Below are 57,671 nucleotides of genomic sequence, written 5' to 3'. Positions count from 1 at the left end.
GGCCATGAAGAATATACTAGGAATATGGCAGTAGGTGCATCTTTTGCTGAGTTAGCAGTTATTCTTATTGATGCTACTAAAGGTGTTCTGATTCAGACAAGACGACATGCTAGAATATGTTCACTCATGGGAATTAAGCATTTTGTTTTTGCAGTCAATAAAATGGACCTTATTGACTATGACAGCAGTAGGTTTGAAAAAATTAAAAGAGAAATAAAAATGCTTTTAGCAGAATTTGATTATGAATCAGTGAAAATAATTCCTGTTTCAGCAACTGAAGGAGATAATATAACTAAGCCTTCAATGCATATGGGCTGGTATAAAGAAGAAACATTACTATCATATTTAGAGAATGTTGACATAGACTCTGTAGATGGTGAAAAAGGTTTTACAATGCCTGTTCAGAGGGTCTGCCGTCCTAATCATACATTTAGAGGTTTTCAGGGCCAAATTGAATCTGGGAAGATTAAAATTGGAGATGAAGTTATTGCACTTCCATCAAATGAAAGAGCAAATGTACAAGAAATTATCAACTGTGGTGCTAATGTCCAAGCTGCTGACAAGGGAAGAGCAGTTACTATTCAATTAGACAGAGAAGTAGACGTTTCTAGAGGCTGTGTGCTTGCAAGCGGTTGTAAGCCACTAGTTGGAAATCTATTTACTGTGAAACTGCTATGGATGGATGATACAAACCTTGCTACAGGAAAAAATTATTTATTAAAGATAGGCACAAAAAAAGTTCCGGCAGTAGTAATGAATATCAAATATAAGATTGATGTTAATACAGGAAATGAAGTTTCGGTTGATTCAATCTATAAGAATGAAATAGCTGTTTGTGATATCTCTGTTTCAGAAAAAATTGTATTTGATGAGTTTAGTAATAATCTTGCATTAGGTTCATTTATTTTAGTTGACCGTTTATCTCACATGACCTCTGCCTGTGGGGTGGTATTGCATAGATTAAGCAGATCAGATAATCTTACATGGTATACGATGGATGTTACTAGGAAGCAGAGATCGAACCAAAAGGGGCAGAAGGCAAAAACGATTTGGCTTACAGGACTTTCAGGTGCAGGTAAATCTACAATAGCAAATGAAATTGAAAAACGACTTTTTGCTGTTGGTAAGCATACTATGACACTTGACGGTGATAATGTTCGGTTGGGACTTAATAAAAATCTTGGCTTTAAAGAAGCCGATAGAATTGAAAATATTCGCAGAATTGCAGAAGTTGCAAAGCTTATGAATGATGCGGGCTTGATTGTTATAGCATCGTTTGTTTCACCATATGAGAGAGACAGGGTAAATGCAAAGGAAATAATCGGTAGTGATGACTTTATTGAAGTATATGTTAGTACTTCTGTTGAAGAATGTGAAAGAAGAGATGTGAAGGGATTATATAAAAAGGCAAGAAATGGTGAAATACCTAATTTTACTGGTATTTCAAGTGCTTATGAAGTTCCGGTAAATCCCAATATTACAATAGATACAAGTGAATTATCAATTGAAGAAGCTAGTGATTTTGTAATGAATGAACTAAGGAGATATTTATAATTTAAGGAGAAACATTTTATGTCTACAGTATATTTACATATAGGTACCCCTAAAACAGGTACTAGTGCAATACAATATTTCATGGCTGGAAATAGAAAATTGCTTGAGAGTAAAGGATATTGTTACCCTGATTTAGGAATGAGCTTTCCTGGAATTGGATACAATAGAAACGCACATTTTCTTGTTCAGAAAATTTATGATGAGAAAAAGAATAGACTTGTTGGCAAAGAAGAAGAATTAGTGGCTAAGGGCTTGGATAAAATATCTGAAATTGCAAAACGGTTTTCCAATATTATTATTTCGGATGAGGGGATTTGGAATGGTGGAGGAGCAAAGGAAGAGTTTTGGAAAAATCTAGAAAGACAGCTGGAAGATAGAAAGATAGATTTAAAAATCATTGTTTATCTTAGAAGACAGGACTTGTTTATTCAGTCCTACTGGGCTCAATTGGTGAAGGAAACTTGGACACTTTCGTTTGATGAATATATTTCAAATGGAAGATATAAGAATTGTGCATTGGATTACTCCGCATATCTTAATAGAATTGCTAATGTGATAGGAAAAGATAATATTATTGTCAGAGTATATGAGAAGCAGCAGTATAGGGGGACAAATAACTCAATTATTTCAGATTTCTTGGAAGCCATTAACCTGCAGCTTACAGATGAATATCAAAATATGGATAAGGTATATAATGTAAGTCTTTCAGGGAGTCCTTTGGAAGTAAAGCGCATACTTAATCATATGCCGGAGTATAAGAATAAGTTCAATTTTATAGTTCCATTGTTAGCGGAAGTTCAGACGGAAATGCTTCAGAACGTAGGTTTTAAAGAATGTAAATATTTTAGTTATGATGAACAGCTAAAATTCTTAGAGCAATATGCTGAGGGAAATAGTTCAGTTGCTCGTGATTATCTTAAAAGAGAAAATGGAATTCTGTTTATGAATACTATAGAAGCAAATGATAGTAAAAAAATTAGTCTATACAGTACTGAGGAATTGGTATTTGTTTGTGGTAAGATAATAGCTTTGCAGCAGCATAAACTTGATGAAATGATTGAAAAATCGAAAAAAAACCAAGGTTATCTAATAGAAGCAGAAAAAAAACTAAGAGAAACACAGAAAAAATTAAAAAATGCAGAAGAAAGAATCCTTTTGAAAATCGGAAAAAATATAAAAAGATATTTGATGAGGAAGCATTAATAAAAAGTTCCCTAAACCTTGTGTTTGAGGGACTTTTTTTCTTTAGTTATGATAGAAGTAATAAGTTGATAAATATCATAAATATATTGTATAATGGGATGTAATATAGTGGAAGAAAAACGAGATGATTAAAAACTTAAAAACATTATTTCTTTCAGTATTTGAGTAATGGTATTATCTAGTCAGGTAAGCAAGGTGAGACAAATATATGATTAAGAACATATTACTTCTTGAAGATGAACAAAGTGTAAATCGAGGTATTACATTTACATTGAATAAAGAAGGCTATCAGGTTTTTTCGTGTTTTAATATACGGCAGGCAGAAGAAGTATTTCGAGATAATTATATTCAGCTTATGATATGTGACATTACATTGCAGGATGGAAACAGTCTAGATTGGATAAGATGTATAAGGAAGAAGAGTAAAACAGTTCACGTTATTTGTCTTACCGCATTAGACCAGGAAATGGATCAGGTAATGGGGTATGAAGCAGGTGCAGACGATTATATCACAAAACCATTTAGCTTAGCAGTCTTATCTTTGAAGGTACAAGCTTATTTTAAAAAGTTGAATAAAGAGAATGTTAATTTTATAAAATCAGAAAGCATAAAGTTTTCATTAATGGATATGAAAGTATATATTGAGGATAAAGTAGTCTCGTTGACAAAAAATGAATGGAGAATGTTGCAGATATTTATGGAACATCCAAAACAAATATTATCAAAGAAACAGTTATTAGAAAAGCTATTTGATATAGATGGAAATTTTGTGGATGAAAATACAGTAGCCGTAAATGTAAGACGATTACGTGAAAAAATTGAAAAAAACCCCGCAACTCCAGAAATAATTAAAAATATTAGGGGAATCGGGTATGTATGGGATAAGGAATGTATGAAGGAATGAGTAGGTATGACAGCAAGAAATCAAGCAGAATAATACTTATAGGGTGTTTCGTTTTGTTAATTGGGATTTTAGATACAGTCTTGGTGAAAATACAATATGATAACTATCGAGAAAAAATTTCAATCATTTGTATGATGTTAAATGAAGAAAATACCATTGATAAAGCATCTAAGATTTTAAAAACAGGACAGATCAAGGACATTAGCAAAGGAAAAGAAATACTGTACCGATACGGTTATAAACTGCATAGTAAAAATGCTTTGTTCCATAAATTTGAATTGCAAAGTATGATGATTATATGTATTTCATTTATAATTCTCATAGCTTTATTCTTAGCTATTCTTATAATAAATTTGATAAATAAAAAGAGGATGCGTAAAGAAATTGAAATTATTGAAAAATTGATTTCGGACTATAAGCAGGGAATTGTAGATACACATAATGAAATCGTGACTCAATTTGATGATGAAAGTTTAAAAAAGCTATATTATGAAATTTCTTCTTTTGGTGATGCTTTAAGGCTTCTAAATGAACGTGAGATGATGGAGAAGGAATCTACCAAGTCATTAGTGTCAGATATTTCTCATCAGCTAAAAACCCCTGTAGCTGCCTTAAAGACAAGCTTTGAAATATTACAGCAGGATTTATCCGCAGAAGAAAAAACTGAATTTACAGAAAGGTGTAAAATTCAGATACTTGGGATTGAAAATTTATTAGGTGCACTTATTAACATTTCCAGAATGGAAGCGGGCATGATAGATATCATGCTCGATAATCAGTGTGTTTTTGATACGATTTTAGCTTCTATTAATAGAGTGTACGAAAAAGCAGAAGGGAAAAATATTGAGATAGAATTTGAAGCAGAGGAAGAATTGAAAGATCTGTACATTCCGCATGATAAGAAATGGTTATGTGAAGCGTTTATTAACATTTTCGAGAATGCGATTAAATATAGTTCTGAAAATAAGAACATTATCATTCGTATGCTCAAATTGGTTACGTTTCTGCGCATTGAAATCTGTGATGAAGGAATTGGAATTGCAAAAGAAGAATATAATCAGATTTTCAAACGGTTTTATCGAGGTAATTCACCTGCCGTAAAAAAGCAGCCAGGTTCAGGTATCGGACTATATTTGACTAGAGAAATTATCAGCAGACATCATGGTACGATTAGGGTGGAATCCGGAGAGAATAAAAAGGGATCTAAATTTATAATTCAACTGCCATGTCAGTAAAAAAATATGAGAAGTCTTACAGTTTTGTAAGGCTTTTTTGATATATTGAAAGCAAAATGAAAGAGACCTATTATATGTTATTATTATATTAATACGAGGAGTGAATGACATGGAGAATATAATAAGGACAGAAAATTTGTGTAAAACATATGGAAAAGGTGATAATCTTGTTAAGGCTATAAGCAATGTAAATCTGTCTATAAAGCATGGAGAATTTGTTACCATTATTGGAAAGTCCGGTTCTGGTAAAAGCACTCTTTTGCATATGCTTGGAGGTTTGGATACACCAACAGGGGGAAAGGTATATTTAAAAAATCAGGATTTATTTCAGTTGAAAGAGGATAAACTGGCTGTATTTAGAAGAAGAAAAATTGGATTTATTTTTCAATCTTATAATCTGGTATCATCTATAAATATATGGGAAAATATTGTTTTACCTATTGGATTAGATGGGAAACAGATTGATGAAGCTTTTATAAGGGACATTATTACAACATTAGGAATTGATAAAAAGCTGCATAATCTTCCGAATACCCTATCAGGCGGGCAGCAGCAGAGGGTGGCTATTGCAAGAGCATTAGCTACAAAACCAGATATCATTTTTGCAGATGAACCAACAGGAAATTTAGATTCTAAAACAAGTGATGAAGTGATAGCCTTACTTAAGATGTCTACACAGAAATATGGACAGACTTTAGTAATGATTACACACGATCCAGATATTGCTCAGATTGCAGATCGGACCATTACCATCGAGGATGGAAAGGTGGTAGGATAATTATGAAGTGTATTACAAATCTTGCGATTAGCAATGATAAGAAAAATAAGACACGAAGCATTTTAATTATTATTGCTATCATGTTATCTACAATGCTATTGACAGTAATTGGGGCGTTTTGCTATGGCTCGATAAAGTATAATCATGAAAATGCAGGACAACAATATGGAAGTTCTTATGGAGCCTTTGAAAATGTGACTGAAACGCAAATTCATGAAATGCAATTACGAAGTGAATTTACGGATATTGGATTAAGGTCATATGCGGGTAAAGTGAAAAGCAATAAAGATATTAAGCTTTATTGGGTAGATGATACAGCGAGAAGGCTTTCAAATTTAAGTCATTATCTTAGCCAGGGTACTTTCCCAAAGCAGGAAAATGAAATTACAGCACAAAAGGCTTTTTTTAAAGCAATGGGCTGTGAAAATCCACAACTAGGAGATGAAATAACGATTCAATGCCGTAACGATAACAGCAGTAAATATGTTAATCGTACTTTTGTCATTAGTGGAATATTAAAGGATACGACGAGCAGTATAGAACAAAAGGGTTATAACGTCTATGTTTCAAAAAGCTATTATAATAGCCGTATTTCAAAGAAATACAGATACTATTCTGCATATTTTAGATTAGATAAATCTGTTTCAATTACCAGTGATAATGCGGAAGAGGTATTAAAAAAACTTGCAGGCAAATGCGGAATTGCAGAAAAACAGGTAATTGCTAATACCTATTATCTGATTTGGGCATTAGATCCTGGCACAGATACGATAGCTGGAGGAATTTTGATAGCAGCTTGTATTGTAGTATTTTCTGTAATTGTTATTTACAATATATTTCAGATTGGAATAACACAAAAAATTCAGGAATATGGGAAAATTAAGGCAATTGGAGCAACAAAAAAGCAGCTGCGAGGAATAGTTATGCGTGAAGGTATGATAATGGCGATAGTTGGAATACCTCTAGGATTGCTATTGGGCTGTATCGTTGGAGTGTTCAGCTTTGACTGGATGATGCGTCAGACACAGAAAATTCAGCAGGGAGTGGAGACAATAAGTATATCAATTGTATCGATTCCTTTACTGCTTAGTGTTGCTGCGGTTTCGTTAATTACAACCTGGCTTGCATTACGCAAACCTATGAAAATTGTTTCAAAGATTTCGCCGGTAGAGGCGATACGCTATCAGGAGAAGAATTCAAAAATAAGTTATGTTAGAAAAGGCTATCATTCCATGGGTGCAAAAGAGATGACATTTGCAGCATTTTCAGTTAATAAAAAGAGAACGGTTATGACGGTTTGTACTATGGGCCTTTCCTGCGTGCTGTTTGTGATTATAGCAAATTTTGTGGGAAACATTGATAATGAGTATGATGCAAGGCGAAATGTAGAATATGGACAGATTAAGCTTAGTCTGGACTATTCACTCAATGATAAAGCTTACCCCCAAAACAATTTGGATGCTATTCTTCAAAAAAATCCATTGGGAAAAGATAATATTGAGCAGATTAAACAAATAAGTGGAGTTACGGATGTAAAAACAAGAAATATTCTAGCTATGAAGGTGGGAAAACGACTAAATTCAGTTATGGTACTGGATAAAGAAGGTTTTGAGAAATTGGCAGAAGAGGCAGCAGGAAGAGGAAATCTAGATTATGATACTGCGGTAAAGAATGATGCAATAATCTTCGGATGGTCCCGTTTTATAGAGGATGAGGGTTATTCTCTTAATAAAAATATCAAGGCTGTTTTGCATGGAGAGAAAAAAGCTGCAGAATATCAAGGAGCATTACAAGGCGCTTTTGGAAGTTGCGATGCAGATTGGGCAATTACAGATAAGACTTCCCAAAAACTCGGATTAGGCGATAGTAATATTGGTATTGTATGGGTGAATTGTGACAAAGACCAGGTTGCTGCAGTGAAAGAGAAATTAAAAAAATTGTTTGCAGATAATGAGCATATTGATATTGAGACCTATCAAGATGCATTAAGTGTTTCTAAGACTTCTACGAGATTCTTGCAGCTGGCTTGTTATACGATACTTGCAATTATGGGGATAATTGGTTTTATGAATATGGCCAATACAATGATTATAAGTATTATTACAAGAAAGCGGGAATTTGGAGTGTTACAGGCCATTGGAATGACAAATAAGCAATTAAATTATATGCTTCAAATGGAAGGAATCATTTTTACAGTTGGTACTGTACTGGTAGCAGTTATAGTAGGAATTCCTATTGGATATAGAGTCTTCAGATATGGCAGAAGTCATGGATGGATAGGACTTTATATATATCATTTACCTTGGGTAGAAATTTTGGTTATGGTACTGGTTTTGTCAGTAATGCAAATTATCCTATCTTCAATATTAAGCACAAATGTACGTAAAGAATCATTAGTAGAGAGAATTAGGTATCAGGAGTAAATAAAAACAGCTACTTTGAATGATGAACGTACGCAACTGATAATAGGTATGATATGTATATAAAAAGAATATAGTATCATGTTAATAAAATAAATTGGGGGCTGAGTTCTATGTGGTATTACGAAAGTGTATTTTATCAGATATATCCATTGGGGTTTTGCGGTGCGCCTTTTGAAAATGACGGAATTAAGATGTCTAGAATTCTGAAGGTAAAAGATTGGATACCTCACATTAATAGGTTAGGTGCGAATGCTGTTTATTTTTCACCAGTGTTTGAAGCTGATACGCATGGATATAACACAAGAGATTTTAATAAAATTGACTGCAGGTTAGGCAGTAATGCTGATTTTTCTGATGTATGTCAAGCCTTGCATGTTTCTGGTATAAAAGTGGTTATAGATGGTGTATTTAATCATGTAGGAAGAGGTTTTTGGGCTTTTCAGGATGTTTTAAAAAATCGTGAGAAATCTCAATATAAAGATTGGTTTCAGCGAATTGATTTTAATGGAAATTCTAATTACAATGATGGTCTGTGGTATGAAGGCTGGGAAGGAAACTATGATTTAGTAAAACTTAATCTTCGCAATGAAGCTGTAATTCAGCATATTCTTGAAGCTATAAAAAACTGGGTGAAGGAATTTGATATAGATGGTCTACGTCTTGATGTATGCTATAGTTTAGATCGTGAATTTTTAAAGCAGCTGCGTAGTTTTTGTAATAGCATAAAGCCAGATTTTCTTTTACTTGGGGAATTGATGTTTGGTGACTATAATCAATTTGTTAATGATGAAATGTGTCACAGCGCTACAAACTATGAGTGCTATAAAGGCTTGTTTTCAAGTTTTAACAGCATGAATATGTTTGAGATTATACACTCGCTGCTTCGGCAGTTTGGACCGGAACATTGGACTTTATATAAGGGAAAGCATCTGCTTAGTTTTGTGGATAATCACGATGTTACAAGGATTGCAAGCAATCTTACAAATAAGGCGCATTTGCCGCTAATATATGCACTTGCCTTTGGAATGCCGGGTGTTCCCTGCGTTTATTATGGCAGTGAATGGGGAGCAACGGGTTCGAAAATCAAAGGTGATGCTGCACTTAGAGCCTGTTTCGATGTTCCGATAGAAAATGAATTGACAGAATGGATAAGCAAACTCAGTCAGGCTAAGAAAAACAGCGATGCTTTATGTTATGGCGAGTTTCGGTCTATAGTTCTTACAAATAAACAATGCATATTTGAACGAAAAACGGGCAAAGAACGGGTGTTAGTGGCTATTAATGCTGATAATAATCCTTATATTGCCAATTTTAATGCAGCCTGTGGAAAAGCAGTTGATTTAATTACTGGTGCAGACCATTATTTTGGCGGCGGAAGTGAATTGCTGCCTTACAGTGCATATTTTTGGAAATGTGAATAAAAAAATCGAGAAATCGAAGAATAGATATATGTCTACTTATTTATAAGTTAAAATTTGCAGAACAAAGGAGGATTGAATGAAAAATAATTATATGTATAAATTTATAAATATATTAATTTGCACGTGTTTATTAGTAGCAGGTATTACTTATGATGTCAGTGCGAAGCCTAAACATAGGAAAGCATATAACAAGAGAATAATTCTTATTGATGCAGGACATGGAGGTATAGATGGAGGAGCTTCTGGAGAGGATGGAATCCTGGAAAAGGATATCAACCTTGTAATTGCTAAAGAGCTGAAAGATATTCTGAAAAAGGATGGATTCTATATTATAATGACAAGGGAAGACGATAGGGGTATATATACTCAGGATGGCAGAATAAGAAAAAAGAAAATAGAAGATTTAGTTAATAGACACAGCCTTATAGAAAACTCTGAATGTAATATGTTTATAAGTATTCATCTTAATAGTTTTCCACAAAAACAATATCATGGCGCACAAGTATGGTATGCTGCTAATGACAAAAGCAGATCTTTTGGAGAGATGGTACAGAAACAATTGAGAGATGATATTGATAAAGAAAACAAGAGAGAGGCTAAAAATGCAAAGGAAAGCTATCTGATATTAAAGAATCCTCAGGATATACCAGAGGTTATCATAGAAGCTGGATTTATGTCAAATTACGAAGAATGCAAAAAATTAGAAAATAGCGAGTATCAAAAGCAAATTGCAAAAAGTATAAGTGAGGCTGTCATAAAATATTTTAGTACTAGTGGAGCATAATTCAATCATTATCGCATATTATGATTTATATGTTAAAGAAACGATATATTACCCGGGTAATATATCGTTTCTTATCATATAGTACAATATATCAGATATTTTATGATATAATTGTATAAATATATAATGAACTAGATTAATTAAAAATGAGGAATTATAGTTCATATTTTTGTTTGTTTTCCCAATTTATAAAAGGAGGGTGTTTACATTTTGAAAGAGATAAATGTAAATGAAATTATTGAAAAAATAAAGAACTTATGCATAGACTCTAACTACTACATATCATCAGATATAAAAGAGGCACTGGATAGAAATCTGTCACTTGAAAAGAATGATTTAGCAAAGAACGTCTTAGCAAAGATTGTGGAAAACTCTCAAGTGGCTAGTAATGAAAGGATACCTATGTGTCAGGATACAGGTATGGCTTGCATATTTGTTGAAATCGGCCAGGAGGTTCATATAGTTGGAGGATCGCTGGAAGAGGCTATAAATGAGGGCGTTAGAAGAGGGTACCAAGAAGGATATCTTAGAAAATCTGTTGTGGCTGATCCTTTAGACAGGGTAAATACTAAGGATAATACTCCTGCAGTAATTAACTATGAGATTGTTCCTGGAGATAGCTTAAAAATAACAGTAGCTCCTAAAGGTTTCGGCTCTGAAAATATGAGCCAGATTAAAATGCTCAAACCATCTGAGGGCATAGATGGAGTTAAGAATTTCATATTAAATGTTGTTAAGGAGGCCGGTGCAAATCCATGTCCTCCAATCGTAGTAGGTGTAGGTATTGGAGGAACCTTTGACAGAGCTGCACTGTTAGCTAAAAAAGCGCTTATTAGGCCTATAAATATTAGAAATAATAATGAGTATTACAGTAAGCTGGAAGATGAGATGCTGTTGAAGATCAATGAACTGGATATTGGACCACAAGGATTTGGCGGAAATACTACTGCTCTAGCAGTTAATATTGAAACATATCCCACTCACATAGCGGGTTTACCTGTAGCGGTAAACATAAATTGCCATGCTACAAGGCATAAGAGCATAACACTATAATAAAGGAGTAATGTACAATGGAAATTAATATAAACACTCCCTTGAGTGAGGATGTAATAGAAAGTTTAAAAGTTGGTGATAGCGTTTTGATAACTGGCACTATATATTCTGCTAGAGATGCTGCACATAAAAGATTGGTAGAGCTTATTAAAAATGGTAAAGAGCTGCCTTTAGAAGTGAAGGGCTCTGTAATCTATTATATGGGTCCATCCCCGGCTAAACCAGGACAGGTAATTGGATCAGCAGGGCCTACTACCAGTGGAAGAATGGATGCATATGCTCCATATCTTATGGATTTAGGTTTAAAAGGCATGATTGGCAAAGGGTTTAGAAATGAGGGTGTTATTAATTCTATGAAGAAAAATAAGGCGGTGTATTTTGCAGCTATAGGCGGAGCTGGAGCTCTCATTGCTAAATCAATTAAAAGCGCCGAGGTAATAGCTTATGAAGATTTAGGCGCAGAAGCAATTATGAAATTATACGTGGAAAAGTTTCCAGCTATAGTTGCCATAGATTGCAGAGGTAAGTCGATTTATAAGCGTTCATAATGTTTTTTTGTATAATTAGGATAAAAATATATAAAATAGGTGGAAAATAGGTAAAAAACTGTTATAATATTATTATAAATTATATTTGATATTTTATTAAACAGGTAGGTAACCTTTATGATAACTTATTTTCAAGAAAGAAACATCATGATTGAAGAGCTGGTTGACATAAGTGATTATTCTAAAGGCAAGAATTGCTCAGTTATTATAAGTCTAAGTGTATATTATCCTACTGCTGATAGAGATAATCTCTTAACTAAAAAGTACGTTAATGAAATGACTAAGATACTACAAAATGTACTCGATGATAAATTGCTGTGGCAGGTCTTCAAGGATTCTAATCATGGTCCGATGATTTTTATGGGACTCGATGATGATGCTATATCTCTAAAGAAGCTAATGGCATATTTTGAAGACAATCATGTTTTGGGAAAGTGGATGGTTATTGAAGTATTTGATAACATAAACCACATTATAATTACTAGGATGATGGCTGGCATATCTGAAAGAAAGTGTGTAATCTGCGGGGACAGTTTAAAAAAGTGCTCGCAAGGGGAGAAGCATTCTGTTTTCGATATAATAAGAGAAATAAATAGATCGTATGTTGAATATAAAGAAGGAATAGAATTATTTTAAGAGTATTTGTTTAAGATTGATAAACAAATACTCTTTTTAATGTGACTATTCATAAGTTATGTACGTATATATGATATATTAATTCTGGAAATCCTGTTTTATACAAAGGGGTTGATTTTGTGGATGAAGATTTAAAACTTATAAAGCAGGTTCTAAATGGAAATATAGATAGTTTTAATATTATAGTGAATAAATATGAAATGATAATTCTAAGATATATTTATAATATTTTAAACAGTAAAGAGGCAGCTGAAGATATAACTCAAGAGGTTTTGATAACTATTTATAACAAATTATATCTATATAACTCAAATTATAAGTTTATAAATTGGATACTTCAGATAGCCAAAAATAAATCCATAGACTATATAAGAAAGTATAAACGGGTTTATGAAGCTAATATAGACGATATTAAGGAAACCTGCAGTAAAGAAATGTCTCCTGAAGAGAGTGCGGAATATGATGATACTAAAAGAACTATAAAAAAATTTATAAATACTCTAAACCCAGTGGATAAGCAAATAATAGTTTTAAGATATACACAGCAGCTAACCTTTGAAGATATAGCTGAGATTCTGAATATAAGTACATCATCAGCTAAGAGACGTTATTATAGGGTAAGAGATAAATATAAAGAGTATTCCAGTGTTGCGGAAGAGGGGTGTAAGATATGAAATGTAAAATATTTAGAGATAAGTTACAAGAATATATAGATAGAAGCTTATCCTCAGATATGAATAAAGCTATGAACAATCATCTTATGGAATGTGCTGATTGTAAAAAGCTCTATGATGAAGAACTCGAAATAGAAAAACTTTTCAAATCCGCATTGGAAACAGATAATATTAATTTCAATAGTTCAAGACAGCAGGTTATAAAAAGTATAGACAAGAATTTATATGGAAAGAGTGTTATAAAGAAATTAAAGTTTACTGTAATTAGAAATAGAGCTCAAGTTATTGCAGCTGGCTTGATTTTAGCAGTGGCCGCTACTGGGACCTATGCAGTGTTTAACATTAAAAGCAGCAATAGGTATGCTACCAACAGCAAGTCAGAATATAAGGTCTCTAATAAAGGATCTAAGTTACAATCTCGTTATAAGACTATGCAGAAGGAGACTATAACCACTACAGATACAAAACAAAAGAATACTTATACTAAAGTATCATTAGATAATTCCATATATGATGATCAATCTCAGTATGCAAAATTGAATTTAACTGACAATGCTTATGTGGCTATGTTTAGGAAAGGAACTGTAAAGAAGGATACATCTGACGGTACTCGGTGGGAAAAATCGCCTAATGGTGTCTTACAGTTTTCACTGCGTGGAAAAGGGGAAAATGGTCATGAGGAAGGCGAAGGGTATCTATTATTCAAAAACAGGGAAAATAAAATGTGGAAGATATATATAGCTGACAATAAAAAACAGTACAGCCCTTTGTCTGTTGAGTGGTTTGATAATAGTAATGTATTAGCTACCGTTGGACTTGGATATGGAACTGTTGTTGTTGGAGGAGACCTATATATGATAAATGTGAATGATGGTAAGGCAGTAAATGTCTATAATTTATATACATCTACTAATGGTAAGAAGCAGATAGCTCGAATAAGTAAAGAGGATAATACCCTGAAGCTGAAGCTAAGAGAATATACAGATGATGCTTTAGATAATCATAAAGAAGAATCTATAAAATTATATTTTAATGAATCTGGGGCGGACACTACAATCAAAGCAAAACCGCAAGATGCTTGGCAGAAGTCGTTAGATAAATTAGCGGAGTATGTAGATGATGATAATTTTAATAATATTTCTGAACTTTTCGATACTGGGGCTGATGAAAGCGGAAAACAAAAAATTTTAAATGATATGAGTAAAGCAAAAAAAGTTACTATTAATAAATATATAGATGTAACGCCTTCGGTTAATTTGGAAAATTTAAAAGACACCTATCCTTATATAAGACAATATATAGTAGATATGACTGCAGATATGGAAAGTGACGGTGAAATAATAAAGAATGGCAGAAATTATCTATGTGTTACATTAGTTTCTAAGGATTCTTCAAGCATACCATTAATATATAATATCGGAGGGTTGTCTCACAATTAATGAATAGTTAAATTTCATTTATGGATATCTTATTAATTAAGTAAAGAAATAAAGAGGTTGTTCGCCTCTTTATTTTTTATTTATAACAAGTTATTATAAAATTATCAGAATAGACGAATGTAGATATATAAAAGCACTAATAATATACGAAGGATTTTAGGTGAATAGATGGATAGAAGTCGTAAATTATATAAAAAAGCAGTAGATAAATACAGCTCAGGGTATATAGATGATGCACTGGACTTATGTGAAAAAAGTATTTCCTTTAATTTAAAAAATGCAGCAGCAATAAATCTAAAGGGCCTTCTTTACTATTTTATGGGTGATGAAAAATCAGCGAGAAGCCTGTGGAAAATGAACAAGGATTATAACAAAGATGAAACAGCAAGAGTGTATCTAAATAATCTTGAAATAGATGCCAAAAACCTCGAAAAATACATAAATGCAACTAAGCTATTAAAAGAACTAAAAGTTTCTCAAGCGTTAGAAAACTTATTGGAATGTGGGAAAAGTGATTTTAACTGTATAAATGTGTATAATTCCATAGCCTCTTGTTATATATATCAAGGTAAATATGAACTTGCTGCGGAATATATAGACAAAGTAAGGAAGATAGATAAAAATAATCAATATGCTAAAAACAATATAAAAGCATTAAAAGGATACAGTAAAACATCAGAGTTTTCTGTAAAGCTCAGAATTGCTGCAGGTGTTATTGTTATAGTAGTTTTGATAGCAGGAGGATTGCTTACAGTAAGAATGCTGCACTTAGGCAGAAATGTGAATCCTGAAAGTTCATTTTCAGGTTCCGCGGTGACAAAGGATACCAGTGTAAAAAAGATAAATAAGAGGGATGACATAAAAACTAATAAAAAGAAGCAAAATAGACATGAAGCTGTCAAGAAAATAGAGAAAAGTAAAAAGGAAGAAGATACACAAGAAAAGTTTCCTACAGATAAGTTAAAACAATATATCAAACATAAGGATAGCAGTAAGATTTATGAAATAATTGGAAAATTTAAATTTAATAGTCTCAGTGACAATGATAAGGTCATTTATAACAGAGCTATAAATTATATGAAAAGAAATGGAGTAGTGGATTTTTACAGCAAGGGTGCAGACTTTCATAAAGATAAGAAATATCATAAGGCTATTGCTGCTTACGAAGTTTCTAAAATATATGGACGTTCACATTATTTGTATCCAAGTATTTTATTTATGCTTGGTGATTGCTACGAGAATACAGACGATTTTACAAGTGCAATAAAGTGTTTTAAAGAGTATTTGTCTGGAAAGCACGAAGGTGGATATGAGGCTCAGGTATTATATAAATTGTCGGTTATATATAGGGATATTGACCTAAAGCAGTCAAAAATGTATGCGGCTAAATTAAGACAAACATATAGTGATTCAATCTATAATAACTCTGTTATAGATAAGATACTTAATAAATAACAAATACATCTGGATATGGAAGTGAATATTTATGATAGTTATTAAGAATGGCGAAGTGTATTCACCGGAGCGTATCGGTAAAAAGAATATCGTGTTAGAAGGCACAAGGATAGAAGGTATATATGATGAAATCAATGTTCCTAACGATTTTATTAATATAGATATGATTGATGCTGAAGATAAATTGATTTTGCCGGGATTTATAGACAGCCATGTTCACATAACTGGAGGTGGAGGAGAAGATGGTTTTAGCAGCAGGACTCCGGAAATACAGTTGTCTACAATAATTAAAGCAGGTATCACTACAATAGTCGGCTGTTTAGGAGCGGATTCAGTATGTAGAAATATGACAGACTTATTAGCTAAAGCATATGCTTTGGAGGAAGAGGGAGTAACCACATATATATATACAGGTTCCTATGAAGTACCAGTTAAGTCACTTACCGACTCATTAGATAAGGATATCATTTTAATTGAAAAGATTATTGGTGCTGGGGAGATTGCTGTAGCAGACAATAGATCGTCACAACCTACTTATGATGAGTTTGTTAGAACTGTGGCCAAATCAAGAGTTGCTGGACTTATTAGCGGAAAGGCAGGCGTAGTGAATGTACATGTAGGGAACAGTAAGGAGGGAATAGAGTATATATTTAATATGATAAGGAATACTGATATTCCAATAACCCAGATTATCCCTACACATATGAATAGATCGAAACGTTTGTTGATGTCTGGTGTAGAACTTGGTAAACTTGATGGAATAATAGATCTTACTACGAGCTGCGATAAAGATTGCATGGCAGATGATGAATTGACAGCAAGTGAGGCACTTAAAATGCTATTAGATAATGATGTAAATATAGAAAACATACAATTTACCTCTGATGCTCAAGGAAGCCTTCCAGCCTTTGATGAGAAGGGGAGGCTTATTAAAACGAGTATTGGAAGTGTAGAATCGCTCTACGATGAAGTCAGAAATGCAATATCAAATCAAGGTATAAAATTAGAAGAAGCAATAAAGGTTATTACAAGCAATGTAGCAGAACATTTGAAGTTTAAGAAAAAAGGAAGATTAGCAAAAGATTATGATGCTGATTTAGTAATTATAGATAAGAACAGTATGGAAATTACAGATGTAATAGCTAAAGGTAAGGTAGCTATGAGAAATGGAAAAGTACTAATGAAGGGTACCTATGAAAATAAATAATTATTATTGACATTAGTATTGGATAAAGAATATAATCTTAATATACCCTTATGGGGTATAAAATGAGTAGGAGGAATTAAGATGAAAGAATTATTAGAGAATGATTTTACTGAAGAGATTGAAAATTATGATGGGGTAGCACTAGTAGATTTTTGGGCTCCTTGGTGCGGACCGTGTAAAATGATAGGACCTATTGTAGAACAACTTAGTGAGGAATTAGGGGATAAAATTAAGTTCAGTAAGCTAAATGTAGACGATAATGAAGCTATAGCAAGAAAATATAAAGTTATGAGCATCCCAACTATTATGGTATTTAAGGGCGGAGAAGTTGCTGATACTCTTGTTGGGTTTAGACCAAAGCAGGAACTTGAAACAATTCTGAAGAAATATGTATAGGAATACCCTGTATTATTAACTAGGGGGTATATTTTTGGAAGATAGATTTGATATAGCAATAATAGGAAGCGGACCAGCAGGGTTATCAGCTGCTATAAATGCTAAGATAAGAAACAAAAAAATAATAGTCTTTGGAAGTAGAGATCTGAGTAATAAATTATTAAAGGCTCCCAAAATAAATAACTATTTAGGATTCTATGATATATCAGGAGTAGAGCTTAAAGAGAAGTTCAAACAACATATAGACCACTTAGGAATAGAAATTACTTATGAACGCATTAACAACGTATATGCTATGGGAGATTATTTTGCTCTTATGGTAAATGATAAGATGTATGAAGCTACTGCTTTAGTGTTGGCAACTGGTATGGAATCATCAAAACTCCTAAAAGGAGAAGAAGAGTTCCTAGGTAAGGGAGTCGGGTACTGTGCTACCTGTGATGCTCCACTGTATAAAGGCAAGGTTGTTACAATAATAGGGTATAACAGAGAAGCTGAAGAAGAAGCTAATTATGTTAACGAACTTGCAGGCAAACTTTATTATATTCCAATGTATAGAAAAGATATGAAACTTGACCAGAATATCGAAATTGTAAATGACATACCTGTAGAAGTAGTGGGCGAAGATCATGTACAAAGTTTGAAGACGAAGAAGGGTGAATTAACTACTGATGCGATATTTGTTCTTAAAGACAGCATTTCACCAGCGCAGCTGGTACCAGGGCTTGCTATAGAAAATGAGCATATTAAAGTTGATAGAAATATGTCTACTAATTTAAAAGGATGCTTTGCAGCAGGAGATTGTGTTGGCAGGCCATATCAGTATATTAAAGCGGCTGGTGAAGGACTTATAGCAGGACAAAGTGCAGTTGCTTATGTTGATTCTCAAAAAAATAAATGATAGCTGAGAAGCCTCAGCTATCATTTATTTTTTTACTACGAAAAACACATGGTTACCTATGGATTTCATGTCTGCTTTTTTTACTTTAAGCATCCACTTTGAAGTGGCTATTTTTGGATTGTAATAGAAGACTGCATTTTTAGTTGGATCTTTGCCCTCCAATGCTGAATATACAGCTAAATAACATTCTTTAGTAGGGTGTACTTTTATTCTGCCGTTAACTACACAGGAAAAAGCTCCTTTTTGTTTAATAACACCTTCAACAGTTTTGGGAAAGTGTGGGTCCAACAGTCTATTTATTATTACAGATGCTACAGCCACTTTACCAGCATAGGGCTCAGAACGACTTTCTGCATAAACTATTTGAGCCATAAGCTTTATGTCATATACTGTTATTTTTATTGGCTGATTCTTATTGTTAAATACTTCAACTACAGATTTCTTTTCTTTATATAGTGTCTCAGCTTTTGACGAAAATTCAATAGCATATACAATAGTCTCACCTAAAAAACATACGAAGGTGAAACATAAAACAAGAGTAAATAAAAATTTCTTCATTAAAATCCTCCTTTGCCTGCGAAGTTAGCTGACGGGTTAGGAAAAGGTGTAACCTGCACTACTTATAGTAATGCTTCACCCCATTTTTGGATCCTCCGCATTTTAAAGCTATGGGAACCAAAGTTTTTGGTTCCCTATATCGAGCAATTAAAATTTAGGCTAGCGAAAACACAATAATGATAAAATATGGTTAATCATATACAGCAGTTAGTTTTACCGAAAAATGCTTTATTATACATGGCAAAAAAAATTTTTATTTTTTAGGAAAGTATAGATTTTTGCATATAGAGAAGTAAAATTAGAAATTGTGAATGAGAAAAGAGTAGAGAGAAGAGAGTAAAGAGAAAAGTGAAGGTGGGAATTAAATAAAAAAAACGGTACAGTGTGTTTACGAAGAAGTTAAAAAGAGACAGTAATATATTTTGAAGTTAGTGAATTAAGATAAAAAGGGAATAGAATTAATAAAATAAAAGTATTATGTAAAAATTAAGAGCTAGGGCATAGGAAATGTTTACAGTCGGGGTTATCTAAGCACGCTCATTATCATTCGCAGATAGCCCGTTAAAGGCCATTTAGGCCTTTAACCAACGGACATATAGAGTGAATTTAGCAATTGTCAGCAAATTTTATGCAAATTTTCGTTAAGATTTGGGCAGTGTTTGAGGAGTAGCCGAGTTAAGAGCTATATTAAGGTCTTAAGAAGATATTCTACGCATTTGAAAAAGATGTAATTAAAGTATACGAAGTAATGTGAAGGTGGTTTTGGATAAAATATCGCTTTTTTAGTTGTTAAGAAAAAAATTGAAAGAATTAATATAGAAAATAATATTTTATAAATACATAGAGTCAGCTGAAGGGGTGAGTGACCGTAGAAGGCATTTTTCAGCCGACGGAGGTCACTCACCCCTTATTTTATTTTATTGTGAATAAGAATTCTTTAAGTTGGTATACTCTTTAATAAAATTACTATATTTTTCATCTATATCCATGTAATTATTTTTTGATGTAAAGTATATATCAGAAATTTGTTTTTTACTTAGCTTTTTATTATTGTTTTCAGTTCTGCTTTTTTCATCCTTCACTGCAAATATAAAATTGTCTATGTAATTATCATAGCTATCGAATATGTCAACTAAAGATTTTTGAACTTTTGCACAATTGTCTGGAACAGATATATTCAGAAACTGTTTTTCTAATTCGTCGCATTGTTCTTTATAATCACTTGCAGTTTTAATTAAACCATTAAAATTGCTGCTACTCCTCGCATCAGCGAGTTGGATGGAAAAGTTGGTTTTGTACTTAATAAATTTTGATATTATTTTATCTGTACTTGCTGTAAAGTCGGATACCTTAGATGAGATTATGTCAGAATCATTTTTTATTTTAACAAGCTGATTAGCATAATATTCAAAGGCTTTTAGAAAATCTGATGAGTCCTCTAAAAGAGAAATACTTGTGCCACCAAGGTTATATTGAGAATATCTATTTTCTGTAGTGTCTTCTGCTTTAGTGAAAGATTTCACAGCTTTGCTTATATCGGCGCTGTTAGGATTCTCTAGTATAGCTATAATCTGTCTATACATCAATATATTACTATCAATGCCTTCTGAAAATAATTTGTGTGTAACTTTAAATTCATCCGTAGAAGAAATTTTATCAAATTTATCCCTAGTGTTTTCCAAAGAAGAAATGATTTTAGGTAACTCCTTTTTTGCAAGCTTAGTTTTTATAGAATTACCATCTGTTAGATTGCTTGTCCGTTTATTTTCACTGTTTATAGAAGATAATATGTCTTTCATATCATTTTCATAAGAATTTTGTACAGTGTCTATAAATAAATAATATGTAGAGAAAAATATTAATATAGAAAGTGCAGTGATAGAAAAAATTACGAGTATGGATTTTAGGAACCCATTCATTTTTTTCTTTTCTTTACTTTCTTTAGCAGATTTATTTTTACCAGTTGCTCTCACAGCTGTTCACCATCCTTTAATAGTAGATATGTATGGTACAAATATATTCTATCATATATTCTAAAAGAACTCACATTATTAAATGCAATAATATTTTAGCTACAAATTAATTGAGAAAAAGCTACATTGATTATACATTATAGCTCGAGAATAGTGTATAATTAAAATGAGAATAATAATTTGAGGTGACATAAATTGGAATTGTTTAACATGATTTTATATACCGTTAAAGGAATGGATATATGGTCCGTTCTGGATATACTGGTCATTTCATATATATTTTATAAGGCATATACAATTGTAAAGGAAACAAGAGCTGAGCAGTTGATTAAAGGTATATTACTTATAGTGATGCTTATTCCTATAAGTGGTTTATTACATCTTACTATGCTTAATATGCTTTTAAATAAAACGATAACTATAGGAGTATTATCTATTGTTATAATATTTCAGCCTGAAATAAGAAGAGTTCTTGAACATATAGGCAGAACTGCTTTTACTGAGAAACATGTGCTTTTAGAAGATGATGAGATTATGGACAAGGTAATAACAGAAATAGTTACAGCTGTTGATAATCTTGCAAAGACTAAAACAGGTGCTTTAATTGTTATAGAGCAAAAAACCGGATTAAATGAGGTTGTAACCTCAGGAACTCAGATAGATTCTATAGTATCTTCAGCTCTTTTGGAGAATATTTTTGTTGTAAACACACCGCTGCACGATGGAGCTACGATTATAAGAAATGACAGAATTCTAGCATCTGGATGTGTGCTTCCGCTTACAGCAAATAATGATATAAATAAAAAATTAGGAACGAGACATAGGGCTGGAATAGGTATCACAGAGATATCAGATGCACTTGTAATAATAGTTTCTGAGGAGACAGGAGTAATATCATTGTCTGTAAATGGAAAACTTACAAGAAATTATGATAAAGATAGACTTAAGGATATACTTATTAGAATAATGAAAAGAAGGCAGAATATCAAAGAAACAACCATTGGAGGGAAGGTGAAAAATTGGCTAGATTGGATAATAAAAAGGAAAGAAGATTCCTTGTAAAAATAGTATGTTTTATTGCTTCCTTTATATTATGGCTGTATGTAGCTAATACTGAAAATCCAGAGGTGCCTAAGAACATATCTGTCCCAGTTGAAATAGAAAACATAAATTCTTTATCCAATGTTAAATTGGTGCTGTTGCAAAAGAATAGGTATTATACTACTATCAAGGTAAAGGGACCAGTACTTGAAGTAAACAAATTAAGGGCTTCTGACTTTAAGCTAAAGGCAGACTTATCCCTTTATGCTCTAAAAAAGGGAGCAAATTACATTCCGGTCGAGGTGGTGGATCAACCTGACAATGTTGTAATAACTGAGCCAAGAAGCGTAACTGTACAGGTAAATGTAGATGAGCTGGTTGAAAAGAGTGTTCCAATCAAAGTTAGTATTCCTGTTAAAGAAAAGTATGGATTTAAGACATCTGATCCCGTACCAAAGCAAACTACAGCATATGTGAGCGGACCATCACAATATGTAAAAAATGTTGACCATGTTGCAGCAAAGATGAAAACGCAGACTGCTGTAGGTAAGGATTTGGAAATGAATGTACCATTAAAGGCTTATGATGCAGCAGATAGGGTTGTAGATGGAGTTGAAATAAATCCTAAGAATGTAGATGTGGTAATACCTATAAAAAAGGTTAAAACTGTACCTATAAATATTAAAACAAAGGGAAATATAAGTAGTAGTATGGAACTTAAATCTATTATTAGTCAGCCTGATAAAATAGCTATATATGGAAGTGGACGTGACATAGATAATATAACAAGTATAGATACTGAGTATATAGACTTAAGCAGCATAAACGGAAGCAAGAGTTTATATGCAAAACTTAAGTTGCCTGATAATGTTAGTACAGTATCTGGTCAGAGTACTGTTAAACTTATATTAAGTGTTAATAGCAAACGTCAAAAAAATGTGACTTCCAATATACTGTTTCAGAATCTTGGCAAAGGTCTTCAGTATAAAGCTAATTTGACCAGTATTTCTCTGGTGCTTATCGGACCGGCTAATCTAGTAGACAATATATCAAAAAGTAGTATAAAGTGTACTGTAGATCTAAAGAACCTGAAGGAGGGGACTTATACAATACCTGTGAATGTTGTAGTTCCTAACCATATAGAAATGTCTTCGTACACACCAAAAAAAATTAAAGTTACTATAACTAAGGTAATAGCTACAGATACGGCTAAGAATAGTGAGGACAAACCGGTCGTAGATAATGATGAAAAACAGTAATATTTGGAGGAATAATGAGTATTAGAATTAACAATATAAAACTTAATTTAGATGAGGATATTGACGAGATAAAACATAAGGCAGCTAAAAAGTTAAGACTCAGTATTAAAGATATTGGGAATGTTAAAATTTTAAAGGAATCATTGGATGCAAGAAGAAAAGATAATATCTACTTTAATTATGCAGTAGAAGTAGAATGTAATGATAGTGAAAAGATAGTATCTAAATTAAAGGATAAAGATATAATGAGCTTTGAAGGCACTTTTAAGGAGAATGTACAGCCTGGTAAAGTTAAACTTAATCACAGGCCTATCATAATAGGTATGGGCCCTGCAGGTATGTTTGCAGGGCTTGTTTTGGCTGAATATGGATATAAGCCTATTATTTTTGAGAGAGGTGGGCAAGTAGAAGAAAGAACAAAAAGTATAGAACATTTTTGGAGCAGCGGTGAATTGGATGTAAACTCGAATGTTCAGTTTGGAGAGGGTGGAGCTGGAACTTTCTCTGATGGAAAGCTAACCACACGAATAAAAGATCCGAGATGTGATTATGTTCTGGAGGAATTTGTTAAGGCAGGAGCCCCTGAAGAGATAATATACAGTGGAAAACCACATATTGGAACAGATATTTTAAAAATTGTGGTTAAAAACATTCGTGAAGAGATTAAAAGGTTAGGAGGAGAAGTACATTTTAACAGCAGACTGGAGGACATTGTTATAAAGGATGGACAAATAAAAGCCGCCATAGTAAATGGAAATGAGATATGCAGTGAGAATATAATATTAGCAATAGGACATAGCTCCAGAGATACATATGAAATGCTTAATAAAAATGGTATATTTATGACTCCTAAAGCTTTTGCAATAGGAGTACGTGTGGAGCATCCGCAGCAATTTATTGATAAGGCTCAGTATGGTAAGTACGCAGGGCATAAAAGGCTTAAGGCTGCAGATTATAGACTGGCATATACTGATGATAAAATTAATAGGGCAGTTTATAGTTTTTGCATGTGTCCTGGTGGAGAGGTTGTAGCTGCAGCATCTGAAAATGAGAGACTCGTGACCAATGGAATGAGTCTTTATAAAAGAGACAAAGAAAACGCTAATTCTGCATTAGTTGTATCTGTTAAACCTGAAGATTTTGAGGGAAAATCCCCACTTAAAGGCATGACTTTTCAAAGATATTATGAAAATTTAGCCTATAAAGCAGGCGGAGGACGTTACTTAGCTCCGATACAACTTATTGGAGATTTTTTGGAAGATAGAAAAAGCCAAAAATTAGGTTCTGTAGAACCGAGCTATAAGCCTGGCTGGACATTTTCTTTGTTAAATAATTGTTTACCAGGCTATGTTATTGATATGCTAAAAATTGGTATTCAGCAATTTGATAAGAGAATTAAGGGCTTTGCTATGAATGATGCAGTGCTTACAGGAATAGAAACTCGTACATCTGCGCCAGTGAGAATAGAAAGAAATGAACAGCTTCAAAGTATATCAGCAAAGGGCTTGTATCCAGCTGGTGAAGGTGCTGGATACGCTGGGGGGATAATTTCAGCTGCTGTAGATGGAATCAAAGTTGCAGAGAATATAATAACCCGGTATAGTAATGAATTCTGATAATTCCGACAAATCGATATAATATGAATTTATTTGTTAAAATATAATCAAAGACTGCAGTGAAATGAATAATACAATCTTTATATAGTTTTTTTGGAGGGAATACGATGGTTAAAAATTTTGATGACTTATTAACAAAGTTAAAGAGCAAGAGAACAAGAAAAGTAGCTGTTGCTGTAGCACAGGATGAACCTGTACTAGAAGCAATCAAGGAAGCAAAGGCAAGAGGAATTGTAGATGCAGTACTTGTAGGTAATGAAGAATTAATAAAACAAGTAGCAGAAAAGATAGGTATGGATCTATCACAATTTGAAATAGTAAATGAACCTAACGATGTAAAGGCAGCACTTAAAGCTGTAGAACTTACTTCAACTGGTGTGACTGATATGGTTATGAAAGGTTTAGTTGATACAGCTAACTTTTTAAGATCAGTACTTAACAAAGAGGTTGGACTTAGAACAGGTAAGCTTATGTCACATGTGGCAGTATTTGAGCTTCCTGAATTTGATAGACTTATATTTTTAACAGATGCAGCATTCAATATGTATCCAGACTTAAAGGCAAAGAAAGATATGATAAACAATTCAGTTAAAGTTGCTAATGCTGTTGGTGTAGAGATGCCAAAGGTTGCTCCAATCTGTGCGGTTGAGGTTGTTAATCCAGATATGCCAGCTACTGTAGATGCTGCAATACTTTCTAAAATGTGTGACAGAGGACAGATAAAGGGATGTATAGTTGACGGACCGTTAGCATTAGATAATGCTATATCTGAAGAAGCAGCAAAGCATAAAAAGATAACTGGACCTGTGGCAGGTAAAGCTGATATATTATTGCTTCCAAACATAGAAGCTGCTAATGCAATGTATAAGACACTTACATTTACCGCTAGCTGCAAAAACGGCGGCATATTGGTAGGAACTACTGCTCCAGTAATATTAACTTCAAGAGCAGACAGCTTTGAAACAAAAGTATATTCAATAGCTTTGGCAGCACTTGTAGCTAAGGATAGATAAGATATACTTAATAGATAGTCTTAATGAGCTTAAATTAAAATCCTAAATATATAGATATGGGAGGAATAAACATGCCATATAAAATATTAGTAATCAATCCGGGATCTACATCAACTAAAATAGGGGTTTTCGAAGATGATAAAGCTCTTATGGTTGAAACCCTTAGACATGAGACAGAGGAAATTGAGAAATATGCTACTATCGCTGATCAATTTTCTTTTAGAAAAGAAGTAATACTTAAAGTCGTTAAGGAAAAAGGTTTTGACATAAAGACATTTAATGCTGTAGTTGGAAGAGGCGGTATGCTTAAACCAATCCCTGGCGGTACTTATGAAGTTAATGAAAAGATGCTTGAAGATTTGAAAGTTGGTGTTCAAGGACAACATGCTGCAAACCTTGGTGGAATCATAGCTAATGAAATAGGAAAAGAAAATAACATACCTGCCTTCATAGTGGATCCTACAGTTGTGGATGAACTTGATGAAGTAGCTAAGATATCAGGAATGCCTGATATAACCAGAAGAAGCATATTCCATGCATTAAATCAAAAGGCTGTTGCAAGAAGATATGCAAAGGAACAGGGAAAAGCTTATGAAGATGTCAATGTTATTGTAGCTCATATGGGCGGCGGAATAACTGTTGGAGCTCATAAAAAAGGAAAAGTTGTTGATGTAAATAATGGTTTGGATGGTGAAGGCCCTTTCTCACCAGAGAGAACTGGAGGACTTCCAGTAGGTGATCTAGTAAAGATGTGCTACAGCGGTGAGTTTACATATGAAGAAGTTAAGAAGAAGATAAATGGTAAGGGTGGAGTTGTTGGCTACCTTGGCAGTAACAATATAATTGACCTTAGAAAGAATGCAGCTGCAGGAGATAAAAAATCACAGCTTATCCTTAATGCTATGATATATCAAGTAGCAAAAGAGATAGGAAAATGTGCTGCTGTTCTTTATGGAAAAGTTGACGCTATAATTCTTACTGGTGGTATTGCTTACGGAGAAAATATAGTAGCTGGTATTGAAGAAATGGTTAAATTTATTGCACCAGTAGTAGTATATCCTGGCGAAGATGAACTTCTTGCATTAGCAGAAGGAGCAGTAAGAGTGTTAAGCGGACAGGAAAAGGCTAAGATTTACGCTTAATAGAACAAGAGTGTTTATATAAGATATAAAGCAAAGAGCCAACTCTGTGATGAGGTTGGTTCTTTGCTTTTATAAAAAAAGAGAAAAGTGAAAAGTGAAGGAAGCAATTCTGCTGTGCAGAATTGCTGAGAATATAAATCTGAGAGAAGAATGTAATTAAAATATACGAAGTAATATTAAGGTAACTTTGAAGAAAATACTATTTAACAAATAAACAAGAAGAATAATTTGGAAGAAGCAATATAGAAAATAATACTTTGCAAATGCATAGGGTCGGAAGTGGTTGGAGGAGGCATTTTCCAGCCGACGGAAATCACTTCCTTCCCTTTTTTAGTCTCTAGGAATTTATGTATTTTGCGAATTGTGGATAACTTTTAATTAATATCAAGATACACCACTAAATAGGAGAAAAGGTGGTTGCTAAATGGAAAAACGGTACAGCGTGTTTACGAAGAAGTTAAAAAGAGACAGTAATATATTTTGAAGTTAGTGAATTAAGATAGAAAGGTAATAGAATTAATAAAATTAAAGTATTTTGTAAATATTAAGAGTTAGGGCATTAAAAATGGTTACATCCGACGGAGGCATTTGGAGTGAGTTTAGCAATTATCCGTGTCTTTTAGGCAAATTTCCGTTAAGATGGCGAATTGTTTGAGGTGTAGCCGAGTTATGAGCCATTAGGAAATTTGACTAAAAGATGCGGTAAAATTGCTTAACGAGCGGAACTAGCCGACATAGGGTGCAACCATTTTTTATATGTGTCCTTTAACTCCCATGATAATACATGGCTTTTTATCTGGGTCCATCCACTTCAGAATTTTGAGGATATCTTCTTCTGAAACTGAGACGCAGCCTGCTGTGCCTGTGCTATTTTTACGTGCTATATGAAAGAATATGGCACTTCCCTTTCCTAATACTTTATCTGTGTTGTAGTTGAAGTCTATTACTGCTGCGTATTTATATAGTTCTTCCACCCACAGTTTTTCATATCCGCCTAAATCCTTTTCTGGATTCGAACCTTCATAATGTTTCCATACGTTATAATTGTCTAGTGTACTTCCAGCAGCCCAGTAATCATTTTCTCTTGCTACTCTATAGGGTATTTTTAAGCCTGGATTATCAACTAAACCAAAAGCAAATAAAAAATGATATTTGCCGGTAGGAGTACTCATATCCCCTTCATGCCTGTCATCTTTAAAACCTGCCTTACCTATTATAGCTTTGCAATCGGTAAATAAGGACCAAGTAGCAGCTGATTTTTCATAAGCATATAGATGTGCATTTATTGTTCCATATTCGTCTGCAAGGACAACAATTGCCTGAGAAGAATTGTCAGGATTTGTTTTTATAGTGTCTAAAATATTTTTCAAAATATCGCCCCTTTTTAATCAACCTAGTCTATAGTATATAAACATCGTATCAATTATGTTTTCGCAAAGCAACCTATAGTTAATTCGATAATTAAAAATTTTGAAATTAATAATTTATTTAATATTTAACGAAGTTATGTACCTTTCTCTCTTTACAGTGTAACAATGTTATGTTACACTATCAGTAAAGGAGGGTAAATATGGATGAAGAATTGATTTCAAAAAAAGAACTTTTGAGAGTTATGGGGATCTCTTATGGTCAGTTATATAGGTGGAAGAGAAAGAACATTATTCCGGAGGAATGGTTTATAAAAAAATCTTCATTTACGGGACAGGAGACCTTCTTCCCTAAAAAATTAATAATCGAGAGAATAGCGAAAATTATGGATATGAAGGACGATTTATCACTAGATGATTTAGCTGAGAAATTTTCGTCAAATCCAACATCAGTGCAGCTTACGAGAGAAGAAATTTTAAGCAATAAACTTATCAACGAGGAAATATTAAGCATATATGAGGATACGGCGGGAGCAGTGCAAAACTATAATTTTGAAAACTTGCTTTTTATGCTGGTGATGGAAGAAGCATTGGTGTCTGGGAATGTAAGCTTAGATGAAACGGCTGGAATACTTAAAAATCTAAAAGATAATTACAGCAAATTTACAGGTAAAAATGCAGAATTGATTTTTATTAGAAAGCTCGGTGTAGGAATAAGCATTTTATTGCAATTAGACGGAGAGATATATCTAGAAGATAAGGCAAAACTTGTTTTAAATCTTAATATATCTAAAATAGTTGAGCAGCTCAAACTTAAATTGATTGAACTTGATAAATAAAAAGAATAATTTATAAAATTAAGTTTATAATTAATAAAATTAATTAATATGCAAAATAAATCAATTTATTTAAAAAATATTTTAATATTTTATTGACAACATTAATGGAAGCAATTACAATTAATAATGTAATGATTTGCTTACATTATAAATATATGAAAATAAATTAAGTATTATTTGAAAGTGAGGATAAAGTAGAATGAGTGAATATTTGGGAGATCTTAAAATTTCAGGATCAGGAAGTTCTAATGGCGGTGAGTATAACAATGTTTCGGTAAGCGGTTCTGGAAAAATAAATGGAGATATAAAATGTAATGAAGTACATGTAAGTGGTTCTACAACTATAAATGGTAATGTAAAATCAAGCGATGTACATGCAAGCGGCTCGTTAAAGATAAATGGAAATATAGAAACAGAAAGATTTAAATCAAGCGGTTCAAGTCATGTAGATGGAAACATAAATGCTGATGAAATAAAAGTAAGTGGAACTGCAAAATTTGAAGGACATTTGGAAGCTAAGCTATTGAAAGCTTCTGGAAGCGTTTCAGTTGAGAATAATATACATGCAGAAGAAGTAAACGTGTCTGGAGGCTTGAAGGTTCAAGGGGATTGCGAAACTGATACTTTTAGATCATCAGGCAGCTTTAAAATAGATGGACTTCTCAACGGAGATTTAATTCAGGTAGCTGTAGGGGGAAGGTGCAGAGCAAGAGAAATAGGTGGAGAAACGATAGAGATAAAAGATAATTTTAGTGACAACTCTATTTTTTCAAAGATAATAAAAGCTTTTGATTTTTCAATAAAGCTTGTAGAAGCTGATACCATAGAAGGAGATAATATATATCTTGAATATACCAAAGCTAAAGTAGTGAGAGGAAAAAACATTGTTATAGGTAAAGGCTGTCAGATTGATTCAGTTGAATATATAGAAGAGCTTAAAGCTTTAGAAGGCAGTGAAATAAGCAGGCAGAAACAGGTATAGCTTTAAAGGAAGTGAATTATATGAAAAATGAAAATAAGGAAAAACTTTGGTCACGAAGTTTTTTCATACTATGGCAAGGACAGCTTGTCTCAACTATAGGGGATGCAGTTTATAGTATAGCATTAGGATTTTGGGTGCTTGCTGTCACAGGTTCTACTGCTTTAATGGGAACTCTTATGGCTGCTTCGACTCTGCCAGGTATATTAGTTTCACCCTTTGCAGGGGTATTGATTGATAAATGTAATAAAAAACGTTTGTTTATTTTTTTAGACATGATAAGAGGAATTTGCATAGTGCTGCTTGCAGTAGCTGCAAATAAAGGATTTATTGCTATATGGATGGTGTTTGCTGCAGGAATTTTGCTCAGTGTATGTGGTGCTATTTTTGCACCAGGGATTCAAGCTGCAGTACCAGAATTGGTTCCGAAATCAAAAGTATCAAATGCAACTTCTGTGTTTTCAGTAGTAAGTGCCGGTTCAAATATGATTGGAAATGTGGCTGGAGGCTTTCTGTATCAGGCATTAGGTGCTCCAATGTTATTTCTGTTTGATGGCTTATCTTTTATATTTTCAGGTGCAACTATGCCTTTTGTAAAAATTCCGAAGAATACCCGAAAGGAAAAAATACATTTTGTTGAAGATATGGCGGAAGGTTTTAGATTTATGTGGCATCAGATAGGTCTTAGAATGATTCTTATCATTGCAGCATTAAGCAATTTTTTCTGTTTTATTGGAATTGTTTTGATAATGCCGCTTTGTCAAACTACGTCTTACCTTGGGGCAGGAAGATACGGCATTATCATGGCGTGCTATATGGCAGGCTCCATGGCAGGCTTCATGTTCTTATCTATCTTTTCACCTAAACCTAAGAATAAATTCAAGATATTCATTGTAACAAATATAATTTCTAACATTAGCATGATTTCCTCAATAAACCAGCCATTTTTCGTTATTATGAACATATTATTAGTATTAGCTGGATTTACAAATTCAATTTTCAATGTGATTTTGATTTCCACTGTACAGGCATCAACTCCTCAGCAGGTAAGAGGAAAAGTAATGTCTTTCTTGAATATGACTACTCAGGGTTTTACTCCTTTTGCTATGGCACTTGGAGGCGTATTAGGAGGTATATTCCCAATAAAAACAGTCATCTCAGCAGCTTTCATAATAGTATTTCTTGTCACGATGCCATCCTACTTTATTAAATCTTTTAAGTCCTATATTACTGCTGAATATCAGGGAGTAAGTAGCACAGATGCAGAGCAAAACCAAGAAACTGAAGAGAAAGAAACTCTGGCAGAACAGGGCATATAGAGGTATTTAAATTGAATATGAAGATCTTATAGTATAAAAAACTTTGGCGTAGGAGAATTTGTATGGAAAATAGTGTAGAGGTAAAAGATTTAAAAAAATACTTTATATCTAAGAAGAGAAAGCTTCTTAGAGTGATTGAAAAGAAAGAATTTAGGGCAGTAGACGGCGTAAGTTTTAACATTAGAAAAGGTGAAATATTTGGACTTTTAGGTCCTAATGGTGCAGGTAAAACTACAACTATAAAAATGATAACAGGGCTGCTAAGGCCTACCAGCGGCTCAGTTTTAGTAAATGGCATAGATGTAGATAAGAATCCAATGAAAGCATTAGGAAATATAGGTACAGTATTAGCAGGGGACAGAAGTATATACTGGAAACTTACTGGAAGAGAGAACCTTGAGTATTTTGCAGCACTTTATGGCTGTGACAGAAAAGAAGCTAAAAAACGTGCAGAGAAGATTCTTACTAGACTTGGAATAATAGAAAAAGCTGATGAGCTGGTAGAGAAATATTCAACTGGTATGAAGCAAAAGGTTGCGCTTGGAAAGGCACTTATTCCGGAAGCACCTGTAGTGCTTTTGGATGAACCTACTCTCGGACTTGATCCGCAGTCAGCCCTTAACCTAAGAGAAATAATACTTGATATAAAAAAGGAAGGAAGATCAATACTGCTTACGACACATTACATGGAAGAAGCGGATTTCTTATGTGACAGGATAGCTATAGTAGATGGCGGCAAGATAGTAGCAATGGATACTCCTGAGAATTTGAAAGACAGTATTATTGATGTAGAGAATGAGAATCCAACGCTGGAAGATGTATTTCTTAAGCTTACCGGTAAAAAACTTAGGGAAGAAGTGAGCTAGATGAATAGATTGAGAACTATAGCAGCAGTTACTAGAAAAGATTTGACTCAGTTTACCAGATATCCAAGTATTTTTTTACAGCTGCTTATATGGCCGCTTATTTTTCCATTGGTTTATATCCTCAGTGCTTATGCTCTGGCAGGTAAAAACAATGTAAGTATGGGAGCGTATAAGAGTATAACTGGAACCAATAATTATATGGGTTTTATCGTTATAGGAACTATGATATATATGTGGGTAAATGTAACTATGTGGTCTTTTGGAACCTACCTTAGAGAGGAGCAGACAAGAGGAACTCTGGAATCTAACTGGCTGTGCCCAATAAAGAGATTCGACATGCTTATAGGTGGTGCTGTAATTGGCATTATACAGGGCTTTGCAATGGCTGTAGTGTCTATGGTTGAGTATAGATTTGTATATAATATACATTTTACAGGAAATGTACTAATATGGCTGCTAACCTTTATTATTGTGGTTCCAGGAGTATATGGAATAGGCAGTATATTTGCGAGCTTAGTGCTATGGGTAAAAGAGACAAACTCCATGGTACAGCTTGTAAGGGGTATGGTTATGATATTCTGTGGCGTTAGCTTTCCGATATCAGTTATGCCAAGCTGGATGCAGGAGATATCTAAAGTATTTCCGTTTACTTACGGAATTTTAGCAGGAAGGACACTTATGATAAATGGCGGCAGCCTTATACAGGCCCTTCCTGATATAGCTATGTGTCTTGGCGAGGGTATTATCTATCTTATCATAGGAAGATTATGCTTTGCTGCAGTAGAGAGAAAAGTAAAACTTATGGGATCACTTGAAAGGTTCTAAGGGAGGAATAGTTATGTATTTTAGAAGAAACTTAATTGCAGCTAAGGCAAGATTTTTAGTAAGTATGAAGCTTTATTTCAGGTATCCATTAAAAATGCTTCAGGTTATTGTTGACCCACTCATATGGCTTACACCTTTTTATTTTATGAGCAAGACTTTCGCATCCGGAAGTTCACTTCAAGGTTTTCAGCAGTATTCCGGCAGTTCGGATTATATGGGATTTCTTATTATAGGTTATATGATTACGGGTTATGTAAATACTGCCTTCTGGAGCATGGGCTTCTCACTTAAGGAGGAAATGTGGCAGGGGGTACTTGAATCAAATTGGAGTGCTCCTGTAAATAGAATAAATCTTCTCATAAGCAAGAGCTTGTTCAGTTTTATTGCATGTACGGTTGAGAATATAATTACGGGTATAGTCTGCTATTTCGCTTTTGGATTCACGATAAATGGCCGCATTCTAACCTTTTTAGCGTATCTTTTGCCAGGAGTAGTAGGGATGCTTGGACTTGGTATTATGATTTGTGCCTTAGTACTTCTTGCAAAGGAAGCAAATGCTGTAATAGATATATCCAGTTCACTTATAAGCGGTTTGTCTGGAGGCTTTTTCCCAATCAAGGCTATGCCAAGATTATTTCTAATGCTTGCGCTAGCACTGCCAGTGACTTATCTAAATGATGCTTCCAGAGCAATACTTATTGGACAGACATCAATATTGTCGCTAACGTTAGAATTTATAATAATCCTTGCATCGATGTTTGGGTTTATGGTAGCGGGAAGTTTTGTGTTCAACTTGGTTGAGAGAAGATCAAGAGCCATGGGAAATTTATCAGGGCACTAAAGAGCAATTAGGAGTTAAAAATGTATAATGAGGAATGAAGGAAAGAATTCAGCGGTGCTGAATTCTTTTTTTTTAGCAGCAAAACATGAACCAGCATATAATAAAGTGAAGTATATTCCAATGGTCATAGCTTGTTTTTTTATGGTATAATACAGAGTGTTTGAATATAGTTAGAGGATTTTTATTTATAATAGTTAGCAAAGTGAGGAAAAAGCATGGAGAGAATGTTTGGAACTGATGGAGTAAGAGGTATAGCAAATACTGAGCTTACTGCAGATATTGCTTTTAAGCTTGGAAAGGCAGGAGCTTATGTGCTTACTGAAGGAGCGCATAAACCTAAGATACTTGTAGGTATGGACACCAGAATATCTGGTGATATGTTGGAGGCAGCATTAGTTGCAGGTATACTTTCTGTTGGAGCTGAAGCTGTAAGAGTAGGAGTTATACCTACGCCTGCTATTGCGTATTTAACAAGAGAATACCAGGCAGACGCAGGAGTTATGATATCCGCTTCTCATAATCCAGTAGAGTATAACGGTATAAAGTTTTTTAATAATAAAGGATATAAACTCTCAGATGAACTTGAAGACAAGATACAGATGGTTATAGAGAATGATTTTAAGGAAGTGCCAAAGCCTACAGGTGCTCAGCTTGGCAGAAAGGTAACAAAGAAGGATGCTCTAAAGGATTATATTGAGTTTTCAAAGCAGACTGTAGATGTAGATTTAAAAGGATTAAAAATTGCATTGGATTGTGCAAACGGTGCAAACTACATTTCTGGGGTTAAGGCATTTAATGATTTAGGTGCAGAGGTACATGCAATTAATAATGTACCTAATGGTATAAACATAAATGATCACTGCGGATCAACTCATCCAGAAGCATTGATGGAATATGTGCTTGAAAATAAATATGATGTAGGCTTTGCATTCGATGGGGATGCAGACAGGTGCCTTTGCGTAGACAACAAAGGAAAGCTTGTTAATGGTGATTTCATGATGGCCATTGTTGCCAAATATCTAAAAGAGCAGAATAAACTCAAGGATAATGTGCTTGTAGTGACTGTTATGAGTAACCTTGGACTTGATATAGCTTTAAAAAAAGAGGGAATAAAGACAGTTAAGACAAAGGTTGGAGACCGATATGTACTTGAAGAAATGGTGAAGAATGGCTATGATATCGGAGGTGAACAGTCCGGGCATATAATAATGCTTGATCATAATACTACTGGGGATGGACTTGTAACAGCTCTTCAGATAGCTACTATCATAAAGAAAAGCGGCAAAACTCTTGAAGAACTGGCAGCTATGATGACTGAGCTCCCACAGGTACTTGCCAATGCTAAAGTATGCAATAGCAAGAAGTACATCTATGAGAAAGATACGGAAATAGCAGGAAGAATAAAAGAGATAGAAGAAAAACTTGATGGCTGTGGAAGAGTTCTTATAAGACCATCTGGTACTGAACCTCTTGTTAGGGTTATGCTAGAAGGAGAGAACCAGAAGGAAATCGATGAAATGGCACATGGACTGGCAAAACTTATAGAACAGAAAGCTCAATAAAAAGGTTGCAGTATTGAAGACTGATCCTTTTATTAAGCAATTTTAGCAGATATTTTTTGTATATAAGTCGCGAAAGTTCTAATACATTCTGACTTCTAAAAGATCCTAGGGTTGAACCGATTCAGCAGTGATATTTTAGAAGCCATAATGTAAGAACTTTATTGCAACTTATATAGAATGAAGAGAGGTCAATAGCAATTGTTAAAAATTTGTGTATTGACCTTTTTGAGTTTAAAAAATATAATTAAAATGATCGTGTTAACTTAATTTATAGTAACACTTAAGATTTATAGTACATATAATGGTTAATAGGATTAGGCCATCTTCAAAAGGATACCTTTTTAAAATCTTAATTATGTTAGGGGGACAGAGGACAAGTTAATATTTATAGCGCCAGAACTTAGGGCCTACTTAAGTTGACGAGGATGGGGAGTATCGAAAATTCGGCGGATGCCCCACGGTACACACTACCGTTAAAGTTTAGTAAAACTCAGGAAGTGATTTCTGCAACAACACTAAACAGGTGTATTCCTTTCTTGCCTGATATGGCTTTCAGGGATTTAACTTAAAAGGGTAGAATGAGACTATTTTTGAAAACTCAGAAAATAGTCACGGTGGCTTATTGTCAAAAATAAGTCAATGGAAGGAAGTATAAATATGTGTGGAGTAGTAGGTTATATAGGTAAAAAGCAGGCTCAGTCTTTTTTGATTGAGGGATTATCAAAATTGGAATATAGAGGTTACGATTCAGCAGGTATAGCAGCTATAGATAATGGAACGTTAAGTATAGTAAAGTGTAAGGGCAGACTTGCAGGTCTTGCAGATAAGGTTAAAGAGAATCCAGTTAAGGGCACCATTGGAATAGGACATACCAGATGGGCAACTCATGGAGAACCTTCTGATCTTAATGCTCATCCTCATACAAATTGCAAAAATACCATAAGTGTAGTTCACAACGGAATAATAGAGAACTATCTTAGCATAAAAGAGTGGTTATCTTCGAAAGGTTACACTTTTAAGACTGAAACGGATACAGAAGTAATACCTAATTTAATTGATTATTACTATGAAGGCAGCCTTCTAGATGCAGTTATAAAAGCTGCGGCAAAGATGGAAGGAAGTTACGCTATAGGTGTTATTTCAACAGAAGAGCCAGACAAGCTTATTGCAGTAAGAAAGGATAGCCCACTTATTGTTGGACTTGCAGATGGAGAGTATTATGTAGCTTCCGATATTCCTGCAGTGCTTAACAAGACTAGGGATGTATATCTATTAGACAATAAAGAGTTTGTTGAATTAACACTTGATGGAGTTAAACTTTTTTCAGAGTACGGAGAAGAAATTAAAAAAGATGTATACCATGTAACCTGGAATGCTGATGCAGCTGAAAAAGATGGATATGAGCATTTCATGCTTAAGGAAATTCACGAACAGCCGAAAGCTATCAAAAACACAATGACTTCAAGAGTTATGCCAGAAGGCGAAATAAAACTTGATGATATAAGACTTACTAAAGAGGAAATAGAGAATATCAGTAAGATATATATAGTTGCCTGCGGAACAGCTTACCATGCAGGTTTAGTTGGAAGATATGCAATAGAGAAGCTTGCTAAGATTCCTGTAGAGGTAGATGTAGCATCAGAATTTAGATACAGAGATCCTCTTATAGATGATAAGACACTTACAATCATAATCAGCCAATCTGGAGAAACTGCAGATTCTTTAGCAGCATTGAGACTAGCTAAAGACAGCAACTCGAGAGTTATAGCTGTGACAAATGTTGTAGGAAGCTCTATCGCAAGAGAAGCTGATGACGTGCTTTACACTTGGGCAGGACCTGAAATAGCGGTTGCTTCGACAAAAGCATATACAACCCAGCTTATAGATATGTATATCATAGCTCTTTATCTTGCACAACGAAAGGAAACAATATCAAAACTAGAGCTTGAGCAGATAAAGAAGGAGATGCTTGCACTTCCTGAAAAGGTTGAGGAGATCATAAAAGTTAAGGAAGATATTCAGAAGTTTGCAGCTAATAACTATATGCACAAGGATATATTCTTTATCGGAAGAGGCCTTGACTACAACGTTTCTATGGAAGGTTCATTAAAACTTAAAGAGATTTCCTATATTCATTCCGAGGCTTATGCAGCAGGAGAGCTTAAACATGGACCGATAGCTCTTATCGAAAAAGGAACAGTAGTAGTTGCTATGGCAACACAGGAATATCTTTATGATAAGATGCTTAGCAATATAAAAGAAATCACAACAAGAGGAGCAAAAGTACTAGGTTTTGCTTTTGAAGGACACACAGAAATAGCGAAATCCGTGGATATAGTTAAGTATATTCCAAAGACACTAGAGATGTTTGCACCAGTGCTTTCAATAATACCGCTTCAGCTGCTTGCATATTACATGGCAACGCTAAAAGGCTGTGACGTTGATAAGCCTAGAAACCTCGCAAAAAGTGTAACTGTTGAGTAAGAGGGTAAGATATTCGTAAAAAAATAGAAATAGATTTCAATGGACGGGAGTCACCTATAAGGTGGTTCTCGTCTATTATTATGTGTCTTTTTAGACAGAACTATTCAAGCAAATTATGTTTCCTGTCAATTATGGAATGTTTTTCATGAATGCATTCATGAAAATCCTGTGATATAATTAGATACATATAATAGAAAAATTAGACAAAATATGATAATATGTTATTTGTATTTATAGAAGGTGAAAAAATTATGAGTAGTAAAATAGAAGGAATTAAAAAAGCAGAAATAAGTATGCGTTTTTCAGAATTTGAAATGCCGCCTATGCAGGACGTATTATTGGTTGGCAAGAGAGCACCAATAGGTCCAGAGGCTGCAAGAAGGATGGTAGATGTACTTTCACCAGAACAATACGAAATAGTTAAAATTGAACATGAATATATTGAAGCTATTGTTGTAAGAAAGTCTCTATTGAATATGCTATCAAAAGATAAACTTATTCCAATAATTATGGAAGAAGGAGGATGCATTGCTAACGAATCGATGATAATAAAGGCACAGGTAAATATTATTCTTAATGTTAGCAAATCAATTGATTTATGATGACAAAGGCTTTTGATATAATAGAAAAAAATTTAATGAAAGTTAATGTATTGGATGGAACAAGAAAAATTCAAGATGTTTTTCATGAAGAAGGTATTGAATGTTTTACTGTTTATGAGGAAGATAGGTTGACTGGAGTAATTACAAAAAATGAATTGATAGGAGCACATCCAAATAGAATAGTTGCTGACATTATGTCTAATAAATATATATGTGCTGACCATGACATACCTGTGTGGAAAATAGAGGAAATATTTAATTTAAATGAAGACGTTGATGTTATATTGATAGAAAAAGAACATGAAGTTGTAGGATATATCACAAGGACAATTTTGAATATAGAATTAGGTAAACATATCGACCTGCTTACAGGTTTATATAAGAGTGATTATATGTTCTATAACACCTATAATTTTATAAAACATCGCAAACATGCAACAATAATTTTTATAGATTTAAATAATTTTGGTTATATAAATAAAAAATATGGACATATTGCTGGAGATACAATACTAAAAAGTGTGGCAGATATATTAAAAAATAATCTCAAGCAAAATTCTTATTTGTGCAGATATGCTGGAGATGAATTTGCTATAGTAGCTTCTTATTGCATAGAAGATAGCAAAATACTTGCTGAAAACATAATAAAAGCTATAAAGTCATATCCGTTTTTAAATGACATACCAGTTTCAGTATCAATAGGAATTACAGGATGTAAGATACAAAATAATAAACTTAGAAGTATATCAACACTTATAAATAAATTAGTAAATGTTGCGAGTTTAGCGTCTACAAGGGCAAAAAAAGATATTAGTAATTTAGTTATTGTTGAAGATGTCGAAATAGATGAAATTGCATAAATTGATTTTTCCAGTACTTTTGCTCCAAGTAATTCAGTGGAAGGATATGAAGAAAGTGAATCCGAACATATGAGAATCATCAAGAAAGGTGGTTCTCTTTTTTTAAAAGGTATTTGTCAAAAGTGGCATTCATTAACTCTTCTGTAACCTTTATTTGAATATATTAACTGATGTATAATAAATAAGAAGCTATTTAGGATGTTTCTATTGAGTATCTGATATCAGCGCTGAACTTTAAAAAGTATTGATAACAGGCATTTTTACTTAATTTGCAATAGCAGCTTTGGACATGTATTCTTTCGTAAGTGTTTTGGGAATGGAGTGAAGGAATTGGCAAACATATTGATAGTTGAAGATGATAAGAGCATAAATGAATTAATAAAAAGAAATTTGAAATTAATAGGACATACATGTACGTGCGTTTTTGATGGGGGAGCAGCTCTGGAGGCTATGAAGAATAGCAGTTTTGATCTTATAATTTTAGATGTTATGCTTCCAGTATGTTCAGGCTTTGAAGTCATAAAACATAAGAAAGAGGAACCAGTGATTTTTCTAACTGCAAAGGATTCTTTAGAGGATAAATTACAAGGCTTAACTTCTGGAGCCGAAGATTATATAGTAAAGCCTTTCGAGATTCTAGAGTTATTGGCTAGGGTTAATATCATACTGAGAAGAAATGAAAAAAATGATGAATTTAAGTTGGGTGCTGTCAGGGTTGACTTCAAGTGCAGGAAAGTATTTTGTGATGATAAGGAAATAGAAATGACACCTCAGGAATATGCTCTGCTGGAGGTACTGATAACGAACAGGAATATAGCGATGTCCAGGGAAAAATTATTAGAAACGGCCTGGGGCTTTGATTATGAAGGTGATACGAGAACAGTAGATGTTCATATTCAAAAGCTGAGGAAAAAACTCAAGCTGGAAAATGAGATAAAGACTGTATATAAGTTGGGATACCGTTTGGAGGGATAAATAAGAATGAAATTTTGGGTTAAAACCTATTTCTGTGTTTTGATGTTATTTTTGCTTGTATTTAATGCAAGCATTTGTTTTATTATGAGTACTACCTACAGATATATGATTGATGATGAAAAAAGTAAAGCAAGGAACGAATACTATTATATCAGCAAGGATATGAAATATAGTATAGATACGCTTAAAAATAACAACAACCTTTCAGATGCAGCATTAAAAAATCTTATTGAATACTATTCTAATAATAATATCTCCTTCCTATTGAGTAAAAGTAATGGTAAAGTTCTTTCTAATTTGAAGTATAAAATGAACAAGAAGTATGAAGAAATGCTGAAGATAAAAAGCGGACAGGCTGTTGCGTTGGTTGAGAAGAAGGGGACAAGGTACATATTGATATCTAGTGCATTGGGTAAGTATCATTTAATTTATTGCAATAGGTTAGATAGAATAACTGACCTATGGGATAGGCTGAGAAGCATGTTTATCTATTTTAGTCTTGTGGTTTCATTTATGCTGGCCATATTCCTTGCAATAATGTTAAATAGCAGATCAAAGCCCTTAAAAGAGCTGATTGTTTCTGTAAATGGTGTAAAGAATGGTAATTATGATAACCGGGTAAAAATCTTAGGAAAAGATGAGTTTGCTATACTTGGAGAAAATTTTAATGAGATGGCTGAGAAAATTGATTATACTTTAAAAAAACTAAATAGTGATATGCAGATGAAACAAAAATTTATTGATAATTTGTCTCATGAATTGAGGACACCATTGACTTCTATATATGGATATGCAGATTATATTCAAAAGGCAGCAATATCTGAGGAAGATAAATATGAAGCAACAGAGTTCATAATGAAAGAAAGCAAAAGACTTGAGTATATGGCAAACCGTCTCCTTGATATGACAATAAGAAGTCAAAATAGTATTGTTAAGGGAAAAATAGATGTTGAGGAGCTATTTAGCAGAGTTGTAAAGGTTACAGCATTCAAGGCAAAGAAAAAATCTTTAAAGATAACCTCTAAAAACAACTTGAAGTACATATTTGGAGAGATGGAACTAATTGAAAGTGTAATTATTAACCTGGTGGATAATGCCATAAAAGCTTCTGAGCCTGGTAAAGCTATAGAAATAGCGGGCATAAGCTCTGAGAAAGAATCAATAATCCAGATTACCGATAATGGTAAGGGTATAGCAGAGGAGCATATTGATCATATTTTAGAGCCTTTTTACAGAGCAGATAAATCAAGATCGAGAGCAGAAGGCGGAACTGGTTTAGGACTTGCTTTATGCAAGCAGATCATGGATATGCATAAAGGTAAAATTGAAATAAGTTCAGAGGTAAATAAAGGTACAAAAATATCATTGATTTTTACAACTTCATAATAACTTTCATATAAGTCTATAATATATTGGCTTTAAAATAAAATTGCTAAGGAGGGTTAGATGTTGAATAAATTCAACATAAAAAGTTATATAGTATTGATATCTGTTACAACACTATTGATTTTATTTAGTACATTCTTGCTAAAGGAAAGCGTCACCTTATTTAGCGGGATTGGAACCGGTAAAATAGAAAAGGTAGCAGCATCAAAAAAAGAGGCTTTGAAACCTGTCACCGAGAAAAAGAAAAAAAGTAATAACAAGACTAAAGTAAGAAAAAGAACAACCTCAAAAAGGACAAGGCTTAAACCTTCAAAGCAGGTAACGAAAAAAACCCATAATAATAATGTAAAAAGCAGTGACAGAAAAGACAATAATAAAGAAGGTGCATCAGAAAATACAAATACACAGGATGAACTTTATAATACTGTAAAGGATAAGATCAATATTCAAAAAGAGGAAGCTAAGAACATATTTGCTGCAAATATTTTAAAACTGTTTGGAAGCTCTGTAAATATAGCTGATAATGAAATGACTTTTACCAAGACAGAGGCTCTAGAAGAAACAGTATATGAATGGTCTTTATCTATAACGGATAGTGTGAACAAAGAATTTTATTCGTGCGAATTAAATGCTATGACAGGCGAATGCACTAAGCTATCTAAAATTAATTACAAGGGTTTTGACAAACCAGAGGATGCAGTATATACAACTGGTGATATCATACCTTTAAATGATGAGGATACTCAAAAGTATATAAGCAAAGCAGAGGAACTTATAAATAATAATGGCATTTTAAATTCAAGTGAAAATAAAATTCAAAAGGCAAGTGTAAAACAAAGGCAATATATGGGCCTTAGGCCTATGGTTGACATTGACGTAACCATGGAGAATGGAGGAGAAGCTGAGATAGCTTTTTACACTGATACGGAACAGTTGATGTCAATAAATATTAATAAATAAATAAATCTAAATTTTAAGCAAGAGTGTGAAAGAATAATTATTAGGTATAAAAACGAATTTATAAATGGTTTAAATTTTATCTTTATAGGAGTATTTAAAATAGGGGGTATATGGAGCTATGAATTTACTGACAGTTATTATCCCATGTTACAACGAGGAAAAGGTTTTACCGCTTTTTTATGCAAGAATAACTGAAGTGGCAGAGAAAATGAAGGAACTGGCAGATTTTGAGTTTATATTTGTGGATGATGGTTCTACGGATAATACATTATTCTATTTAAAGGAAATTGAAAAACATGATGACAGAGTAAATAATGTTCAACTTTCAAGAAACTTTGGTAAAGAAGCTGCTATTTATGCGGGCCTTCAGCATTCTAGAGGTAATTATGTAGCTTTAATTGATGCAGATCTTCAGAATCCTCCTGAAATGATATTAGATATGTATAAAGGTATAACAGAGGAAGGTTATGACTGTGTAGCCACAAGGAGAATCACCAGAGATGGTGAGCCGCCTATACGTTCTTTTTTTGCTAGAAAGTTTTATAGGATCTTTAACAAGATTTCTACTGCGGACGTAGTAGATGGGGCTTTTGACTATAGACTTATGACCAGACAGATGGTGGATATAGTACTTGAAATGAAGGAAAATAATCGATTTACTAAAGGCATTTTCGGATGGATAGGTTTTAAAACCAAGTGGCTGGAATTTGAAAATGTTAAGAGAGCTGCTGGAGAAAGCAAGTGGTCTTTTTGGGCACTATTTAAGTATGCGGTAGAAGGAATTGTTGATTTTTCTATCACCCCTTTATTTCTATCAATGATTTTAGGGGTTATTTTTTTGTCAATTTCCATAATTGCTTTAATCGTTCAGCTTATCCATTATGTTTGTACAGGTTCTATTGCTTCAAATATGGCATTAATTTTAAGCACAATATGTTTAATAGGTGGTTTGCAGTTCTTCTGTATAGGAATATTAGGAGAATACACTGGCAGAACCTATATTGAAAGTAAACGCAGGCCTATCTATATAGAAAAGAAGGATGGCCGCAATTATGAAAAGTAAATCTAATCTAATGAAGAGTACGGAAAAGAAGTTATATTTACTGTATTTACTAGCCTTTACAGGTTTGTTTGTCTTTACAGCGCTTATAGTTTTCCTTCCGTTTTTTCTTGAGAAAAAAAGTTTTATTTGGATCTCTGATGGCTCTGATCAGCACTATACTTCTTTGCTCTATTATTCCTCTTATATGAGGGGGATTTTAAAAAATCTCTTTTATAATGGGAAATTGGTTTTTCCATTATGGGATTTTAAAATAGGTCAAGGTTCGGACATTATTACGACTCTCAGCTACTATTGCATCGGAGATCCTCTTACATTTTTTGCAGTTTTCTTTCCAAAGTCACGCATCGAAATGTTCTATAATTTTCTAGTTGTTTTTAGAATTTACTTGTGTGGAATGTCTTTTTCAGCCTATTGTTTTTACTTAAAAAAAGAAAAACTTCCAACTTTGCTAGGAGCTTTTACATATATGTTCAGCGGATATACCTTGGTAGCAATAAAGCATCCTTTTTTTGTTAATCCTATGATATATTTTCCGCTGCTGCTTATAGGAATTGAAATAATACTAAGGAGAGGAAAACCTTATTTTTTTACTTTTATGGTTTTTATATCTGCCATAAGCAATTTCTATTTTCTTTTTATTCTTACTATTTTATCAGTATTATACGCTGTTCTAAGCTTTTTTCTTATAAATGATTTGGAGAAGAATGCGAAGACTCTTTTGAAAATACTATTTAAAGGATGTTTGAGCTATTTGCTTGGAATAGCCATGGCAGCTGTATTTCTCCTGCCGATAATTGAGGCAATGACTAAAACCTATAGATATGCTGACAGCGGAAATAAGTTGTTCTTGTTATATGATTGGAAGTACTATATAAAATTGCTGTTAAACTTCACAGGAAAAGCTTATGGAAAAGCATGGTCCTACTTAGGCTTTGCAGCTACAGCTATAGTTGCTGTTCCTACTCTTTTTATGATAAAGGATAAGAAGTTTAAACCGGTTAAGTTAGCATTTATTGCTGCTATATTTTTTCTTGTAATTCCAGCTGCAGGATATGTCTTTAATGGTTTTGCCTATGTGACTAACAGATGGGTCTTTGCTCTCTCTTTCATAGTGGCGTTAATTTTTACTAATGTGTACCCATACATGGATAGGCCCATAGATAAAAGAATACTGATAGGTGCTTTTCTATGGCTGGATATAGCTTTTGCAATTGATGTACTGCGTATGCTTAAAGGCAATTATGTAGACATTCTATATATTTTTCCGCTGCTGTTAACTCTGCAGACGTATTTTACTGTAAGTTATCTCAGAGATAAATTAAAGGCAGCCTCAATAAAATATATATTTTTTGCGCTTACGATATTCTGTATATGTGCAAATGGGTTCCTGCTGTACGATAAACATTCATGGAATCTAATAAGGCAGTATGTAAACAGGGGGGCGTATCTTAATAAGGTTATGGACTCTCCGCTCAAGTATATAAGCAAAATTGAAGACTCTGACTTTTATAGAACGGATACTTACAGCCTTTCCTATAACAAGAGAGATCAGAAGAGAGAAATGAGCAGCAATGAAGCAATGCTTTTGGATTACAGAGGGTTATCGACCTATTTCAGTCTTGTAAATCCTAACTATTCAAAGTTTTTAAACCAGCTTAATGTTATAGGGGCTACCACAACTTATAGAGTTTTTGACCTAGACAATAGAACTGCCCTTAATGAGCTTGCAGCGGTGAAATATTCTATGCAGTACAGAAATAGCTACTATCCTCAGCCTTATGGGTATGAAAAAATAAAGACAGTTTATGACTATAACAGACCTGTTGATTTATATGAAAACAAATATGCTCTGCCTTTGGGGTATACCTACGACAGCTATGTTAATATAAAGAGCTTTGAGAAGCTTGATACCTTAGACAAGCAACAGCTTATGCTGGAAAACGCAGTACTTGAGGATAATGCTTCTATGGATAAGGTTAAGGAAGGAAGTTATTCCTCTGAAAAAATTGATATTCCAATACAAAAAGTTTATCATAGCAAAATAAAACCTACGTATAAGAATTTTCATAATAAAAAAGTATATTCTTTGAAAACTGTCCCTGACAGCGAGGTGTATGTTGTAGTAAAAAATGTTAAACTGAAGGATAAGAAAAGATTTAACATCATAGCAGAAACTGATACTGTTAGAAAGTTTGCAAAGATTTTTGATAAAGCAGACATGTACTATTTTGGAAGAGATGATGCGGTTTTTAATTTAGGGTACACTAAAGACAGTTTATCCAAGCTAATGGTCTATACAGATAAAAAAGGAAAGTTTACTTATGAAAAGATATCGGTGTTCTGCCTTCCAATGAAAAACTACTCGGATAAGATTGGAAAGCTTAAGGAAAATGTTCTGACAGATGTTAAAATGACTACTAATGAAGTGACTGGTTCTATCAACTCTACGAAAGCTAAGCTGCTTTGCTTGTCAATCCCTTATAGTGAAGGGTGGAAAGCTGCAGTTGACGGCAAGGAGGTACCTATATATAAGGCTAATCTGATGTACATGGCAATATCTGTAGATAAGGGTAAGCATGTTGTAGAATTGAGATATTCCACTCCTGGGCTTGTTGAGGGAGCAAAGATATCAGCAGTTTCATTAATAGTTTTTCTGTTCTTAAGTATATTCAGATTTAAAATAAATTTTGGAGATAGGGAGATATAAACTATGGTAAAACCAATAGTACAGCAGCTTATAAAGTATCAAGAGCTTATATTATATGTTTTTTTCGGTGCAGCTACCACCGCAGTAAACTTTGCCGCCTATGGAATATTGGAAAGGTTGTTTAACTGCAATTACCTGTTCAGTAATACGACAGCCTGGATATTATCTGTAGTTTTTGCCTATATAACTAATAGAAAATATGTGTTTTTAAGCGGTGAAAAAACCTTTAAGGGAGTAATAAGAGAGTTTCTTTCTTTTGTATCCTGCAGATTCCTTTCGGGAGGTTTTGATATGGGTGCAATGGTTATTTTTATATCCATAGTAGGATTAAATGATTATACAGCTAAAATAATAACAAATGTAGGAATAGTAATTATAAATTATGTCTTCAGTAAATTGGTGATTTTTAGAAAGAAGGTCAGACCACTGTAAGAAAATAAGAAGATGAGAGGTAAGATATTGGCACTAATATCATAATTAACTGCCTTTTTATCAAATAATAGTCATATATTACAAATACAATTATATAGTAAATGTCTTGCTGTTCAAATATATGGTATATTATACATTAATATGGTAAGCATGGAGGCAGAATAACATGGAAAGAAGTGTTCAAGTAGGGCCAAGAGCACCTAAGGATCCGACAAAACAGAGAAAAGGCTTTTATATAATGATAGATTCTATTATCGAGGCAACTGAAAGGCAAGAGGGTAAACCTGCTCAGGAAATCTACCTTGATGATGGGAGACTTGCTAATAAGGCTAAGATAGTTGGAGGTATTGAAGACGAAGATATACTAAAGCTTCTTGAAAACTCTAATGGATTGCATAAGCTTGTACATAGCATAGGAATAAGTGTAATGACAATTGGAGAAGCGGGAAATATTGATTTTGTGCTTCAGAATTATGGAAAGATTGATAAGTATGGCTCAGGAACGGTGATAAGAGAACATTGTAATACAGACGGTTCTGAACTTATTTTAACATTAGAGGACTATGAGTGGTCGAAAGATGATGAGGTACTGGGAAAGTTTGATTTTGAGTTTGAAAAGCCTGGGGAATTAGCTAAAGTAACGGTAAAACTATATCTTCATGATGGATTTGAGATTCCAGAAATGACGATTGATCCACCTGTTGAATTTCAATCGCCTGAATACAATGCCATGCTTGTAAAATCTATGCTTAACCTTGGCAATAACAACAGGTTTAAGGCTGCTGCAGAAAAGGCAAGAAGAGGCGAGAATGTGACAATAGCTTATATTGGCGGCTCAATCACTCAAGGTGCAGGTGCTAAACCTATAAATACAGAATGTTATGCCTATAAATCCTACAAGAAATTCAAAGAGCTGTTTGGCAAAGGCAGTGGAGATAATATTCATTTTGTAAAAGCTGGAGTTGGCGGAACAGCATCGCAGCTTGGAATGATAAGGTATGATAGAGATATCCTTAGAGATGGAAAAGTAAAGCCGGACATAATAATTATAGAATTTGCAGTAAATGATGCCGGAGATGATAAAAAAGGTGGTTGTTTTGAGAGCCTTGTGCTTAAGAGTCTGATGGAAGAAAACAAACCTGCAGTAATTTTGTTATTCAGCGTATTTGCAAATGACTGGAATCTTCAGGATAGACTTGAGCCGATTGGAAGATATTACAATCTTCCCATGGTAAGCTTGTCTGATGCTATTGTAAAGCAATTCTATCTTGACAGAGAAACTGGAGGAGTTATAACTAAGAGGCAGTTTTTCTATGATATATATCACCCGACTAATGAAGGACACAGGATAATGTCAGATTGCCTTGGATATCTGTTCGAGCAGATGGACAAGAAAGAAACGGATGAGGCAGACGTTTTGATAAATAAAAAACCTGTTATAGGAAATGCTTTTGCAGGTGTAAAGCTTCTTGATAAAAAAGATAATACAAATAAGGCTGCTATATTAGAAGGAGGCTTTACTAGTACAGATAATGAGCTTCAAATGGTTGAGCTTGATGCTAATCCGTTTGGTTCACCTCAATTTCCGTACAATTGGATGCGAACCCCTGAAAGTGGAGAAGACAGTTTTAGGATGACTATATGGAGCAGAAGTCTGCTCATTATTTTCAAGGATTCTGGAAGAGCGGATTTTGGAAAAGCAGAGGTGTATGTAGATGGTAAGTTTGTGCTTACAGCTGATCCGCATATAAATGGCTGGACCCACTGTAATCCTGTGTTTCTGTATGATGAGGAAAGCCCTAGCGAACATCAGATTGAAGTCAAAATGGCTGGGGACAGTTTGGGCAAGTATTTCACTATACTTGGTTTTGGCTACACAATTTAGATATTAGATGGTTTAAGTTCCAATATTCTTAATCATATACAGTTATTAAAAAATCAATACGTGTGGATTTAATTCTCATAATTATGATTGTGTGATAAAATGGACATTGCGAAGAGACTAAGATTCCATAGGCTTTTCGCAATGTTTCATTATAAAATGAACAATGCATCGGTGAGATTATATATTAAGGGGATGTTTTGATGTTAAAGGTTTTATTAGTAGATGATGAACCTTCAGTAATACAACTTCTAGAGAACGTAATAGATTGGAAAACTCTGGGCTTTACAATATGCGGTACAGCATCAAATGGTGAAGATGCGCTGGAAATTCTAAAGCAAAGCAATCCTCATTTAGCTATTATAGATATACGTATGCCTGGAATGAATGGATTGCAGCTTTTGAAGGCAGCTTCAGAAATATTGTACTTGAGAACTAAATTTGTTATATTAAGTGCCTATAATGATTTTCAATATGCTAAAACTGCTATGAGATATGGTGCTGTTGATTATATACTGAAACCTATAGATGACGACGAGGTAGTGCCTGTTTTAGAAAGGGTAAAAAAACAAATCGATATAGAACTTTCTGCAAGGGAAGCAGAAGTTAACAAGCTAAAATTTGCTGCTAACAACTATATTAACAGGCTTATAAAAGATGAAGCAAGTGAAGGACTTAATAAAAGATGCAAACGTATTCTTAGAGTTAGAGATAATGACGTTTTAAAATGTGCCTTAATAGAAATTGATGAGTTTGCAAAATGGATGAATGAATTAGATGATAATGAAATCAGAAAGAAAAGACTTTCCGTAAGAAAGACAATAGAGTATGTAACGGGGAATGTACATATTTATAATATATTTGATGATGAAATAAATAGATTTGGAATAATTCTCAATCAAGAGATGCTTGAAAGAGAAGAAGAATATCTTGAAAACATAAAAAATGAGATTTTGAATAATTGCAATTGCTCTGTTTCGGTTTCGCTTAGCGAAGCTGATAAAGGCATAGATAACATAGAAAAGCTATATAAAGAAGCACTTATTGCACTTCAATACGGGCTTTTTCAGACGGATAGGAATGTGTTATACTACAAAAATTTTAAAAATACCTCACTAGATTATAATTTTTATAATTCAAATCCCGAGGATTTATTGAAAGATATAAAGAGTAATAATAAATTTGGAATTATGGAAAAGATAAACAATGTATTTGAAGAATTTTGTAAAAGAAAGTGTGCGCCGGAAGTAATTGAAAGCTATATAAAGAATATAGAGTTTGAGATGGTAAAATATATATTGGAGCATGAAGGCAGTGTAAATGAATTTATAGGTGATATGGAAAGCATTGGAACAAGTGTAGGAAAAACTTGTGTAACATCTCTTAGAGATGACTTCTGCAGGGTAGCATTAAACACTGCTGACTATTATAAGAGCATAAGCAGCAGAAGCTCAAAGGATATAGTTATAGAAATTAAGGACTTTATTCATCAGAATTACCATAAGGATTTAAAACTACAGCAGGTAGCTAAAACTTATTTTGTAAATTCAGTATATCTTGGGCAGATTTTTACAAAAACAATTGGCATGCATTTTAATGAATATCTTCATAGTGTACGCATAAATGAAGCTAAGAAGCTTTTAAGAAGAACTGATATGAAAATTTGTGCCATTGCAGCGATGGTGGGCTATAATGATTCAGAGTATTTTGTAAGTAAGTTTAAAGCAATTACCCATAGATTACCATCTGACTATAGAAAAAGCAGTATGATAAAAACCAATTAGAGACGTTTTTGAAAGGATGATTACTTTGCTTGTTAAGAGAAGTTTGTTTAGCTTTATAAATGATATTCCGCTAAACTTTAAGTTCTTGATGATATATGTTTTATGTGTACTTGTTCCAATGTTGACAATCAACATAGTTTTTGTAAACAAAATTTCACAGGATATGAAGAGCAGGGAAAAGGAAAATCTCAACATATCTATTAACAGAGCTCAAACTGACATAACTTCAATAATGGAAGGATGTGTTGATATAACTCATTCTGTATCCTCTGACAAATATCTTTATGAGAAGATGGAAAAAAGCTATAGGAATGATAGTCAGTATTACGAAGTGTACAATGATTTACTGCGTGAGAGAATAAACAGGTACCTGCCTATTTATAATAATGTAAGTTTTATAACTCTTTATACTACAAATAATACAATAGATAACGGTGGGAACTATTCTATTATTAATAAGCATATTAAAAAGTCTCCCTGGTATAAATATATTTCTAAATCAAACAACGCAGTCATGCTTTATTCCTACATGGGAAAAGCCTATGATGGAAGCAAAAACCGTACACAGTATTTAAGCATTATGCGGCACTTAAATGAATTTGCTTCAAGCGGTGATAAATACGAGCAGATACTTAAGATAGACATAGATATGCGCAAAATGTATGACATATTTGACAGGGAAAGAGATTATTTGAATTTGATGCTAGTTGATCCTAAAGGAAATATTATTTGTTCTACAGATCATCAGTATGAAAAATATTTATCGAAAGGCTATATTAATTTTTCTAAAGTCTATCATAATTTTAAAGATAAAATAGATTTTAATCGCAGCCTTGGAAGAGCTGAGTACCTAGATGGCTGGAGAATAATCGGTATAGCAAATCACGGTAAAATTCTGCATGAATCTGAGCAATCCAATAGCTTTAATTTTATTATAATATTTGGAGTTACGTTTATATCTTCAGTGCTGATATACATTATCGTAATGTCTTATAATTATAGACTTAAGAAGCTGCTTAAGCATATGAAGGGAGTTGAAAATCAGAAATTTGAATTAATTCAGATGCCTGAGGGAAAAGATGAAATAGGCAATCTTATTTTAAGATTCAATATGATGACTTCAAGGATAAATACCTTGATAAATGATGTTTATAAACTTCAACTTAAGAAGAAGAATCTTGAAATTCAGAGGGTTCAGGCTGAACTTAGATTTCTTCAGAGTCAGATAGATCCGCATTTCCTTTTCAATACACTAAACGCAGTAATGGCTGTTTGTGTTAGAAATAATTATACAGATCTTACGGAAGTTATAAAATACCTTTCAAAAATCTTTAGAAGGCTTGTAAGCTGGAAAGATGATCTTGTAACAGTTCGGGAGGAAATTTCCTTTACTGAAATGTATCTTAAAATAGAAAAGTTTCGTTTCCTAGAAAAGTTCAATTATGAGATTGAAGTGGATGAAGATATTCTTGATTTTAGAATACCCAAAATGAGTATACAAACAATTGTTGAAAACGCATGTAAGCATGGAATTCAAAATAGTACAGATATAGGCATTGTTAAAATAAGGGTAACTCAAAAATGTGATTTCTTATTTGTTGATGTTGAAGATAATGGGTCAGGAATTGAGGAGGAAAAACTTAAGGAGATATTGGAATCCTTATTGGAAGAGGAAGAACTTTATGAAAGTATAGGCATAAGAAATGTTTATAAACGTCTTCATTTGTACTATGGAGGCAAGGTTGAATTTGATATAAAAAGCGATACTGATAAGGGAACGATTGTACATTTCGGAATTGATATGAAGGTTTTAAATGAAGATAAATCAGTTAAGCAGGAGTCTGTGTATAAGCAGCTTTAATGTATAACAGTGCTTTGATTGAAGAGGGGGAGATTTAAGTGTATAAAGTAGTGCTAGCTGATGACGAGCCGATGGCTTTAGAAGTGCTGAAATACATTGTGGATTGGGAAGGAATGGGCTTTCATATCTGTGAGAGTTGTAGTAATGGTAAAGAAGCAATAGAAGCAATTGACAGACATAATCCTGAAGTTGTAATAACAGATATAAGAATGCCTGTCGTAGATGGTTTGGATTTAATTAAATATGAAAGAGAAAATGGCAGAGATGATATTAATTTTGTACTTGTAAGCGGTTATGGAGAGTTTGAGTACGCTCGAAAAGCTATGCAGTATGATGTGAGGTATTATCTTCAGAAACCTATTTTACAGGAAGACATAGACGAAGTGATTATTGAGATTAAAAGACAGCTTGATAAGCAGGCTGTTAATAAATTGACTATGGAAGATGATAAAAAAGCAGCTATTAATGGGATTCTTGAAGAACTTATTCTTGGTAGTGACGAGAAGAAGGCTTTTGAGTGTCTTAAACGTATGCAAGGGGAAATGGAAAGAATAAACTGGAATTGTATTTTAGTAGATTTTGAAGGCAATAAATTTGAGCTAGGCGATGAATGTAAGGCTATCAGACGCAAGGCCAAGAAAGCTGCTGAGGGCTTTCCTAATTTATTTATACTCGAGCAAAGTGTAAATAGGCTTATTATTTTGCAAGGAGTAAGCAGTGATGAAGCAATTAGAAGCAGAATGTTTACAATTTCTAAAAGCATATATGAAAGGCTCACTACGTTAGCTTCATGTAATTTCGTAATTGCAATTGGAGAAGAAGTAAAAGGGATAAGCCAAGTAAAACATTGTTATTATACAGCATGCAGGGCTCTTAGAGAAAGGTTTTATACTGGTTTTAAAAGCATTATCCGTTATGAAGAAATAAAAGATAAACCTTTTAATTTTGAATTTAATGAGATATTTATGTCAAACAAGGTTTTTGAGGCAGTTGAGGAAGCAAATGTTGAAAAGCTCAAAAGCATAATAGATAATACTTTCAATTACTTTAAAAAATATAAAATTGCCCCTGATATAGTTGTAATGTTTGTTTCTAATATAATATTTAAGGCGAAAAATCTTATAAGTGATAGCGAATCTAAGATAATTGATGACAGTAAGGCTATTCGTGGACTTAAGGAAAGCAAAAGTACTATTAGCGAGCTAAATAACTTTTTTGAAACATTTTGTATTGGCTGCTGTGAACACTTTAATGCAATACGTAATAAGAAAGCTAAGGGCAACTTAGACAAAATAGAGTCTTTTATCAGGGCGAATTATAAGAGAAATATTACAATACGTGAATTAGCAGAAAATGTGTATATGCACCCGGCTTATCTTGGACAGCTTTTTACCCAGAGATTTGGAATGGGATTTAATGAATATATACATCTGCTGCGCATAGAAGAAGCTAAAAAGCTTTTAAACGAAACACAACTTAAAAGCTGTGAAGTAGCTGAAAAGCTTGGCTACAGCAACTATAATAGCTTTCTTCAGCAGTTTCAGAAATATACGGGAATGAAGCCAAAAGAATTCAGAGATGATATTCAGTGACACCTATGACATTTTTGGTAATATGACTAAATAAATTAGAAAAAATTATAAAACTTAAAAATGGGGGGGGTACACCTTTAATTTGTTAAATTGTTATGTATTCGTTTACCTTTTATAATGTACTTGTACAGGACATATTGTTCTGCAATATACAAAAATTAAGGGGGACGAAAGTCTATGAAAAGATCAGGTAAAGCAATGGCTACTTGTCTGGCTGCGATGGTTGCAATAACAGCAGTGACAATGAGCGGATGTAAAAAAAGTGATAATAGTGCTAAAAGCGCAAATAGTACTACAGTAGATGCAAAGCATCCGATAACTATTTCAATGTTTATCGCTGATTCTACAACTATTCAGCCTACAAAGAACAATAAGATTCTCAAACTGCTTAAGGAAAAGCTAGGCATTAACTTAAAGTATGAAATCTTAGCAGGTGATCGTGATCAAAAGATAGGTGTTATGGTTGCTGGTGGTGATTTGCCAGATCTAGTAAGTTATGATATTAAATTTCAGAATGCAAATGCTATTATACCACTTGAAAGTAAGATTCAGAAATATGCTCCAGCTATCTATAAACATTTTGTAGATGGTGATGCTTGGAACAAGATGAAGGATTCAAATGATGGACATATTTACTGTATGCCAAACTATGGTGTTACAAGTGGAAAGGCTACAGGTTCCTACTACAGTGGTCCTGCCTTCTGGATTCAGAAAAGAATACTTGCAGATGCAGGATATCCAAAGGTAACAACAGTTGATCAGTATTTTGATTTAATTCAGAATTATCTTAAAAAGCATCCAACAACTAATGGAGAAAAATCAATAGGATTTGAAACTTTAGCTACAAAGGATCAATCCTTCGTATTGTTAAATGCACCTGAACATTTATCTGGACATCCAAATGATGGTGGTGTTGTTGTAGATAATGGGGTTGCATCTCTTTTCGCAGATAAGGATATATCAAAAACTTACTTTAAGAAGTTGAACGATATGTACAACCTTGGCATAGTTGATAGAGAAGCTATTACTCAGACTAAGGATCAGTACCTTCAAAAGATAGCAAGCGGACGTGTACTTGGAATGTTTGATCAGCACTGGGATTTTGGAAGCGGAGAATCTACACTAACAAAAGAGAAAAAAGATGAATTAACTTATGCTCCACTTGCATTAACTTATGATGGAGTTACACCTCATTATAAAGACCGTGCAGTTCCAAACCTAGGAAATGGTTTTTCAATTACAAAGGATTGTAAAGATCCAGAGCGAGTACTTAAAGCTTTAAATACGCTTATGAGTGAAAAATGGCAGAAGATACTTAACTGGGGTATAGAGGGAGAAGATTATTCTATAGATAAAGCATCTGGACAACCAGTTTGGACAGATCAGCAGAAGACTAACCAAAGTGATAATGCATGGAAAGCAGCAAACAGAGCAGACGTTCTATATGCTACTTTGCCTAAGATAGAGGGAACTTACAGCGATGGAAATGCTACAGCCTTAGGTGATAACCCAATACAGTACAAGAAAGGTATGTCTGCTTATGACAGAAACTTTTATGATAAATATAAGGTAAACAGTCCATATGAAATGATGGGCAATGCACCTAAGAATGAGATATATTATCCAGCATGGAACATAAATATTCCAACCAATTCAGATGCCTATGCAGCAAGCGTTGCAATAACTAATACACAGGTTAAATGGCTTCCAAGAATTATTGCTTCAAAATCAGGTGATTTTGATAATCAATGGAAGAATTACGTAAAAGAAATAAACAGTGATAATCCTAAAGCTTATCTTGATGCTATTAATAAAGGTATAAAGTACAGAATTAAAAATTGGACTATAAAAAAATAGTTTAGGTAGTAGAAAGTCAAGGATAATGGATTTACATCTTATTCTAGATGATTTCCATTATCCTTCAAAATAGATGGATTATTTGTGTATTAATTTAGGAGGAGAGTATATGGCAGAGATGCAGCAAAATATTAAACACACAGAAAAACCAGTAAAAGTAAAAGAAGGGAATAAGATAACCTGGAAGCTCATTAAGAGCCAGAAAGAGCTTATTTTCATGTCTGTTCCTTTCCTGGCATATATATTTTTATTCGCTTATGCACCTATCTGGGGATGGATTATGGCCTTTCAGAACTATGTACCTGGAGTAAGTTTTTTTCATCAGCAGTGGGTTGGACTTAAACAGTTTAAAATTCTTTTCACAGGTCAAGAATTTCTTCGTGTACTGAGAAATACATTAGCAATGGCCTCTATACAGCTAGTATTAGGGTTTGTTTCAGCTATAATTTTAGCATTATTACTTAATGAAATAAAAAATATATTTATAAAACGTTCCGTGCAGACTATATCTTATCTGCCACACTTTTTATCTATGATTATTGCTACAGGAATAGTTGCAAATGTTCTTTCAGCGGATACTTCAATTGGAATTATTAACAATGTGCTTATAAAACTTCATATTATAAGCCAGCCTATCTTATTCCTAGGGATACCAAAGTTATTCTGGGGTATTGTAGGTGCAACTAGTGTCTGGAAAGAGGTTGGCTGGAATACAATAATATACCTTTCTGCTATAGCATCAATAGATCCAGCATTGTATGAAGCTGCTTCAATCGATGGAGCGGGCCGTTTTCAGAAGATGCTGCATATAACGCTTCCAGGAATAAAAGCCACTTTTATGGTACTATTCATTATGTCAATAGGAAATATTTTAAGTTCTGGTTTTGAAATACAGTACTTTTTAGGAAACGGCTTAGTATCTGATTATTCTACAAATCTTGATATATATGTTTTGCAGCATGGTCTTCAGCAGGCGAACTATTCCCTTGCAACTGCAGCAGGTATATTCAAAACTGGCGTAAGTATTATATTGCTTCTTGTTGCAAATTTCATTGCCGGTAAACTCGGTGAAGAGCAGTTGATGTGATAGTGTAAAGTTTGCTATGAAAAAAATTTAGAGAAAAAAAGTAGGATTGAAAAGAGAAAAAGAAGAAAAAAAGCAAGGAAAAATAGGTAGGTGAAGGAAGCCGCCACCCTTGACAGCATGACAAATTAATGCAGTGAGGAAAGTATTAACGGCGAAGGAACTCAAAAACAGAGAGATATAACCGTCAATATCACAGCATTGTAGCATTAATTTATCAATACCATCAAGGGCAAGTCCAAAGGATGGCTAAGTATTTAATTACGGCTCAGGAAGCTAAAAACAGAGAGCTTAAGAGCATTGTTGTTCCTGTAAATCAAGAATAACAAGC

48 protein-coding genes and 1 riboswitch (1 of these 49 running past the window's edge) are annotated in these 57,671 nt (G+C 33.6%); of the genes, 45 read left to right on the top strand and 3 right to left on the bottom strand.

Features of this window, described 5'->3' with window-relative positions:
- The 17 genes from cysC to CLORY_RS11420 all read left to right on the top strand — a co-directional run.
- Positions 1-1,554, top strand: the 3' portion of a protein-coding gene (gene cysC / locus CLORY_RS11500) for an adenylyl-sulfate kinase (protein ID WP_079424481.1). It extends 273 nt beyond the left edge of the window; only the last 1,554 of its 1,827 coding nucleotides appear in the window; the start codon falls outside the window, past its left edge; its stop codon occupies positions 1,552-1,554.
- Positions 1,555-1,572: 18 nt separating this feature from the next.
- The gene (locus tag CLORY_RS11495) at positions 1,573-2,757 is read left to right on the top strand and encodes a hypothetical protein (protein ID WP_079424479.1); all 1,185 of its coding nucleotides are present in this window, start codon (positions 1,573-1,575) and stop codon (positions 2,755-2,757) included.
- 211 nt (positions 2,758-2,968) lie between these two features.
- Positions 2,969-3,661 (top strand): response regulator transcription factor, encoded by a 693-nt coding sequence (locus tag CLORY_RS11490; protein ID WP_139376023.1) that lies wholly within the window; start codon positions 2,969-2,971, stop codon positions 3,659-3,661.
- The gene (locus CLORY_RS11485; RefSeq protein WP_079424475.1) at positions 3,646-4,896 is read left to right on the top strand and encodes a sensor histidine kinase; all 1,251 of its coding nucleotides are present in this window, start codon (positions 3,646-3,648) and stop codon (positions 4,894-4,896) included. The genes CLORY_RS11490 and CLORY_RS11485 overlap by 16 nt, the downstream gene beginning before the upstream one ends.
- Positions 4,897-5,005: 109 nt before the next feature.
- Positions 5,006-5,674: an ABC transporter ATP-binding protein gene (locus CLORY_RS11480; protein WP_079424473.1), complete on the top strand. Its 669-nt coding sequence runs from the start codon at positions 5,006-5,008 to the stop codon at positions 5,672-5,674.
- Positions 5,675-5,676: 2 nt separating this feature from the next.
- Complete coding sequence (locus CLORY_RS11475) at positions 5,677-8,097, top strand: ABC transporter permease (protein WP_079424471.1); 2,421 nt, start codon at positions 5,677-5,679, stop codon at positions 8,095-8,097.
- 110 nt (positions 8,098-8,207) lie between these two features.
- A complete protein-coding gene (locus tag CLORY_RS11470; protein WP_079424469.1) occupies positions 8,208-9,518 on the top strand; it encodes an alpha-amylase family glycosyl hydrolase in 1,311 nt (436 codons plus the stop codon).
- Between the two features lie 76 nt (positions 9,519-9,594).
- Entirely contained in the window at positions 9,595-10,302 is a 708-nt protein-coding gene (gene cwlD, locus CLORY_RS11465) for an N-acetylmuramoyl-L-alanine amidase CwlD (protein ID WP_079424466.1), read from the top strand.
- A gap of 210 nt (positions 10,303-10,512) precedes the next feature.
- Positions 10,513-11,355, top strand: coding sequence for a fumarate hydratase (locus CLORY_RS11460; RefSeq protein ID WP_079424464.1), 843 nt, complete (start codon positions 10,513-10,515; stop codon positions 11,353-11,355).
- Positions 11,356-11,372: 17 nt separating this feature from the next.
- Positions 11,373-11,903, top strand: a complete 531-nt coding sequence (locus tag CLORY_RS11455) for a Fe-S-containing hydro-lyase (protein ID WP_079424462.1) — start codon at positions 11,373-11,375, stop codon at positions 11,901-11,903.
- Between the two features lie 117 nt (positions 11,904-12,020).
- Positions 12,021-12,539, top strand: a complete 519-nt coding sequence (locus CLORY_RS11450) for a citrate lyase holo-[acyl-carrier protein] synthase (RefSeq protein ID WP_079424459.1) — start codon at positions 12,021-12,023, stop codon at positions 12,537-12,539.
- A 119-nt stretch (positions 12,540-12,658) separates the two neighbouring features.
- Positions 12,659-13,213, top strand: coding sequence for an RNA polymerase sigma factor (locus tag CLORY_RS11445; RefSeq protein WP_079424456.1), 555 nt, complete (start codon positions 12,659-12,661; stop codon positions 13,211-13,213).
- Entirely contained in the window at positions 13,210-14,652 is a 1,443-nt protein-coding gene (locus CLORY_RS11440) for a DUF4652 domain-containing protein (RefSeq protein WP_079424454.1), read from the top strand. The genes CLORY_RS11445 and CLORY_RS11440 overlap by 4 nt, the downstream gene beginning before the upstream one ends.
- Positions 14,653-14,820: 168 nt before the next feature.
- Positions 14,821-16,107, top strand: a complete 1,287-nt coding sequence (locus CLORY_RS11435; protein WP_079424451.1) for a tetratricopeptide repeat protein — start codon at positions 14,821-14,823, stop codon at positions 16,105-16,107.
- A gap of 31 nt (positions 16,108-16,138) precedes the next feature.
- On the top strand, positions 16,139-17,314 hold the full coding sequence (iadA, locus tag CLORY_RS11430) for a beta-aspartyl-peptidase (protein ID WP_079424448.1): 1,176 nt from the start codon (positions 16,139-16,141) through the stop codon (positions 17,312-17,314).
- An 81-nt stretch (positions 17,315-17,395) separates the two neighbouring features.
- Entirely contained in the window at positions 17,396-17,710 is a 315-nt protein-coding gene (trxA, locus tag CLORY_RS11425) for a thioredoxin (RefSeq protein ID WP_079424446.1), read from the top strand.
- 34 nt (positions 17,711-17,744) lie between these two features.
- Complete coding sequence (locus tag CLORY_RS11420; protein WP_079424444.1) at positions 17,745-18,611, top strand: NAD(P)/FAD-dependent oxidoreductase; 867 nt, start codon at positions 17,745-17,747, stop codon at positions 18,609-18,611.
- 24 nt (positions 18,612-18,635) lie between these two features.
- Here the strand turns inward: CLORY_RS11420 and CLORY_RS11415 are convergent, their stop codons facing one another.
- Complete coding sequence (locus CLORY_RS11415; RefSeq protein WP_079424441.1) at positions 18,636-19,169, bottom strand: cell wall hydrolase; 534 nt, start codon at positions 19,167-19,169, stop codon at positions 18,636-18,638.
- 2 nt (positions 19,170-19,171) lie between these two features.
- A riboswitch (cyclic di-AMP (ydaO/yuaA leader) is annotated at positions 19,172-19,295 on the bottom strand.
- Positions 19,296-20,086: 791 nt separating this feature from the next.
- Positions 20,087-21,142, bottom strand: a complete 1,056-nt coding sequence (locus CLORY_RS11410) for a hypothetical protein (RefSeq protein WP_079424439.1) — start codon at positions 21,140-21,142, stop codon at positions 20,087-20,089.
- 195 nt (positions 21,143-21,337) lie between these two features.
- On the opposite strand from CLORY_RS11410, the gene cdaA reads away from it, so the two are divergent.
- The 5 genes from cdaA (at position 21,338) to buk (ending at position 27,213) form a co-directional block, all read left to right on the top strand.
- Entirely contained in the window at positions 21,338-22,204 is an 867-nt protein-coding gene (cdaA, locus tag CLORY_RS11405; protein WP_079424437.1) for a diadenylate cyclase CdaA, read from the top strand.
- Complete coding sequence (locus CLORY_RS11400; RefSeq protein WP_079424435.1) at positions 22,162-23,442, top strand: CdaR family protein; 1,281 nt, start codon at positions 22,162-22,164, stop codon at positions 23,440-23,442. Before cdaA ends, CLORY_RS11400 begins: the two co-directional genes overlap by 43 nt.
- A gap of 14 nt (positions 23,443-23,456) precedes the next feature.
- Positions 23,457-25,058: an NAD(P)/FAD-dependent oxidoreductase gene (locus CLORY_RS11395; RefSeq protein ID WP_079424432.1), complete on the top strand. Its 1,602-nt coding sequence runs from the start codon at positions 23,457-23,459 to the stop codon at positions 25,056-25,058.
- Between the two features lie 107 nt (positions 25,059-25,165).
- The gene (ptb, locus tag CLORY_RS11390) at positions 25,166-26,071 is read left to right on the top strand and encodes a phosphate butyryltransferase (protein ID WP_079424430.1); all 906 of its coding nucleotides are present in this window, start codon (positions 25,166-25,168) and stop codon (positions 26,069-26,071) included.
- 71 nt (positions 26,072-26,142) lie between these two features.
- Positions 26,143-27,213 (top strand): butyrate kinase, encoded by a 1,071-nt coding sequence (buk, locus tag CLORY_RS11385; protein ID WP_079424428.1) that lies wholly within the window; start codon positions 26,143-26,145, stop codon positions 27,211-27,213.
- A gap of 752 nt (positions 27,214-27,965) precedes the next feature.
- Here buk and CLORY_RS11380 read toward each other — a convergent pair.
- Positions 27,966-28,583: a L,D-transpeptidase family protein gene (locus CLORY_RS11380; protein WP_169911601.1), complete on the bottom strand. Its 618-nt coding sequence runs from the start codon at positions 28,581-28,583 to the stop codon at positions 27,966-27,968.
- A 200-nt stretch (positions 28,584-28,783) separates the two neighbouring features.
- Here CLORY_RS11380 and CLORY_RS11375 point away from each other — a divergent pair, with 200 nt between their 5' ends.
- The 23 genes from CLORY_RS11375 to CLORY_RS11270 all read left to right on the top strand — a co-directional run bounded on the left by CLORY_RS11375 (position 28,784) and on the right by CLORY_RS11270 (position 57,343).
- On the top strand, positions 28,784-29,419 hold the full coding sequence (locus tag CLORY_RS11375; protein WP_079424423.1) for a YhbD family protein: 636 nt from the start codon (positions 28,784-28,786) through the stop codon (positions 29,417-29,419).
- 199 nt (positions 29,420-29,618) lie between these two features.
- Positions 29,619-30,401 carry a polymer-forming cytoskeletal protein gene (locus CLORY_RS11370; protein WP_079424421.1) on the top strand — a complete coding sequence of 261 codons (783 nt, stop codon included), beginning with the start codon at positions 29,619-29,621 and terminating at the stop codon, positions 30,399-30,401.
- A gap of 20 nt (positions 30,402-30,421) precedes the next feature.
- Positions 30,422-31,717, top strand: a complete 1,296-nt coding sequence (locus tag CLORY_RS11365) for an MFS transporter (RefSeq protein ID WP_079424419.1) — start codon at positions 30,422-30,424, stop codon at positions 31,715-31,717.
- A gap of 62 nt (positions 31,718-31,779) precedes the next feature.
- Positions 31,780-32,583, top strand: a complete 804-nt coding sequence (locus tag CLORY_RS11360; protein WP_079424417.1) for an ABC transporter ATP-binding protein — start codon at positions 31,780-31,782, stop codon at positions 32,581-32,583.
- Entirely contained in the window at positions 32,584-33,408 is an 825-nt protein-coding gene (locus tag CLORY_RS11355; RefSeq protein WP_079424416.1) for an ABC transporter permease, read from the top strand.
- A gap of 13 nt (positions 33,409-33,421) precedes the next feature.
- Entirely contained in the window at positions 33,422-34,249 is an 828-nt protein-coding gene (locus tag CLORY_RS11350) for an ABC transporter permease (RefSeq protein WP_079424415.1), read from the top strand.
- 27 nt (positions 34,250-34,276) lie between these two features.
- Complete coding sequence (locus CLORY_RS23985) at positions 34,277-34,399, top strand: hypothetical protein (RefSeq protein WP_278335328.1); 123 nt, start codon at positions 34,277-34,279, stop codon at positions 34,397-34,399.
- Between the two features lie 65 nt (positions 34,400-34,464).
- Entirely contained in the window at positions 34,465-35,811 is a 1,347-nt protein-coding gene (gene glmM, locus CLORY_RS11345) for a phosphoglucosamine mutase (RefSeq protein ID WP_079424412.1), read from the top strand.
- A gap of 657 nt (positions 35,812-36,468) precedes the next feature.
- Positions 36,469-38,295 (top strand): glutamine--fructose-6-phosphate transaminase (isomerizing), encoded by a 1,827-nt coding sequence (glmS, locus tag CLORY_RS11340; RefSeq protein WP_079424410.1) that lies wholly within the window; start codon positions 36,469-36,471, stop codon positions 38,293-38,295.
- A 251-nt stretch (positions 38,296-38,546) separates the two neighbouring features.
- Complete coding sequence (locus CLORY_RS11335) at positions 38,547-38,897, top strand: hypothetical protein (protein ID WP_079424408.1); 351 nt, start codon at positions 38,547-38,549, stop codon at positions 38,895-38,897.
- A gap of 35 nt (positions 38,898-38,932) precedes the next feature.
- A complete protein-coding gene (locus CLORY_RS11330; protein WP_242954399.1) occupies positions 38,933-39,757 on the top strand; it encodes a diguanylate cyclase in 825 nt (274 codons plus the stop codon).
- A gap of 330 nt (positions 39,758-40,087) precedes the next feature.
- Positions 40,088-40,732 carry a response regulator transcription factor gene (locus CLORY_RS11325; protein ID WP_079424404.1) on the top strand — a complete coding sequence of 215 codons (645 nt, stop codon included), beginning with the start codon at positions 40,088-40,090 and terminating at the stop codon, positions 40,730-40,732.
- Positions 40,733-40,738: 6 nt separating this feature from the next.
- Positions 40,739-42,118 carry a sensor histidine kinase gene (locus tag CLORY_RS11320; protein ID WP_079424402.1) on the top strand — a complete coding sequence of 460 codons (1,380 nt, stop codon included), beginning with the start codon at positions 40,739-40,741 and terminating at the stop codon, positions 42,116-42,118.
- A 60-nt stretch (positions 42,119-42,178) separates the two neighbouring features.
- Positions 42,179-43,078, top strand: a complete 900-nt coding sequence (locus CLORY_RS11315; protein WP_079424400.1) for a hypothetical protein — start codon at positions 42,179-42,181, stop codon at positions 43,076-43,078.
- A 118-nt stretch (positions 43,079-43,196) separates the two neighbouring features.
- Positions 43,197-44,141 (top strand): glycosyltransferase family 2 protein, encoded by a 945-nt coding sequence (locus tag CLORY_RS11310; RefSeq protein ID WP_079424397.1) that lies wholly within the window; start codon positions 43,197-43,199, stop codon positions 44,139-44,141.
- Positions 44,131-46,848, top strand: coding sequence for a YfhO family protein (locus CLORY_RS11305; protein WP_169911600.1), 2,718 nt, complete (start codon positions 44,131-44,133; stop codon positions 46,846-46,848). The genes CLORY_RS11310 and CLORY_RS11305 overlap by 11 nt, the downstream gene beginning before the upstream one ends.
- 3 nt (positions 46,849-46,851) lie before the next feature.
- Positions 46,852-47,280 carry a GtrA family protein gene (locus tag CLORY_RS11300; RefSeq protein WP_079424393.1) on the top strand — a complete coding sequence of 143 codons (429 nt, stop codon included), beginning with the start codon at positions 46,852-46,854 and terminating at the stop codon, positions 47,278-47,280.
- Between the two features lie 166 nt (positions 47,281-47,446).
- Complete coding sequence (locus CLORY_RS11295; protein ID WP_079424390.1) at positions 47,447-49,165, top strand: SGNH/GDSL hydrolase family protein; 1,719 nt, start codon at positions 47,447-47,449, stop codon at positions 49,163-49,165.
- A gap of 200 nt (positions 49,166-49,365) precedes the next feature.
- On the top strand, positions 49,366-50,946 hold the full coding sequence (locus CLORY_RS11290) for a response regulator transcription factor (protein WP_079424388.1): 1,581 nt from the start codon (positions 49,366-49,368) through the stop codon (positions 50,944-50,946).
- Between the two features lie 25 nt (positions 50,947-50,971).
- Positions 50,972-52,807 (top strand): sensor histidine kinase, encoded by a 1,836-nt coding sequence (locus CLORY_RS11285; RefSeq protein ID WP_242954398.1) that lies wholly within the window; start codon positions 50,972-50,974, stop codon positions 52,805-52,807.
- Between the two features lie 38 nt (positions 52,808-52,845).
- On the top strand, positions 52,846-54,399 hold the full coding sequence (locus CLORY_RS11280) for a response regulator (protein ID WP_079424383.1): 1,554 nt from the start codon (positions 52,846-52,848) through the stop codon (positions 54,397-54,399).
- Positions 54,400-54,576: 177 nt separating this feature from the next.
- Positions 54,577-56,256, top strand: coding sequence for a type 2 periplasmic-binding domain-containing protein (locus tag CLORY_RS11275; protein ID WP_079424381.1), 1,680 nt, complete (start codon positions 54,577-54,579; stop codon positions 56,254-56,256).
- 118 nt (positions 56,257-56,374) lie between these two features.
- Positions 56,375-57,343 (top strand): ABC transporter permease, encoded by a 969-nt coding sequence (locus CLORY_RS11270; protein ID WP_079424516.1) that lies wholly within the window; start codon positions 56,375-56,377, stop codon positions 57,341-57,343.
- Positions 57,344-57,671 lie beyond the last annotated feature (328 nt).

The sequence above is a fragment of the Clostridium oryzae genome (assembly GCF_002029235.1).
GTDB classification, from domain to species: domain Bacteria; phylum Bacillota; class Clostridia; order Clostridiales; family Clostridiaceae; genus Clostridium_AE; species Clostridium_AE oryzae.
This window is presented reverse-complemented; position numbering and strand designations above follow the sequence as displayed.

What these genes read in the sequence shown, in the direction of transcription:
- CLORY_RS11435 (WP_079424451.1), top strand. Translation starts at nt 14,821, where the DNA reads ATGGATAGAAGTCGTAAATTATATAAAAAAGCAGTAGATAAATACAGC.
- iadA (WP_079424448.1), top strand. Translation starts at nt 16,139, where the DNA reads ATGATAGTTATTAAGAATGGCGAAGTGTATTCACCGGAGCGTATCGGT.
- CLORY_RS11335 (WP_079424408.1), top strand. Translation starts at nt 38,547, where the DNA reads ATGAGTAGTAAAATAGAAGGAATTAAAAAAGCAGAAATAAGTATGCGT.
- CLORY_RS11440 (WP_079424454.1), top strand. Translation starts at nt 13,210, where the DNA reads ATGAAATGTAAAATATTTAGAGATAAGTTACAAGAATATATAGATAGA.
- CLORY_RS11315 (WP_079424400.1), top strand. Translation starts at nt 42,179, where the DNA reads ATGTTGAATAAATTCAACATAAAAAGTTATATAGTATTGATATCTGTT.
- glmS (WP_079424410.1), top strand. Translation starts at nt 36,469, where the DNA reads ATGTGTGGAGTAGTAGGTTATATAGGTAAAAAGCAGGCTCAGTCTTTT.
- CLORY_RS11475 (WP_079424471.1), top strand. Translation starts at nt 5,677, where the DNA reads ATGAAGTGTATTACAAATCTTGCGATTAGCAATGATAAGAAAAATAAG.
- trxA (WP_079424446.1), top strand. Translation starts at nt 17,396, where the DNA reads ATGAAAGAATTATTAGAGAATGATTTTACTGAAGAGATTGAAAATTAT.
- cwlD (WP_079424466.1), top strand. Translation starts at nt 9,595, where the DNA reads ATGAAAAATAATTATATGTATAAATTTATAAATATATTAATTTGCACG.
- CLORY_RS11295 (WP_079424390.1), top strand. Translation starts at nt 47,447, where the DNA reads ATGGAAAGAAGTGTTCAAGTAGGGCCAAGAGCACCTAAGGATCCGACA.
- CLORY_RS11370 (WP_079424421.1), top strand. Translation starts at nt 29,619, where the DNA reads ATGAGTGAATATTTGGGAGATCTTAAAATTTCAGGATCAGGAAGTTCT.
- CLORY_RS11275 (WP_079424381.1), top strand. Translation starts at nt 54,577, where the DNA reads ATGAAAAGATCAGGTAAAGCAATGGCTACTTGTCTGGCTGCGATGGTT.
- buk (WP_079424428.1), top strand. Translation starts at nt 26,143, where the DNA reads ATGCCATATAAAATATTAGTAATCAATCCGGGATCTACATCAACTAAA.
- CLORY_RS11480 (WP_079424473.1), top strand. Translation starts at nt 5,006, where the DNA reads ATGGAGAATATAATAAGGACAGAAAATTTGTGTAAAACATATGGAAAA.
- CLORY_RS11300 (WP_079424393.1), top strand. Translation starts at nt 46,852, where the DNA reads ATGGTAAAACCAATAGTACAGCAGCTTATAAAGTATCAAGAGCTTATA.
- glmM (WP_079424412.1), top strand. Translation starts at nt 34,465, where the DNA reads ATGGAGAGAATGTTTGGAACTGATGGAGTAAGAGGTATAGCAAATACT.
- CLORY_RS11395 (WP_079424432.1), top strand. Translation starts at nt 23,457, where the DNA reads ATGAGTATTAGAATTAACAATATAAAACTTAATTTAGATGAGGATATT.
- CLORY_RS11310 (WP_079424397.1), top strand. Translation starts at nt 43,197, where the DNA reads ATGAATTTACTGACAGTTATTATCCCATGTTACAACGAGGAAAAGGTT.
- CLORY_RS11360 (WP_079424417.1), top strand. Translation starts at nt 31,780, where the DNA reads ATGGAAAATAGTGTAGAGGTAAAAGATTTAAAAAAATACTTTATATCT.
- CLORY_RS11470 (WP_079424469.1), top strand. Translation starts at nt 8,208, where the DNA reads ATGTGGTATTACGAAAGTGTATTTTATCAGATATATCCATTGGGGTTT.
- CLORY_RS11365 (WP_079424419.1), top strand. Translation starts at nt 30,422, where the DNA reads ATGAAAAATGAAAATAAGGAAAAACTTTGGTCACGAAGTTTTTTCATA.
- CLORY_RS11305 (WP_169911600.1), top strand. Translation starts at nt 44,131, where the DNA reads ATGAAAAGTAAATCTAATCTAATGAAGAGTACGGAAAAGAAGTTATAT.
- CLORY_RS11375 (WP_079424423.1), top strand. Translation starts at nt 28,784, where the DNA reads ATGGATGAAGAATTGATTTCAAAAAAAGAACTTTTGAGAGTTATGGGG.
- CLORY_RS11330 (WP_242954399.1), top strand. Translation starts at nt 38,933, where the DNA reads ATGAAAGTTAATGTATTGGATGGAACAAGAAAAATTCAAGATGTTTTT.
- CLORY_RS23985 (WP_278335328.1), top strand. Translation starts at nt 34,277, where the DNA reads ATGAGGAATGAAGGAAAGAATTCAGCGGTGCTGAATTCTTTTTTTTTA.
- CLORY_RS11415 (WP_079424441.1), bottom strand. Translation starts at nt 19,169, where the DNA reads ATGAAGAAATTTTTATTTACTCTTGTTTTATGTTTCACCTTCGTATGT.
- CLORY_RS11355 (WP_079424416.1), top strand. Translation starts at nt 32,584, where the DNA reads ATGAATAGATTGAGAACTATAGCAGCAGTTACTAGAAAAGATTTGACT.
- CLORY_RS11270 (WP_079424516.1), top strand. Translation starts at nt 56,375, where the DNA reads ATGCAGCAAAATATTAAACACACAGAAAAACCAGTAAAAGTAAAAGAA.
- CLORY_RS11450 (WP_079424459.1), top strand. Translation starts at nt 12,021, where the DNA reads ATGATAACTTATTTTCAAGAAAGAAACATCATGATTGAAGAGCTGGTT.
- CLORY_RS11290 (WP_079424388.1), top strand. Translation starts at nt 49,366, where the DNA reads ATGTTAAAGGTTTTATTAGTAGATGATGAACCTTCAGTAATACAACTT.
- CLORY_RS11495 (WP_079424479.1), top strand. Translation starts at nt 1,573, where the DNA reads ATGTCTACAGTATATTTACATATAGGTACCCCTAAAACAGGTACTAGT.
- CLORY_RS11320 (WP_079424402.1), top strand. Translation starts at nt 40,739, where the DNA reads ATGAAATTTTGGGTTAAAACCTATTTCTGTGTTTTGATGTTATTTTTG.
- CLORY_RS11350 (WP_079424415.1), top strand. Translation starts at nt 33,422, where the DNA reads ATGTATTTTAGAAGAAACTTAATTGCAGCTAAGGCAAGATTTTTAGTA.
- ptb (WP_079424430.1), top strand. Translation starts at nt 25,166, where the DNA reads ATGGTTAAAAATTTTGATGACTTATTAACAAAGTTAAAGAGCAAGAGA.
- CLORY_RS11455 (WP_079424462.1), top strand. Translation starts at nt 11,373, where the DNA reads ATGGAAATTAATATAAACACTCCCTTGAGTGAGGATGTAATAGAAAGT.
- CLORY_RS11485 (WP_079424475.1), top strand. Translation starts at nt 3,646, where the DNA reads ATGTATGAAGGAATGAGTAGGTATGACAGCAAGAAATCAAGCAGAATA.